The sequence below is a fragment of the Ramlibacter alkalitolerans genome, assembly GCF_016722765.1.
GTDB classification, from domain to species: domain Bacteria; phylum Pseudomonadota; class Gammaproteobacteria; order Burkholderiales; family Burkholderiaceae_C; genus Ramlibacter; species Ramlibacter alkalitolerans.
Genome location: NZ_JAEQND010000011.1, coordinates 166,077 through 215,000, shown reverse-complemented (window position 1 = coordinate 215,000; position 48,924 = coordinate 166,077). Strand labels below are relative to the sequence as shown.

At 70.3% G+C, this 48,924-nt stretch carries 49 protein-coding genes (2 of these 49 running past the window's edge); 31 read left to right on the top strand and 18 right to left on the bottom strand.

Translation table 11 applies throughout. The annotated features are described in order from the left end of the window. The 6 genes from JI746_RS28255 to JI746_RS20170 all read left to right on the top strand — a co-directional run. On the top strand, positions 1–1,487 hold the 3' portion of the coding sequence (locus JI746_RS28255) for a methyl-accepting chemotaxis protein (protein ID WP_201692070.1). Its footprint begins 232 nt before the window's first position; only the last 1,487 of its 1,719 coding nucleotides appear in the window; its start codon lies beyond the left edge, outside the window; the stop codon is at positions 1,485–1,487. Positions 1,488–1,729: 242 nt separating this feature from the next. Continuing rightward, positions 1,730–2,830, top strand: a complete 1,101-nt coding sequence (locus tag JI746_RS20190) for a TRAP transporter substrate-binding protein (protein WP_201692069.1) — start codon at positions 1,730–1,732, stop codon at positions 2,828–2,830. Between the two features lie 4 nt (positions 2,831–2,834). Next, entirely contained in the window at positions 2,835–3,383 is a 549-nt protein-coding gene (locus tag JI746_RS20185) for a TRAP transporter small permease subunit (RefSeq protein ID WP_201692068.1), read from the top strand. Beyond that, positions 3,380–4,705: a TRAP transporter large permease gene (locus tag JI746_RS20180; protein ID WP_201692067.1), complete on the top strand. Its 1,326-nt coding sequence runs from the start codon at positions 3,380–3,382 to the stop codon at positions 4,703–4,705. The genes JI746_RS20185 and JI746_RS20180 overlap by 4 nt, the downstream gene beginning before the upstream one ends. A gap of 158 nt (positions 4,706–4,863) precedes the next feature. Next, positions 4,864–5,427 (top strand): cytochrome b, encoded by a 564-nt coding sequence (locus JI746_RS20175; RefSeq protein ID WP_201692066.1) that lies wholly within the window; start codon positions 4,864–4,866, stop codon positions 5,425–5,427. Positions 5,428–5,545: 118 nt separating this feature from the next. Next, positions 5,546–6,235 (top strand): response regulator transcription factor, encoded by a 690-nt coding sequence (locus JI746_RS20170; protein ID WP_201692065.1) that lies wholly within the window; start codon positions 5,546–5,548, stop codon positions 6,233–6,235. A gap of 15 nt (positions 6,236–6,250) precedes the next feature. On the opposite strand, the gene JI746_RS20165 is transcribed toward JI746_RS20170, so the two are convergent. Together JI746_RS20165 and JI746_RS20160 are read right to left on the bottom strand one after the other, a co-directional pair. Further along, positions 6,251–6,853, bottom strand: coding sequence for an ABC-type transport auxiliary lipoprotein family protein (locus tag JI746_RS20165; protein ID WP_201692064.1), 603 nt, complete (start codon positions 6,851–6,853; stop codon positions 6,251–6,253). Continuing rightward, a complete protein-coding gene (locus tag JI746_RS20160) occupies positions 6,850–7,839 on the bottom strand; it encodes an MlaD family protein (protein ID WP_201692063.1) in 990 nt (329 codons plus the stop codon). The genes JI746_RS20165 and JI746_RS20160 overlap by 4 nt, the downstream gene beginning before the upstream one ends. 85 nt (positions 7,840–7,924) lie before the next feature. On the opposite strand from JI746_RS20160, the gene JI746_RS20155 reads away from it, so the two are divergent. From JI746_RS20155 to JI746_RS20145, 3 genes are all read left to right on the top strand, one after another. After that, positions 7,925–8,665: a haloacid dehalogenase type II gene (locus JI746_RS20155; RefSeq protein WP_201692062.1), complete on the top strand. Its 741-nt coding sequence runs from the start codon at positions 7,925–7,927 to the stop codon at positions 8,663–8,665. Positions 8,666–8,772: 107 nt separating this feature from the next. Beyond that, the gene (locus JI746_RS20150) at positions 8,773–8,961 is read left to right on the top strand and encodes a hypothetical protein (RefSeq protein ID WP_201692061.1); all 189 of its coding nucleotides are present in this window, start codon (positions 8,773–8,775) and stop codon (positions 8,959–8,961) included. 10 nt (positions 8,962–8,971) lie between these two features. Next, complete coding sequence (locus tag JI746_RS20145; protein ID WP_201692060.1) at positions 8,972–9,175, top strand: hypothetical protein; 204 nt, start codon at positions 8,972–8,974, stop codon at positions 9,173–9,175. A 74-nt stretch (positions 9,176–9,249) separates the two neighbouring features. On the opposite strand, the gene gspE is transcribed toward JI746_RS20145, so the two are convergent. From gspE to gspG, 10 genes are read right to left on the bottom strand one after another with little or no spacing between them, the layout of a single operon-like run. After that, the gene (gspE, locus tag JI746_RS20140; RefSeq protein ID WP_201692059.1) at positions 9,250–10,653 is read right to left on the bottom strand and encodes a type II secretion system ATPase GspE; all 1,404 of its coding nucleotides are present in this window, start codon (positions 10,651–10,653) and stop codon (positions 9,250–9,252) included. A gap of 8 nt (positions 10,654–10,661) precedes the next feature. Next, positions 10,662–12,827 carry a type II secretion system secretin GspD gene (gene gspD / locus JI746_RS20135; protein WP_201692058.1) on the bottom strand — a complete coding sequence of 722 codons (2,166 nt, stop codon included), beginning with the start codon at positions 12,825–12,827 and terminating at the stop codon, positions 10,662–10,664. A gap of 19 nt (positions 12,828–12,846) precedes the next feature. Next, positions 12,847–13,638: a type II secretion system protein N gene (gene gspN, locus JI746_RS20130; RefSeq protein WP_201692057.1), complete on the bottom strand. Its 792-nt coding sequence runs from the start codon at positions 13,636–13,638 to the stop codon at positions 12,847–12,849. Between the two features lie 4 nt (positions 13,639–13,642). Then, positions 13,643–14,122 carry a type II secretion system protein GspM gene (gene gspM, locus JI746_RS20125; RefSeq protein ID WP_201692056.1) on the bottom strand — a complete coding sequence of 160 codons (480 nt, stop codon included), beginning with the start codon at positions 14,120–14,122 and terminating at the stop codon, positions 13,643–13,645. Next, the gene (gene gspL / locus JI746_RS20120; protein WP_201692055.1) at positions 14,119–15,327 is read right to left on the bottom strand and encodes a type II secretion system protein GspL; all 1,209 of its coding nucleotides are present in this window, start codon (positions 15,325–15,327) and stop codon (positions 14,119–14,121) included. The genes gspM and gspL overlap by 4 nt, the downstream gene beginning before the upstream one ends. Positions 15,328–15,360: 33 nt before the next feature. Continuing rightward, positions 15,361–16,335: a type II secretion system minor pseudopilin GspK gene (gene gspK, locus JI746_RS20115; RefSeq protein WP_201692054.1), complete on the bottom strand. Its 975-nt coding sequence runs from the start codon at positions 16,333–16,335 to the stop codon at positions 15,361–15,363. Further along, on the bottom strand, positions 16,332–17,018 hold the full coding sequence (locus tag JI746_RS20110) for a PulJ/GspJ family protein (RefSeq protein WP_201692053.1): 687 nt from the start codon (positions 17,016–17,018) through the stop codon (positions 16,332–16,334). The genes gspK and JI746_RS20110 overlap by 4 nt, the downstream gene beginning before the upstream one ends. Further along, positions 17,019–17,375: a type II secretion system minor pseudopilin GspI gene (gene gspI, locus JI746_RS20105; RefSeq protein ID WP_201692052.1), complete on the bottom strand. Its 357-nt coding sequence runs from the start codon at positions 17,373–17,375 to the stop codon at positions 17,019–17,021. Beyond that, positions 17,372–17,848, bottom strand: coding sequence for a prepilin-type N-terminal cleavage/methylation domain-containing protein (locus tag JI746_RS20100; RefSeq protein ID WP_201692051.1), 477 nt, complete (start codon positions 17,846–17,848; stop codon positions 17,372–17,374). Before JI746_RS20100 ends, gspI begins: the two co-directional genes overlap by 4 nt. After that, positions 17,823–18,281: a type II secretion system major pseudopilin GspG gene (gene gspG / locus JI746_RS20095; protein WP_201692050.1), complete on the bottom strand. Its 459-nt coding sequence runs from the start codon at positions 18,279–18,281 to the stop codon at positions 17,823–17,825. The genes JI746_RS20100 and gspG overlap by 26 nt, the downstream gene beginning before the upstream one ends. A gap of 21 nt (positions 18,282–18,302) precedes the next feature. Here gspG and JI746_RS20090 point away from each other — a divergent pair, with 21 nt between their 5' ends. Continuing rightward, the gene (locus JI746_RS20090; protein ID WP_201692049.1) at positions 18,303–18,911 is read left to right on the top strand and encodes a type II secretion system protein N; all 609 of its coding nucleotides are present in this window, start codon (positions 18,303–18,305) and stop codon (positions 18,909–18,911) included. On the opposite strand, the gene JI746_RS20085 is transcribed toward JI746_RS20090, so the two are convergent. Then, positions 18,884–19,609: a hypothetical protein gene (locus JI746_RS20085; protein ID WP_201692048.1), complete on the bottom strand. Its 726-nt coding sequence runs from the start codon at positions 19,607–19,609 to the stop codon at positions 18,884–18,886. The two genes, JI746_RS20090 and JI746_RS20085, sit on opposite strands and share 28 nt — an antisense overlap. Further along, complete coding sequence (gene ilvA, locus JI746_RS20080) at positions 19,593–21,146, bottom strand: threonine ammonia-lyase, biosynthetic (protein ID WP_201692047.1); 1,554 nt, start codon at positions 21,144–21,146, stop codon at positions 19,593–19,595. Before ilvA ends, JI746_RS20085 begins: the two co-directional genes overlap by 17 nt. 303 nt (positions 21,147–21,449) lie before the next feature. On the opposite strand from ilvA, the gene JI746_RS20075 reads away from it, so the two are divergent. Further along, on the top strand, positions 21,450–21,917 hold the full coding sequence (locus JI746_RS20075; RefSeq protein ID WP_201692046.1) for an OsmC family protein: 468 nt from the start codon (positions 21,450–21,452) through the stop codon (positions 21,915–21,917). A gap of 448 nt (positions 21,918–22,365) precedes the next feature. Here the strand turns inward: JI746_RS20075 and coq7 are convergent, their stop codons facing one another. Further along, the gene (gene coq7, locus JI746_RS20070; protein WP_201692045.1) at positions 22,366–22,989 is read right to left on the bottom strand and encodes a 2-polyprenyl-3-methyl-6-methoxy-1,4-benzoquinone monooxygenase; all 624 of its coding nucleotides are present in this window, start codon (positions 22,987–22,989) and stop codon (positions 22,366–22,368) included. Between the two features lie 322 nt (positions 22,990–23,311). On the opposite strand from coq7, the gene JI746_RS20065 reads away from it, so the two are divergent. The 7 genes from JI746_RS20065 (at position 23,312) to JI746_RS20035 (ending at position 31,558) form a co-directional block, all read left to right on the top strand. Next, complete coding sequence (locus JI746_RS20065) at positions 23,312–24,583, top strand: porin (protein ID WP_201692044.1); 1,272 nt, start codon at positions 23,312–23,314, stop codon at positions 24,581–24,583. Between the two features lie 151 nt (positions 24,584–24,734). Next, the gene (locus JI746_RS20060) at positions 24,735–25,715 is read left to right on the top strand and encodes an ABC transporter permease (RefSeq protein WP_201692043.1); all 981 of its coding nucleotides are present in this window, start codon (positions 24,735–24,737) and stop codon (positions 25,713–25,715) included. Positions 25,716–25,718: 3 nt separating this feature from the next. Next, on the top strand, positions 25,719–26,939 hold the full coding sequence (locus tag JI746_RS20055) for a M20 aminoacylase family protein (RefSeq protein ID WP_201692042.1): 1,221 nt from the start codon (positions 25,719–25,721) through the stop codon (positions 26,937–26,939). 51 nt (positions 26,940–26,990) lie between these two features. Continuing rightward, the gene (locus JI746_RS20050) at positions 26,991–28,565 is read left to right on the top strand and encodes an ABC transporter substrate-binding protein (protein WP_201692041.1); all 1,575 of its coding nucleotides are present in this window, start codon (positions 26,991–26,993) and stop codon (positions 28,563–28,565) included. A 28-nt stretch (positions 28,566–28,593) separates the two neighbouring features. Next, positions 28,594–29,505, top strand: coding sequence for an ABC transporter permease (locus JI746_RS20045; protein ID WP_201692040.1), 912 nt, complete (start codon positions 28,594–28,596; stop codon positions 29,503–29,505). Next, positions 29,502–30,479 (top strand): ABC transporter ATP-binding protein, encoded by a 978-nt coding sequence (locus tag JI746_RS20040; RefSeq protein ID WP_201692039.1) that lies wholly within the window; start codon positions 29,502–29,504, stop codon positions 30,477–30,479. Before JI746_RS20045 ends, JI746_RS20040 begins: the two co-directional genes overlap by 4 nt. A 77-nt stretch (positions 30,480–30,556) precedes the next feature. Further along, complete coding sequence (locus tag JI746_RS20035) at positions 30,557–31,558, top strand: ABC transporter ATP-binding protein (RefSeq protein ID WP_330893046.1); 1,002 nt, start codon at positions 30,557–30,559, stop codon at positions 31,556–31,558. 105 nt (positions 31,559–31,663) lie between these two features. Here JI746_RS20035 and JI746_RS20030 read toward each other — a convergent pair whose 3' ends face one another. Beyond that, positions 31,664–32,512 (bottom strand): MurR/RpiR family transcriptional regulator, encoded by an 849-nt coding sequence (locus JI746_RS20030; protein ID WP_201692037.1) that lies wholly within the window; start codon positions 32,510–32,512, stop codon positions 31,664–31,666. A gap of 22 nt (positions 32,513–32,534) precedes the next feature. After that, the gene (gene zwf / locus JI746_RS20025; protein ID WP_201692087.1) at positions 32,535–33,992 is read right to left on the bottom strand and encodes a glucose-6-phosphate dehydrogenase; all 1,458 of its coding nucleotides are present in this window, start codon (positions 33,990–33,992) and stop codon (positions 32,535–32,537) included. A 125-nt stretch (positions 33,993–34,117) separates the two neighbouring features. Here zwf and JI746_RS20020 point away from each other — a divergent pair, with 125 nt between their 5' ends. Genes JI746_RS20020 through pgi form a run of 5 tightly spaced genes read left to right on the top strand, consistent with a single transcriptional unit; the run spans position 34,118 to position 40,911 of the window. Then, positions 34,118–35,131, top strand: coding sequence for an ABC transporter substrate-binding protein (locus JI746_RS20020; RefSeq protein WP_201692036.1), 1,014 nt, complete (start codon positions 34,118–34,120; stop codon positions 35,129–35,131). Then, a complete protein-coding gene (locus JI746_RS20015; protein ID WP_330893045.1) occupies positions 35,128–37,350 on the top strand; it encodes an ABC transporter permease in 2,223 nt (740 codons plus the stop codon). The genes JI746_RS20020 and JI746_RS20015 overlap by 4 nt, the downstream gene beginning before the upstream one ends. Next, positions 37,347–38,393 (top strand): ABC transporter ATP-binding protein, encoded by a 1,047-nt coding sequence (locus tag JI746_RS20010; protein ID WP_201692035.1) that lies wholly within the window; start codon positions 37,347–37,349, stop codon positions 38,391–38,393. The genes JI746_RS20015 and JI746_RS20010 overlap by 4 nt, the downstream gene beginning before the upstream one ends. Positions 38,394–38,416: 23 nt before the next feature. Then, positions 38,417–39,364, top strand: coding sequence for a transaldolase (gene tal / locus JI746_RS20005; protein WP_201692034.1), 948 nt, complete (start codon positions 38,417–38,419; stop codon positions 39,362–39,364). Positions 39,365–39,369: 5 nt separating this feature from the next. Further along, positions 39,370–40,911, top strand: coding sequence for a glucose-6-phosphate isomerase (gene pgi, locus JI746_RS20000; RefSeq protein ID WP_201692033.1), 1,542 nt, complete (start codon positions 39,370–39,372; stop codon positions 40,909–40,911). Positions 40,912–41,137: 226 nt separating this feature from the next. On the opposite strand, the gene JI746_RS19995 is transcribed toward pgi, so the two are convergent. Then, positions 41,138–42,253 (bottom strand): NADH:flavin oxidoreductase/NADH oxidase, encoded by a 1,116-nt coding sequence (locus JI746_RS19995; RefSeq protein ID WP_201692032.1) that lies wholly within the window; start codon positions 42,251–42,253, stop codon positions 41,138–41,140. 131 nt (positions 42,254–42,384) lie between these two features. Here JI746_RS19995 and JI746_RS19990 point away from each other — a divergent pair, with 131 nt between their 5' ends. The 8 genes from JI746_RS19990 to JI746_RS19955 form a co-directional block, all read left to right on the top strand. After that, a complete protein-coding gene (locus tag JI746_RS19990; protein WP_201692031.1) occupies positions 42,385–42,792 on the top strand; it encodes a response regulator in 408 nt (135 codons plus the stop codon). 143 nt (positions 42,793–42,935) lie between these two features. Next, complete coding sequence (locus JI746_RS19985) at positions 42,936–43,202, top strand: flagellar biosynthetic protein FliQ (protein ID WP_201692030.1); 267 nt, start codon at positions 42,936–42,938, stop codon at positions 43,200–43,202. Positions 43,203–43,212: 10 nt separating this feature from the next. Beyond that, positions 43,213–44,001 carry a flagellar biosynthetic protein FliR gene (gene fliR, locus JI746_RS19980; protein ID WP_201692029.1) on the top strand — a complete coding sequence of 263 codons (789 nt, stop codon included), beginning with the start codon at positions 43,213–43,215 and terminating at the stop codon, positions 43,999–44,001. Further along, positions 44,001–45,089 (top strand): EscU/YscU/HrcU family type III secretion system export apparatus switch protein, encoded by a 1,089-nt coding sequence (locus JI746_RS19975; RefSeq protein WP_201692028.1) that lies wholly within the window; start codon positions 44,001–44,003, stop codon positions 45,087–45,089. Before fliR ends, JI746_RS19975 begins: the two co-directional genes overlap by 1 nt. Then, positions 45,086–47,146 carry a flagellar biosynthesis protein FlhA gene (locus tag JI746_RS19970; protein ID WP_201692027.1) on the top strand — a complete coding sequence of 687 codons (2,061 nt, stop codon included), beginning with the start codon at positions 45,086–45,088 and terminating at the stop codon, positions 47,144–47,146. Before JI746_RS19975 ends, JI746_RS19970 begins: the two co-directional genes overlap by 4 nt. Beyond that, a complete protein-coding gene (locus tag JI746_RS19965; RefSeq protein ID WP_201692026.1) occupies positions 47,143–47,913 on the top strand; it encodes a flagellar hook-basal body protein in 771 nt (256 codons plus the stop codon). The genes JI746_RS19970 and JI746_RS19965 overlap by 4 nt, the downstream gene beginning before the upstream one ends. A 24-nt stretch (positions 47,914–47,937) precedes the next feature. After that, on the top strand, positions 47,938–48,720 hold the full coding sequence (gene flgG / locus JI746_RS19960) for a flagellar basal-body rod protein FlgG (protein ID WP_201692025.1): 783 nt from the start codon (positions 47,938–47,940) through the stop codon (positions 48,718–48,720). Continuing rightward, positions 48,717–48,924 carry the start of a hypothetical protein gene (locus JI746_RS19955; RefSeq protein WP_201692024.1) on the top strand. It continues 638 nt past the right edge of the window, so 208 of the gene's 846 nt are visible here — the first part of the coding sequence; it begins with the start codon at positions 48,717–48,719; its stop codon lies beyond the right edge, outside the window. The genes flgG and JI746_RS19955 overlap by 4 nt, the downstream gene beginning before the upstream one ends.

Sequence of the window (48,924 nt, the reverse complement as noted above, 5' to 3'; positions counted from 1 at the left end):
GCCGCAAGGCCGAACTCGACGCCGTCCGGGCGATGCGCGCCGAGCGCGACCGCCTGATCGGCGAGCTCGCGAAGCTGTCGCTCAATCCGGCGGGCGAGGCCGCCCTGCGCACCGTGCAGGCGAGCAATGCAACTTACGTGGCGCTGGAAACCGAGTTCCTGCAGCTGGCGGATGCCGGCAAGGCCGACGAAGCGAAGGATCTCCTCCTGAACCGCGCGACGCGCGCCCAGGTCGAATACATCCAGGGGCTGGACAAGTTGTCCGACGTGATGGAGGACGATACCAAGGATGAAGTGCGCGACTCCGCCGCGATCTACCACGCGGGCCTGAACCTCCTGGTCGGATCCGGGATCGTCTGTGCCCTGCTGGGGGCGGCGTTCGGCTGGATCGTGAGCCGCTCCATCACGGCGCCGATCGCCCAGGCCGTCGCGGTGGCCCGGCGCGTCGCCGAGGGCGACCTGCGGGTGGAGGTGCAGACCACGCGCCGGGACGAGCCCGGCCAGCTGCTGCAGGCCATCGGCACCATGACGGCGAACCTGCGCCACCTGGTCGGCGAGGTCATGAACGGCGCCCACCTCGTCGCCGACACGAGCACCCAGATCGCGCAGGGCAACGTCGACCTGTCGCAGCGCACCGAGGAGCAGGCCAGCACGCTGGAGGAAACCGCGAGTTCGATGGAGGAACTGACCTCCAGCGTGACGCAGAACGCGGACCACGCGCGGCAGGCCAGCCAGCTCGCGGTGGACGCCTCGCAGGTCGCGCGCAAGGGCGGCGAGGTCGTCGGCCAGGTGGTGCAGACCATGACCGGCATCTCCGAGTCCTCGCGCAAGATCTCCGAGATCATCGGCGTGATCGACGGCATCGCCTTCCAGACCAACATCCTGGCGCTGAATGCAGCGGTGGAGGCGGCGCGGGCCGGCGAGCAGGGCCGCGGCTTCGCCGTCGTGGCCGCCGAAGTGCGCACGCTGGCCCAGCGCAGCGCCGCCGCCGCCAAGGAGATCAAGGCCCTGATCGGCGGATCGGTGGAACAGGTCGACGCCGGCTCGCGGCTGGTGGAATCGGCCGGCAGGACGATGAACGACATCGTTGCCTCCGTGCAGAAGGTCAGCGACCTGATCGGCGAGATCGCGGCGGCGAGCCACGAGCAGAGTTCCGGCATCGAGCAGGTCAATACCGCAGTGACGCAGATGGACCAGGTCGTGCAGCAGAACGCATCCCTGGTCGAAGAGGCGACCGGCGCCACCGAGTCGATGAAGGAGCAGGCCGCGGCGCTGCTGCAGACGGTGTCGCGCTTTCGCATGGACGTGGGGGCCGCGCCCGCCTCGCGCGTGCCGGCGGCGGCCGTCGTTGCGCCGGCCGTTGCGCGTGCGGCGCCTGCGCCGACGGGCGCGATCCCGTTCAAGCCTGCCGTGCCCCTGGCGCCGCAGCGGGCGAAGGCCGCTTCCTCGAACGGGCATGCGGGAAATGGCGAGTGGAGCTCCTTCTGAGCGGCGCTCGCGTGCTCACCGGCGCTTGACGCACCGCAGCAGCGAAACGCAGCAGCCGCTCGCGTTTACCCGGTAGCACCTTCGCTTGTGTCGGTTCGATAGTGCGCGTGGCGCGTGCAGGAATGCACGCCCAGGCGCATGGTGCTTCAAGAGTGGATGGCACAGCGTATGCATGCCAACCCTCGTAGCGCCGTGCTCGTGCACCGGCAGCGGGCACGCTGCCCTTCGAGGACCACGAAGCCATGACTACCACGCGACGCAGCCTGCTTGCCAAGGGTTCGATCACGGCCGCCGCCGCCGGCGCGGCGCTGGGCGTGCCGATGGTCGCCCGGGCGCAGCAGAACTTCTCCTGGAAGATGACGAGCGCCTACGGAAAGGGCTCGCCCTTCTACATGGAGGGCCCGGGCAGCGCCACCGACCTGGCCGCGCGCATCAACGCCATGTCCAACGGGCGGCTGCGCATCCAGGTGTTCGGCGCCGGCGAGCTGATCCCCGCGCTGGAAGGCTTCGATGCGGTGCGTGCCGGCACCGTGGAGATGAACCACGCCAACAGCTACTTCTGGACCGGCAAGACCTTCGCCGCGCAGTACTTCTGCGCCGTGCCCTTCGGCCTGAACTTCCAGGGCATCAACGGCTGGCTGTACGACGGCGGCGGCCAGCAGCTGTGGAATGAAGTCTATGCGCCCTTCGGGCTGGTGGCCATGCCCTGCGGCAATACCGGCGTGCAGATGACCGGCTGGTTCAAGAAGGAGATCCGCAACGTCAACGACCTCAAGGGCCTGAAGATGCGCATCCCCGGGCTGGCGGGGCGCGTCTATGCGGCGCTGGGCGTGGATGTGAAGCTGTTGCCCGGCGGCGAGATCTTTCCCGCGCTCGAGCGCGGCGTGATCGACGCGGCGGAATTCGTCGGCCCCTTCCAGGATCGCAAGCTGGGCCTGCACAAGGCCGCCAAGTACTACTACACGACCGGCTGGCACGAGACCGCCACCGTCTCCGAACTCCTGGTCAACAAGGCCGCGTGGGCCAAGCTGCCCAAGGACCTGCAGGCGATCGTCGAGAACGCCGCGGCGGCCTGCAACGTGATCAGCGAGGCGTGGTGCCAGCGCACCAACGCGGAAGCGATGGAGGACCTGGTGAAGAACCAGGGCGTGATCGCCCGCCCCTTGCCGGACGAGGTGGTCCGCCGCCTGCACGAGGTGACCAACCAGGTGCTGGCGGAGGCGAGCGCCAAGGACCCGCTCACGAAGAAGGTGCACGACTCCTACATGGGGTACAAGAAGAAGTACGAGGCGTGGGCGGGCTACAGCGAAGGCCCGTACCACGCCAAGATCCTCGGCGCCTGAGCCCATGCGGGGAATGCACTCCGGCGGCACGCCGCCACCCCGCGCGAGCGGCGCGGAAGTCCTGGTGCGCGGCATCGAACGCGGCATCGATGCGGTCGGCCGCGGCGCCGCCTGGCTCACGCTCGCCGTCGTGCTGCTGATGGCCACCGACGTGCTCCTGCGCTATGCCTTCAGCATCGGCTCGGTGTGGGCGCAGGAACTCGAATGGCACCTGCTCGCGCCGCTGGTGCTGGCGGGAATGACCTACGCCCTGCAGAAGGGCGACCACGTCCGGGTGGACATCTTCTATGCGAAGTACCCACCGCGCACGCAGGCGCTGGTCGACGTGTTCTCGGCGCTGCTGGCGATGGTCTTCGCCATCCTGGTGATCCGGTATTCGCTGCGCTTCGTGGCGCAGTCGTATGCGGTCAACGAAATCTCCGCCGATCCGGGCGGGCTCACGCACCGCTGGCTGCTCAAGGCGCTGATTCCGGCCGGCTTCGCGCTGTTCGCCCTGCAGGCTGCGGCCCAGGCCGTGCACGCGGCGCTGCGCTGGAAGAGGGCCGCGCGATGAGCATGAACGAGATGCTGGCCATCGGCCTGCTGATCGGCTTCTTCGGGCTGCTGCTGGTCGGCGTGCCCGTGGGCATCACGCTGGCCGCCAGCGGCTTCTTCTTCGGCTTCCTCGGTTTCGGCGAGAGCCTGTTCAACCTGCTGCCGGCCCGCATCTACGGCGTGGTGGCCAACTACCAGTGGCTGGCGATCCCGCTGTTCGTGTTCATGGGCGTCATGCTGGAGAAGTCGCGCCTGGCCGAGGACCTGCTGGACGTGATCGGCCACCTCGCCGGCGGCCTGCATGGCGGCATGGCCCTGGGCATCGTCCTCGTCGGCGTGCTCATGGGCGCGACCACGGGGATCGTGGGGGCCACCGTGATCACGCTGGGGCTGCTCACGCTGCCGACCCTGCTGCGGCGCGGCTACGACCCGGCGATTTCCTGCGGTGCGATCTGCGCCTCGGGCACGCTGGGGCAGATCATCCCGCCCAGCCTGGTGCTGATCCTGCTGTCCGACATCATGCAGCTCTCGGTCGGCACGCTGTTCGCGGCGGCCGTCCTGCCGGGCCTGATGCTCGCCGGCCTCTACATCCTCTGGATCGTCTTCAACGGGGTGTTCCGCCCGCAGTCGATGCCGCCGGTGCCGAAGGCGGAGCGCGACTCGCTCACCCGCTACGTGCTCTGGGGCCGCGTGGTGAAGGTGGCGCTGCCGCCGCTCGCGCTGGTGCTGGCCGTGCTGGGTTCGATCATCGCAGGCGTCGCCGCGCCGACGGAGGCGGCGTCGATGGGCGCACTGGGCTCGATCATCGTCGTGGCCGCCGCGCGCCGGCTGAGCATGGAGGTGCTGCGCGAGGTGATGCGCAGCACCATGCGCACCTCGGCGATGGTGCTGTTCATCCTGATCTGCTCCCAGGTCTTCAGCCTCGCGTTCCGCGGCCTGCAAGGCGAACTGCTGATCGAGGACCTGTTCAAGCTCCTGCCCGGCGGCATCGCGATGGCGGTGTGGTTCCTCATGGGGCTGATCTTCGTGCTCGGTTTCTTCATCGAGTGGATCGAGATCAGCTACATCGCCGTGCCCCTGTTCCTGCCGATCTTCGCCGCCGCCGGCGTCGACATGGTGTGGCTGGCGATGCTGATCACGGTCAACCTGCAGTCCTCCTTCCTCACGCCGCCCTTCGGCTGGGCGCTGTTCTTCCTGCGCGGCGTCGCGCCGCCGGAAATCAGCACCCGCCACATCTACACGGGCGTCGTCCCCTTCGTGGGGCTGCAACTGCTCGGGATCGTGCTGGTGTTCTCGTTCCCGGCCATCGCCACCTGGTTGCCCAAGGCAATCGGCTGGTAAGCCGCGTAGAGCTGGCCCGAAACCTGCTTCATATCTTTCGACAGGCCGAGGGCACGCGGCTTGTGCAAGTTGTCTCCTCCACCTCGGGAAAGGGTGGTTGGGCCCCGGTCGGCAGAGCCGCCGGGGCCTTTTTGCCCGCGCTGCACCATACTGGCGGCATGGGCAGCCCGCCGCTTGCCAACACCGCCGAACGCTATGGCTGGATCGCGATCCTCCTGCACTGGGGCATGGCGGCGCTGCTGGTCGGCCTGGTCGGCCTGGGAATCTACATGGTGCGGCTTCCCGATGTTGGCTACGACCGCGAGAAGATCACCCTCATCCTGGTGCACAAGGCCCTGGGCATGAGCGCGCTGGCCGCGGCGCTGGCCCGCGTGGCCTGGCGCCTGACGAATGCGTTACCCCGTTTTGTCGATGGTCTGCCCGCATGGCAGCAGGTCAGCGCGCTTTTCGTCCACCTGTGGCTGTATGCCCTGATGTTCGCGCTGCCGCTGACCGGCTGGCTCATGTCGTCCGCCGGCGGCTACCCGACGCCCATCTTCTCCTGGCTCGATGCGCCGGACCTGATCGGGCCCGACGAGCACCTGTTCCGCACGCTCATCGACGTGCACCGCTGGCTCGGATACGCCTTCGCGGCGCTCATCGCCCTGCACGCCGCGGCGGCCCTGCGCCACCACCTGGTGCTCAAGGACCACACCTTGCGCAAGATGCTTCCCGGAGCCTGACGGCGGGCCGCAAGCCACGGCGTCGCGCGCCGAAGCGCCACCTATACTGATTCGTTGCCATTCCGGAGGGATGCACGCCTTCGGGCGCCCGCGCGAGAGAATGCTGGACGGAAAACAGGTGCTGATCGTCGAGGACGACCCGGTCACGGCCGTCGTCCTGGGCGGAATGCTGCTCAAGCTGGGTGCGGCGGCTGCCGTGCGGCAGCAAGCTGCCTCCGCGTGGGACGCGCTGAGCGCGCAGCACTACGACCTCGTCTTCCTCGACCTGAGCCTGGGCAGCCACGACGGCGAGGCGCTGCTGCGGCAACTGCGCGGCGGCGACGCCACGCAGGCGCGCCCGCCCGTCGTGGTGATCACCGGCCGGCACGATATCGACGCGCGCCTGCACCTGCTCGAAGCCGGCGCCGACCAGTTCGTCATGAAACCGTTCGACCTGCGCGAGCTGCAAGCCCTGGTGGGCGAGGTGTTCCGGCGCCGGGCGCCTGCCGATGGCGCGCCCGGCCCCGGCGAACTGGAGCTCGATCCGGTCCAGCGTGTCTGCCACTACCGCGGCCGACTGGTGGTGCTCACGCGCGTGGAGTTCGACATCCTCCTGTGCCTCGCGCGTTCGTTCCCGCAGGCCGTGCCTGCGACGGGCTTGCTGCACGACGCCGGCGACGGCGCCCCCGGCGTCACCGCCTTGCACGTGCACGTCCACCACCTGCGCCAGAAGCTCCACCACGCGGCGATCGAAACGGTGCGTGGCGTCGGCTATCGCCTGGCCGACCGGCAACGCGCCGATGCGACGCTGCAAGCGCTGGCCGCGTAGCACGCTGCGCGCCGCCTAGCGCGCCTGTTCCACCACGAACACCGCAAGCTCGCGCACCACGCGGGCCATCGCTTCGTTGGCCGCGCGCACCCCGCCTGCCGGCGAGGCTTCGGCCAGCGGCTGCCGCGCGACGAACTCGCGCGATGCGAGCACCCGCTGCGCCGCATCCGCGAGCTGCGCATGCAGCACGACGCGCAGCACCGGCGGCTGCGTTTCGAAGTCCTGCAGCAATTCCAGCACGTCGACCTGCAGCGAGTGCGTGGACGCACCGGCATGGGGCGGCACCAGCACCGCCTGGAACCGGCCCGTCGCTTCCAGCGCGCGCACCAGCAGCGGCTTGAGCATCTGCGGCGGCGATTCGGCCCACGCGTTGCGGCTGTAGTACGCGAGGTGGTGCGGCCGCAGGCTGTAGGCCATGCGGGGCGTGTCGTAGGCGGGCCGCGCCTGCGGCGCCAGCACCAGCAGCGTGAGCGGCGCGCGCCCGGGGTGCGGCAGGTCCGCCGGCAGCTGGTCGATCAGCGAGGTGGTGACGACCGGTTCCGGGGCCGGCAGCGCGCAGCCGCCCAGCACCGCGGCCGCGCAGGTCTGCACGAAGGCACGCCGCCCCGCTCGCGTCATTGCGCCTCGCCCGGGCCGGCCGGCACGGGGCGGGCGCCGCGCCACAGCACCGAGGGATTGCGCTGGATGCGGATCGCGGCTTCGTCGAGGGTGCTCGAAAGGTGCTCCATGCGCGCCAATGTACGCTGGGCCTCGGGCAGCAGCTGCAGTTGCAGCGAGCGCACGGTGTCGTTGCCGGACTGCAGCAGCGGCTCCAGCTGCGTGCTGGCGCGCTCGGTGTGGTCGAGGATCACGCCCATGCGCTGGCGGGTGGAGGTGGACAGGTCGTCCAGCCGCACGAGCGTCTGCTGCGCCTGCGGCAGGATCCGGGTCTGCATGGTGCGCAGCACCTCGTCGCTCGATTGCAGCAGCGGCTGCATGCGGGCGCTGGCGCGTTCCGCATTGGCCAGGAAGCTCTCGATGCGCTGGTTGTTGGCGGCCAGCGTGCGCGTGACCTGTTCGAGGTGGGCCAGCGACTGCTTCATCGAGGCCACGGTGTCGCGGTCCAGCATGCCCTCGAGCGTCGCCGTCACCCGCTGCACGTTCTCGCTCAGCTCGCCGATGGTGGTGTCGAGGCTCACCGTCTGCGGCGGCGCGCTCGCGATGACGGGGTGCCCTCCACCCTTGCTCGGCGCCAGCGGTGCGGCGCGGCCGCCGCCGTCCTCCAGGCTCACCAGCACGTAGCCGGTGAAGCCGCGCGTGGCCAACCCGCGCCCGGTGATCGTGGCCACCGTGGCGGTGCTGACCGGCGTGTCCTTGCGCACCGCGAGCAGCACCCGCACGTTGTGGGCATCGGTGAGTCGCACCTCGCGCACCTCGCCGACCTCGACGCCGTGGAACTCCACCGGCGCACCGGGGATCAGTCCCGAGACCGGCTGGCGCGAGCGGATCTCGTAGGTGGCGTAGCGCCCGAGGTTGACCGCGTAGGCGGCCGCGGCCGCGGCGGCGACGACGGCGAGCGAGAGCGCGAACGCCCACCTCGCCCTGGACAATGCGCTGGCTTGCATGATGCGCTCCCTGGCCGGACAGCCTGCCCGATGGAGCGGCACAGGCACACTTTGGTTCCCGCCGGCGCAAGCCTACACTGCGCGCATGCAGACCGCCACCGCGACACCCTGGGCCGACGCCGGCAGCGTCGACGTCCTCCTGTTCGATGTCTTCGGCACGGTGGTGGACTGGCATGGCAGCATCGTGCGCGAGATGGCGCACGCGCATCCGCAGGTCGACGGTGCTGCGTTTGCGCGCGCCTGGCGCGCCGGCTACCAGCCCGCGATGGCGCGGGTGCGTTCCGGCGAACTGGGCTGGACGCTGATCGACGACCTGCATCGCATCATCCTCGACACGATCCTGCCGCAGTTCGGCCTGGCGCACCTGGAGGATGCGGCTCGCGCGCAGCTCAATCGCGTCTGGCACCGGCTCGACGCGTGGCCGGACTCGGTGGAGGGCGTGCGCCGGCTGAAGGCGAAATACATCTGCTGCACGCTGTCGAACGGCAACCTCGGACTGCTCACTCGCATGGCCAAGCGCGCGGGCCTGCCCTGGGATTGCGTGTTGTCGGCCGAGGTGTTCCGCGCGTACAAACCCGATCCGGCGACCTACCTCGGCGCCGCGAAGGTCTTCGACGTGCCGCCGCATCGCGTGATGCTGGTCGCCGCCCACCACGACGACCTGGCGGCCGCCCGCGCCTGCGGCCTGCGCACGGCGTACGTCGAGCGGCCGTTCGAATTCGGCCGCGACCAGCCCAAGGACGTCGCGGCCAGGGCGGAGAACGACCTGCACAGCGCCGACCTGCTGGACCTTGCGGACCGGCTGGGCTGCCCGGCCGCGGTGTAGTCAGGCACTGACAGCCAGCGGCGCAGGCGGACTAGGCAGGGCGGCGCAGCCTGCCTAAGCGCGCCGGCGGCCGCGCGGCGCACCATGGCATCGTGAAAGGAAGAGCGATGCCTGAAGACCGTACCCCCATAGACCACGGGCTGGCGCATCCGCAACCGGAGCGCGGCCGCATCCCGCAGCCCAAGCCGCAGGCGGGCGAGGATGAGCGCGAACTGGTGCCCGACCAGCCGACCCACGAGGAGCCGAAGCAGCCGGGCGTCGGCGGCCACACGAACTTCGTGCAGACGCCGGATTGAGGAGCCGCCCATGGTGATGTTCAAGACGAAGTTCCAGCCCAGGGTGGCGTCGGACAAGCCGCAGGCACAGCAACAGCAGCAGCGGCAGCCGGTGCCGCCGATGCCGAAGCCGCAGCAGCAGGACAGGAAGGCGCCGCCGATCGAGAAGGAGCGCGGGCCGCAGTACCCGGTGAAGGAGCCGGGGCCGGGGCACGCGCCCGAACGGGTGCGCTGAGAAGCGGGCGCACTGGATTCCCGCCTTCGCGGGAATGACGAACAGGTGTGCGCGGGAATGACGGGCGAGGGACGTCAGTCGCGCGTGACGCGCAGCACTTCCTCGCGCGAGGTGATGCCTTCGCGGATCAGGCGTTCGCCGTCTTCGCGCATCAGGCGCATGCCGGCCGCGAGCGCGGCGTCGCGGATGGTCGCCTCGCCGGCGCGTGTGTGGATCATGCCGCGCACGCGCTCGTCGGCCAGCATCAGCTCGAAGATGCCCGTGCGGCCCTGGTAGCCGGTGTAGCCGCAGTGCTGGCAGCCACGCGCCACGCCTTCGCCCGCCACCTTGCAATGCACGCACAGCTTGCGCACCAGGCGCTGCGCCAGCACGCCGAGGAGTGACGAGCTGAGGAGGAAGGGCTCCACCCCCATGTCCGTCAGGCGCGTCACTGCGCTGGCGGCGTCGTTGGTGTGCAGCGTGGCGAGCACCAGGTGGCCGGTGAGGGAGGCCTGGATCGCGATCTGCGCCGTCTCGTAGTCGCGGATCTCGCCGATCATGATCACGTCGGGGTCCTGGCGCAGGATGGCGCGCAGGGCCTTGGCGAAATCGAGGTCGATCTTCGGGTTGACCTGCGTCTGCCCGATGCCGGGCAGCTCGTACTCGATCGGGTCCTCCACCGTCATGATGTTGCTGGAGGTGGCATCGAGCCGGCTCAGCGCCGCGTAGAGCGTGGTCGTCTTGCCGGAGCCGGTCGGGCCGGTGACGAGGATGATCCCGTGCGGCTGCTCGATCAGGTGCAGGAAGCGCTCCAGCGTGGCGCCCGTCATGCCGACGGACTCCAGGCTGATGCGGCTTTCGCTCTTGTCCAGCAGGCGCAGCACGGCGCGTTCGCCGTGCGCGCTGGGGATGGTGGAGACGCGCACGTCCACGGCGCGGGTGCCGATGCGCAGCGAGATGCGGCCGTCCTGCGGCAGGCGCTTCTCGGCGATGTCCAGCTCCGCCATGATCTTCAGGCGCGAGATCAGCGCGGCGTGCAGCGCGCGATTGGGCTGCACCACCTCGCGCAGCGCGCCGTCGACGCGGAAGCGCACGCTGGAATGCCGCTCGTAGGCCTCGATGTGGATGTCGCTGGCGCCGTCGCGCGCGGCCTGCGTGAGCAGCGCGTTGAGCATGCGGATGATGGGCGCGTCGTCGCTCGCCTCCAGCAGGTCTTCGACCGCCGGCAGCTCCTGCATCATGCGCGTGAGGTCGGCGTCGTTCTGCACTTCGCTGACGACGGTGGCCGCGCTCGATTCGCCCTGGGCGTACGCGGCGCTGATGCGCTGCGCCAGCGCACCGGCATCGAGCTGCTGCAGCGTGCGCACCGGGTACTTGCGCAGCACCTCGGTCCACGCCGGCTGCGGCGCGCCGGCGTGCCACAGCACCAGCTGGTGGCCGTCGTCTTCCAGCAGCAGCTGCTGGCTGCGCGCGAACGCGTAGGGCAGGGGGTAGCGCATGGCAGGCGTCAGCGGGCGCTGGGTGCCGTGGTGGCGGGCGGCGCCAGCAGCGGCGACCAGGTGTTCAGCCCCGGCGGCACCGGCTTCGCCGGCTCGGGCACGATCGGCGCGCCCTCCACCGCCTTCAGCACCGGGCTGGGCGCCGGCTGCGTGTTCTGCTGCTTGGTGCGCATGAGGTCGTAGCGATCCAGCGAGAGCGCGTCGCTGTCGTTCGCGTCGCGGATGACCACCGGCCGCAGGAACACCATCAGGTTGCTCTTGGTGCGGCTGCGCGCCTCGCTGCGGAACAGGCTGCCCAGCACGGGCACGTCGCCGAGGCCGGGCACCTTTTCCTGGTTGTTGCCGTACTGGTCCTGCAGCAGCCCGCCGATCACGATGATCTGGCCGTCGTCGACCAGCACGTTGGTCTCGATGGTGCGCTTGGTGGTGGTGGGGCCGTTCGGGTCGCTGCGCGTGTTCTGGTCGACGCTGGAGGTCTCCTGGTAGATCGTCAGGCGGACCGTGCCGTTGTCGGCGATCTGGGGCTTGACGCGCAGCGTGAGGCCCACGTCCTTGCGCTCGATGGTCTGGAACGGGTTGACCGTGTTGCCCGAGGCGCCGGTGTTGGTGAACTGGCCGGTCACGAAGGGCACGTTGGAGCCGACGACGATCTTCGCTTCCTCGTTGTCCAGCGTCATGAGGTTGGGCGTGGACAGCACGTTGGCATCGCCGCTGCGCTCGAAGAAGCGCGCCAGGGCGCTGAGCACGATCCGGCCGTCGATGTTGCGGGCCACGCCGATGTTGAAGCCGGTGGGCGGAGGAACCAGCGAGGTGCCGCCGTTCTGCGTCGCCAGGCTGAAGATGTTCTGGCCGGCGACCGCGGCGCTGAAGTTGCTGCCCAGGAACCCGATCACGCTGCTGTTCGAGTTGCCGATGATGTTCTGCCACTGGATGCCGAACTCCGCCGCCTTGTCGTTGTTCACTTCGACGATCAGGCTCTCCACCAGCACCTGCGCGCGGCGGCCATCGAGCTGGTCGATCACGGCGCGCAGCTGCCGGTACTGCGGCTCCGGCGCGGTGATGATCAGCGAGTTGGTGGCCGGGTCGGCCTGCACCTGCCCGCCGGTGGAAGGCTGGGCCGAAGGCGCGATCGGCGTGTTGGCCGCGCTGGTGCCGGTGCCGCTGCCCGCGCCGCTCAGGCCGCCGGTCACGTTGGGCGGGTTCACCCCGCCGCCGCCACCGCCGACGGCGACCGCGCCCGGCGCGCCGGTGCCCGTGGGCGCCGTGCTCGCGATCGCCGCGCGCAGGATCTGCGCCAGCTTGCTCGCATCGGCATTGCGCAGGTACACCACGTGGATGTTGCCGGCCGCACCGGCGCCGAGGGGCCCGGGCACGTCGAGCCGCGCGACCACCGAGCGCACCAGGTTCAGCCGGGCCGGATTGGCCGCGCGCACGATCAGCGAGTTGCTGCGCGCCTCCGCGACCACCGTGGTGCGCGCCGAGGTGTCCACCTGGCCCTGGGCCCCCGGCGCGCCGCCGGTCGGACCGGAAGCGTCCACCAGCCGCTGCACCACCGGCGCGATGTCGACCGCCAGCGCGTGCTGCAGGTTCAGCACTTCCACGTCGGTCGAATTCGGGATGTCGAGCGCCGCGATGATGCGGGCCAGGCGCTGCAGGTTGTCCGCGTAGTCGGTGATCACCAGCGAGTTGTTGCCGGGATTGACGTTGATCGTGTTGTTGGGGCTGATCAGCGGCCGCAGGATGGGCACCATGTTGCCCGCGTTCTCGTAGTTCAGGCGAAAGATCTGCGTCACGATCTGGTTGCCGGCGCTGCCGCCTTCCACGATCACCTGGCCGCCCTGCAGCTTGGCTTCGGCCTCCGGCACCACCTTCAGGAGCCCGCCGGATTCGACCACCGTGAAGCCGGAGAGGCGCAGCGTCGCCACGAACTGGTTGAAGGCGGCCTGCGGCGGCACCGGGCGGTCGGTCGACAGGGTGATGGTGCCCTTCACGCGCGGGTCGACCACGATGTTGCGGCCGGTGATGGCGGCCATCGTGCGCGCCACCGCCTCGATCTCCGCGTTGACGAAATTCAGCGTGATCGGCTCGTTGGCGCGTTGCGCGTGCAGCAGGCCGGGCGCGACGGCCAGCAGCAGCACGGCTGCGAGCGAGGCGAGGACAGAACGGAAATTCATGGCTGGCGTTTCTGGCTCTCTAGCCGATGGAGATGAGCGAACGGGCGCCGCTGCGGCGTCCGATGATGTTCAGGAGGTTGGCGAGCGCGGCCTCGCGGTCCGGTGCGGCGCTGGCTTCGCCGCGGAAGTGCAGCCGCTCGCCCACCCATTGGCCGCTTCCGGACAGCTGCAGGCTGCCTTCCAGGGTTTCCAGCCGCAAGGCGGCGGGCGTGCCGCCTTGCACGGTGATGCGGTAGCTGCCCATGGGCCTCAGGGTAGACAGGCGCGACGCGACGCGCTGCGCCACCAGCTCGGCCCGCCCGGCGATCGCCGGCCGGCCTTCGACCCATTCTACTGAAAGGCCCTGCGTCGTCAGCCGCAGATCGCCCTCGAATTGCAAAGTGTTCCAGGGCGTGCCCAGGCCCGCGGTCACGCCGGCGGGCCACTCCGACGTGGCGTCGCCCACCTGCACCCCGAAGCCCCCCAGGCGCCAGCGCGCGCGCACCGGGATCGCCGTCGGCGTGCAGCATTCCGCCCGCAGCGCCGCCGCCACGCCGTCCCAGCGCGGTCGCAGGTCCCAGGCCACGCGCCCGGGCAGGGCCGCGGCGTCGGTGCTGCCCGGTCCGCCCGTGAGGACCACGCGGGCCGAGCCGCCCCACACCGTGCCGCGCACTTCCGACAGGAGCACGTGCTCGCCGGAAGCGCGCTCGACGCCCGCAGCCAGCCAGCGGGCGGGCGCGAAGACGACGAGGGCGGCGAGCAGGCCGAGGATGGCGCCGGCGACGGCCCACCCCCAGGGAACCTCGCGGACGGAACGCTGCGCGCGCGCCACGCGGCTACCGCGCCGGCAGGGTGACCACCAGCGTGCCGTCCCAGCCGCCGGTGGCGTTGCGCGCGAGCCTCGCCTCGCCGGGCAGCGCGCGGGCGTTGCTGCGCACCTGCGTGAGCCAGCGCGCCAGGCCGTCGGCCGGCGTGTTCAGGAGGGTGACGGTGACGCGTTCGCCGGCGATCGTGTAGCGCGCGCTCGCGCCCAGTTGTTCGCGGATCGCGGTCTCGAGCTGGCGCATCGCGTCGTCGCGGCTCTGGCGCGGCTGCGACTGCATCGCGCGCGCCTGCGCCTGCAGCCGGCGCATCTGCAGCAGCTGCGCATCGAGCGCGCCGTGCTGCGCGTCGGCCGCCCGCAGCGTCGCGATGGCGGGGGCGAGCGCCACCCACCAGAGCAGGGCCAGGCCGACCAGCAGCGCCGCGGCGCCGACCAGCGCCTGTTCGCGCGGGGCGAGCGAGCGCCAGCGCTGGCGCAAGGTCCCGGTGTTCATCGCGTGTCCTCCGCCGCCACCACCATCGTGCTGCCTTCGGCACTGGCGGCGTAACCCAGCGTCTTCAGCGTGGCGGCGGTGCCGCGGAATTCCGCCGGGGACAGGGCAAGGCCGCCGGCGCGCAGGTCGGTGCCGTTGAATTCCAGCGTGGCCGGCACGCGCCCCTGCGGCAGCGCGGTGGCCAGCGCGCCCAGCACGGCGTCGAGGTCGCGGGCCGAGGCCACGCCGGTCTGCTGGCGCAGCGCCGCCACCTCGCGCTCCATCTGCACCGGCGCATCGACCACCACCTTGACCTGCGGGAAGGTCTCGGTGAGGGTGCGCCGCACGGCCTCGCGCTTGGCCGAGAGGCTGGCGCGTTCCTTCCAGGCCCAGGCATTGAGGCCCACCAGGTTGATCGCCACCAGGGCGATGGCGGCCCAGCGCGCCGGCCGCCACGCCGCGGTGTGCAGCACCTCGGCCCAGCCGGTGGCGATCTTCTTGAGGCGGCGGGACTGCGCGGAGCTGGCGAAATCGAATTGCGCCAGGTCCCAGCGGGTGCGCGCCGCCGCCACCCAGCGCTGCGGCGCCTGCTGCAAGGTGAGCTTCTGCTGCAGCACCTGTTCCGCCGTTCCGGCGACGGCCGGTTCGGCCAGTCGCGGCGCGTCTTCGGGCAGGTTCGGCAACAGTCCCAGCGCCACCGGGCTCAAGGGCAGGCTGATCACGCCCTCCTGGCTGCTGCTCACCACCACCGGCTGCTCCGCGTCGCCGATCACGGCCAGCGCCGGCGCGCCCTCGGGGGCGAACTCCGGAACGATGCGGTTGGCGTGCCGGCCGGCCGTCTCCAGCAGCTGCAGCTGGTGGCGCAGCCAGGCGCGGTCGCAGACGCCGACCCAGACCGGCTCGCCGGCGCGCGCGCCGGGCTGGAGGGCGAAATGCACCGCCTCGGTCTCATCGAGCAGGCGTTCCTCGAGCAGGCCTTCCAGGGCGGTGCGCATGCGCGGCGTGGCGGGGGCGACCCCCTTGGGCAGGTTCACCCGGTGCCAGGCCAGCGCCTGCACCGGCACCAGCGCCACCACTTCGGCGCCGGCGCCGCGGGGCTGCGGCAGGAGCGCGGCGGGGGACTTGCCGTGGTCCGCCAGCGTGCGGCCGTCCGGCGTGACGGCGAACGCCCACTCGGTCGCGCTCGAGGCGGTTTCCAGCGGCAGGGAAACGATGAGGGTGCTCATGGACTGCCGGCGATTGTAGGTGGGGGTGTCGCCCTAACGCTTGATCTCCGTCGTGCCCGAGGGTTCGACCGCGCCGCGTTCGCGCTGCAGGGTGCGCACCAGCAGGGTTTCCTTCTGCACGATCGAACGTTCCTCGATCACCACGTCGTCGATCCGCAGGCGCCCGCGCACTTCGAAGTAGTGGGAACCGACGTCCAGCAGGCCGACGTCCCGGGGCGGCGCCGGCGGCTCCACCGGCGGCAGCAGGGCGATGGCGTCCTGGACCCGCCGGAAGTGCTTGCGCTCGCGTTCCGAGACCAGCCGCTGCGCGTCCGCCAGGCTGATGTTCGGGATGGCCGCGTAGATCACTTCCGCCGGCGCGGTGTTCAGGTTCACCGCGGTGGTGGAGGAGGGCAGCAGGGTCACGAAGGGCTCGAGCGCGGCCACCGTCTCGGGCGAGAGGCCCAGCCAGACCAGTTGCTCGACCCGCACGGGCATCAGCGGCGCCTGCCCGGTGCTGCGGTTGTCCACGTGCAGGTCGGAGGCGAAGCGCAGGTTCTCCGACATGCGCACCAGTTCCGCCTGCGGCAGCGACAGCAGCTCGAACAGGCGGCGGAAGGCCTCCAGCGGCTTGGGCTGCAGGGTCCCCGCGTTCACCAGGCGGTTCAGGTTCAGGCGGCTTTGCAGGTCGGTGATGTCGCCGGAGAGGAACACCTGGTCGGCGTCGCCGTTCTCGCCCACGGCGTTGTTGCTCTGGTCGGCGGCCAGGAAGGTCGACAACCGCGCCTCCTGCAGCGGCACGGCCCAGGGTTCGGCCAGGTAGTCGGCCGCGTCGCGGTCTTCGCGCAGGATCAGCCGGGCCCAGTCCAGCGCGCCGGTGAGGATCCAGGTCGATTGCACCCGCTGCCGGTCGGCGCTTTCGATCTCCACGCTGCGCCACTGCTGCCACAGGGCGGCGGCGGCAAAGGTGGCCACCAGCGTGACGGTGAGCATCGCGGCGAGCAGGGCCGCGCCGTGCTGGCGTTTCATGACGTGGTTCCGCCGACGGTGGGACGCACCCAGTCGCGCTGCAGCCGCCCGCTGATCGCGCGGCCCGCGGGCAGTTGCAGGATCAGCCGCACGCCGTCCGGCAGCGTCGACGGGTTCGTGACCGCCGCGGTCCCCGCTGGGGGCGGCGTCGCCGGCTGCCCGGAAGCGGCGCTGGATTGCGGATTGGTCCAGGCATTGCCGCGGAAGAAGAAGATCTGCCAGTCCTCCAGCGGCGCGATCGTCACTTCGCGCTGCCGCATCGCGTCGCTCGGGTTCTGCGACCACAGGTCGGCCTGCTGCCAGGCGCTTTGCAGGTCGCCCTGCGTGGTCACGGGGGGCGATTCCCAGCGCAGCCAGTTGCCTTCGCGGCGCGTCCAGCCGACCACGCGCACGCCGTCGGCCGGCGACAGGCTGCCGCGGCGCGTGAGGCGCAGCACGCGCCCGTTCCACTGCAGCGGGCTGTTGGGCGCGAATTCCTCGATCGCCTCCAGGTCCGCGGCCCACTGGGCCAGCCCCGTCTGCAGGGTGAGGATCTCGTCGGCCCGAGCCTCGGTGACCTGACGCGCGCGGATCATGCCGTCCAGGCCGCGCCAGCTCAGGACGGCGAGGATCGCCAGGGCGAACAGCGCCACTAGCAGTTCGACCAGGGTGAAGCCGGCCGCGCGCCGCACGGGGGAGGCCATTCAGAAGCGCCCCATGATGGTGGACAGCCGCAGGATGGGCGCGCGCGTGTCGGTGACCTGCGCGTCGACGCGGCGGAAGCTGGGGTTGGGCGTCGGCGCGACGTGGATCCGCACCTGGAACAGCTGGCCGGCCTGCTCGCAATCCTGCTGGCTGTCGCCCACCGGCGGCATCTGCCGCGCCAGGCGCATGCGGGTCAGCTCGTTCTCGGCGCACAGGTGCGCGAGCAGCACGTCGGACTGGCGCTGGGCGTTGTTGGTGAGGGCGGCGCTCGCCTGCAGGCCGGCCACCAGGGCGATCGACACGATCCCCAGCGCCACCAGCACTTCCACCAATGTGAAGCCGCGCCAGCGCTTCATGGCGTGGCCGGGCCGACCGTGAAAGGCCGCAGGCCGTCGGTGGCGACGCGCAGCGCGCGATCGGGGTGGCCGGCGCTGGTGAGGACGACCGCCTGCGGCCCGATCACCGGCTCGGGCCCGAGCACCAGCACGCCGCGGCCCGCCACCTGCGTATCGCGCGCCAGCCATTGCTCCGGCAGGGTCTGGGCCGGCAGGCCTTCGAAGCGGAAACCGTCCTCCCCCGCGACCCAGCGCACGGGCTGGCCGCTCAGGCGCGAGCGCGCTCGGGCCGATTCGAGCAGGGCGGCGAGCCGCTGGGCGTCGCGGTCCAGCGGGTCGCCGCCGGCGTCGCGCAGCGCGAAGGCCACGCCCGCCGAGGCGATCGCGATGATGGAGACCACCACCAGCAGTTCGAGCAGGGTGAAGCCGGCGGCGCGCCGGCGCATCCATGCGAAGGCGCGGCGGGGCCTATTGCCAGGAGCCGACGTCGGCATTCTTGCCCTCGCCGCCCGGCTGGCCGTCGGCACCGAAGGACATCACGTCGATCTCGCCTTTCACGCCGGGATTGAGGTACTGGTACGGCCGGCCCCACGGGTCGTTGGGCAGCTTCTCCAGGTAGGGCTTCCAGTTCGGCGGCGTCGGCCCGCTGGTGGGCCTGGCGATCAGGGACTGCAGGCCCTGCTCGCCCGTGGGATAGCGCTGGTTGTCCAGCTTGTACAGCTTGAGCGCCTGCATCAGGTTGTTCACGTCGGTGCGCGCGGCGGTGACGCGGGCGTCGTCGGCGCGATCCAGCACGTTCGGCACGATCAGCGCGGCGAGCACGCCGATGATGACCAGCACCACCATCAGCTCGATCAGGGTGAAGCCGCGGACCAGCCGGCGCGCGCGCCGGGCCGCGCGTGTTTGCAGGGCGGAGGAGGTGAGCATTGCATCAATGATAATCGCGGCATGCTGACGCCGGCCCCTGCCCCCTGGATCGTGCGCGGCGCGACCTTCGCGCTGTGGGCGCTTGCCGCGGGCAGCGCGGCCTACTGGGGGCTGAAACTGTCCTCCGCCGCCCCGCCCGTGACGGCGCCCGTCGCCGCCCCGCGCCAGGTCGGTCCGGTCGATCCGCTGGCGCTGGCGCGGCTGCTGGGCAGCTCGCCGACGGCCGCCACCGCGGCTGCGCCGACGCCGGTCGTTGCACTCGCCAGCCGCTTCCAGTTGATCGGCGTGGCCGCGGGCGCCCACTCCGGCGGCGGGGCGGCCGTGATCGCGGTCGACGGCAAGCCGGCCCGGTCCTACCGCGTCGGCAGCACGATCGAGGAAGGCCTGGTGCTGCAGTCCGTGCACGGTCGCCAGGCGGTCATCGCCTCGCGCGAGGGCCAGCCGCTGGTCACGCTGGAAGTGCCGGCGCAGCGGCTGGAGACGAGCAACCGGCCCGCGCCCATGGGGGTGTTGCCTGGCGTCGTGCCAGGCGTGGTGCCAGGCGCCGTGCCAGGCGCGCCGCCTGTGGCCCCGAACGCGCCGCAACCCGCGGGCGAGGGCGCTCAGGCCCCCAGCGAAGCCCCCAGGTAGAAAGCCGCTTCGCAGGCCTGCTGCAAGGCGGCGGCCCGCGCGGCGTCGAAGCCGCCGGGGCGATGGCGCAGGAACCGCAGCAGCCCGATCCACGCCGCCGCCACGCCGGCCAGGGCCAGCAGCGCGCAGGGCAGGCCGCCGGCGAATCCCAGCAGCAGCACCGGCACGATGCACCACAGCGCCGCGACGCGGACGGTCGCCGCATCCTCCGTCGCGCCGTGGGCAGCCCAGTGCGCGGCCAGCAGCGGTGCGAAGCGCGAAACGACCGGCCCGGCCAGCAGCGCGGCGAGCACGCCCGCCTCCGACACCGTGCCGGTGGCTGCGACGGCGGCGATGCGCGCCGCCAGCAGCACCACCAGCGCGATCACGCCGTGGCCGGCGCGCGGGGCCAGCGCTTCGGCGAGCCGGAACACGGCGCTTTCGTTCGCCGCGCCGGTGAGCACGAGCACGGCGAACAGGCTGGCCACCGCCGCCACGGCGGGGCCGGCGGGGTTGCCCCGCAGCAGCAGCCCGAAGACGGCGAACACGAAGGCGGCCAGCAGGCCCACGAGCGTGCCGGCACCGGGCAGGTGGCGCTCGCTGCCGCCCGGGCGGTCGTCGTCCGCCGGGGCGGCGCTGGCCGGCAGCCGCGCGGTGCGGTGCAGCGCCAGCGCGAAGCGGCGGGCGAACAGGTTCAGGTGGTCACGCAGGGCGGTCACGCAGGAACAGGCGGTAGACGGGGTTGTCCGTTTCCTCGAAGAACGGGTAGCCGAGCGTGTCGAGGAATTCCTTGAAGGCCTTGTCGTCGCTGCGCGGCACCTGCAGGCCGACCAGGATGCGGCCGTAGTCGGCGCCCTGGTTGCGGTAGTGGAACAGCGAGATGTTCCAGTTCGGGCGCATGTGCGACAGGAACTTCATCAGCGCTCCCGGGCGTTCCGGGAACACGAAGCGCAGCAGCCGCTCGTCCTGCGCCAGCACGGACGGTCCGCCCACCATGTGGCGGATGTGCTCCTTGGCGAGCTCGTCGTGCGTGAGGTCCAGCGCCTGGAAGCCGTGGCGGGTGAAGTTCGCCGCGATGCGCGCGGATTCGCCCTTGCCGTGCGTGGTGAGGCCCACGAACACGTGCGCCTGCTGCGCGTCGCTGATGCGGTAGTTGAACTCCGTGACGTTGCGCGGCCCGCCGGGCAGCGTGCCGATCAACTCGCAGAAGCGCCGGAAGCTGCCGCGCTCCTCGGGGATGGTGACGGCGAACAGCGCCTCGCGCTCCTCACCGACCTCGGCGCGCTCGGCCACGAAGCGCAGCCGGTCGAAGTTCATGTTGGCGCCGCACAGGATCGCCGCGTAGGTTTCGCCGCGGGTCTTGCGCTCGGCGACGTACTGCTTGATGGCGGCGACGGCCAGCGCGCCGGCCGGCTCCACGATGCTGCGCGTGTCGACGAACACGTCCTTGATGGCGGCGCAGACGGCGTCGGTGTCGACCAGCATGAATTCGTCGACCAGCTCGCGCGCCAGGCGGAAGGTCTCCTCGCCCACCAGCTTGACGGCCGTGCCGTCGGAGAACAGGCCCACGTCGGCCAGCGTCACCCGCTTGCTCGCGGCGACGGATTGCGCCATCGCGTCCGAATCGCTCATCTGCACCCCGATCACCTTGATCTCGGGGCGCACCGCCTTGATGTAGCTCGCCACGCCCGAGATCAGCCCGCCGCCGCCGATGGCGACGAAGACCGCATCGAGCGGCCCCTGGTGCTGGCGCAGGATCTCCATCGCGATCGTGCCCTGGCCGGCGATGACGTCCGGGTCGTCGAACGGATGCACGAACGTGAGCTGCTCGCGCTCGCACAACTCGCTGGCGTGGGTGTAGGCGTCGGAGTAGCTGTCGCCGTGCAGCACGACTTCGCCGCCCAGCGCCTTGACCGCCTCGATCTTCACCTGCGGCGTCGTCACCGGCATCACGATCACCGCGCGCGCGTTCATGCGGTGCGCGGCGAGCGCCACGCCCTGCGCGTGGTTGCCGGCGGAAGCGCAGATCACGCCGCGCTGCAACTGCTCGGGCGCCAGCTGCGCCATCTTGTTGTAGGCGCCGCGCAACTTGAAGCTGAAGACCGGTTGCTGGTCCTCGCGCTTGAGCAGCACCTTGTTGTGAAGGCGGCGGCTGAGGTTGCGCGCCGGTTCGAGCGAGGATTCCACGGCGACGTCGTACACGCGCGCGGTGAGGATCTTCTTGAGGTAGTCCTGCGGCTGCAGGTGTTTCTTCATGGCGGCGAGATCATAGGTGGCCCCGCCGGGCGAGCGGCGGCCAGGGAGGAAACAGAAAAAAGCCCCAGGATCTTGCGATCCGGGGGCTAAATCCACCAAAGGAAGAGGTGGAGGAGACAACCGTTGCGCGGCCCCGGCATCAGCGCCCTTGGCCAGCGTCGCTTAGCGGATTCGCTATGCTCTGGAGGCAGTATAGCCCTCTCTTTGCTGCAACGCACAAGAAGGGTTGAAGGCCGGTGTCGCATACGCAGCACTACGTAGCAGGGGCCCTACAGCGGCCTGCAGCGCAAGGAACACAAGACGATGGAATGCACAGTGACGTGGACCGGGGCGACCGGGGCGCGCTCGGGGATGGGTTTCCTGGCCGAGACCGGCACCGGCCACGTGCTCATGATGGACGGCGCGCCGGATGCGGCCCGGCCGGACAACGGCGGCCTCAACCTGGCGCCGCGGCCGATGGAGACGGTCCTCGCAGGTACCGGTGGCTGCACCGCCTATGACGTGGTCCTGATCCTCAAGCGGGGTCGGCACGACGTGCGCGGCTGCTCCGTCAAGCTCAGTGCCGAGCGCGCCGACACGGATCCCAAGGTGTTCACGAAGATCCACATGCACTTCACCGTGCGGGGGCACAGGCTGCAGGCGGCGGCCGTGGAGCGGGCGATCGCCATGAGCCACGAGAAGTACTGCTCGGCGAGCGCCATGCTCGCCAGGACGGCGGAGATGACGACCAGCTTCGAACTGGTCGAGGAGGGGGCCGCGGCTGCGCCGTAGCTAGTGTGATATTCGACAGGTGGCGGCACGCATGCAGCGCGCGCCGCCGCTGAGGACGGATCGCTCCCTGGTCCGGCGCGCAACACGCCCCCCGGCATCGGCGTCGGGGTACACCGCTGGGGCCGCCGCACGGCGCAGCGCTGCGTCACGGCCCTCGTGGAGGTCGATCGCCCGGCCATTCGACCGCGCAGGCGCAGGACGGGTTTGTCCGCCTCCGGAAGTAAAGGAGGAGGCGCGGGCGCGGCTTCAGCCAAGGCCAGTGCTCTCAACCGCGCCGGGGGACATGGAGTGAGGCGGACAAACCCGTCCTGTGCCGGACCAGGGGCCACGAGCGCAGCGCGGCACACACCGCGCCGGCTTCACTCCTTCTCCAAGCATGACGGTGCTGCGGCATTTCCGCTCAGGTGTGCGCCTACGCGGGAATTTCCGAGCAGCGTCGAACGCTGCCCTAGATGTAGTGCGCCGTGGTGGTCATCACGCGCGCGACCGCCCGCATGGCCAGTTTCACCGGAGCGGGCAACTCCACGCCGCCGGCCTGCAGGGCGTGGTTGGCGTGCGCGGCCTCGTCGTCCTTCATCTGCGCAATGATCGCCCGCGACGCATGGTCGGCGGGCGGCAGCCGGTCCAGGTGACTTTGCAGGTGGGCCTCGACCTGGCGTTCGGTCTCCACGACGAAGCCCAGGCTCACCTGGTCGCCGAAGCGTGCCGCGATGAGCCCGATGCCGAAGGCGCCGGCATACCAGAGCGGGTTGAGCACGGAAGGCCGGGCGCCGAGTTCGTCGAGGCGCCCCTTGGTCCAGGCCAGGTGGTCCGTTTCCTCCCGGGCCGCCTGCTCCAGTTGCGCCCGCAGCGCCGTGTTGCGCGTGGCCAGCGACTGCGCCGTGTACAACGCCTGGGCGCAGATCTCGCCGACGTGGTTTACCCGCATGAGCGCAGCGGCGTGCTGCTTTTCCTGCGCGCCGAGGTGCGTCGCCTCGTTGGGGAGCACGGGGCAGGGACGCGTGCTGCGCGGAGTGGCGAAGAGGGTGCGCAGCGCCTGGTCCGCGGCGCCGAGGATGCGGTCGACGATCATGGAGCCGAGTGTAGGAGCCCGCGGGCCCTCGCGGCAGTTCGCACAGCAGGAACAACGAAGTCACGCCTCAGCCTTTGTTTGCGGCGGAAATGAGACGAGAGTGTTGCGAAAGCTCCACTCGACCATGGGATTCATGTTGTCGGTCTGCAACGAAACCCGCTCCGCGAGGCGAATTACTTTGCGCGGCAAAAAGCGCTCTGGTGGAATAGCCACAACCTTCCGAAAAGGAGGTTGGCCCGGGGATCCGGTGGGAACGCGACACGTGCCTGCATGCGCGCCCCATACGAACCGGAGCCCTATGTTTAACCTTGGAGAAACTTGCATGAAAAAGTCCCTGATTGCGCTGGCTGTGATGGCCGCCGCCGGTGCGGCATCCGCCCAGTCGTCGGTCACGCTGTTCGGTATCGTCGACGCGACGATCGCCCATGGCCGCGCCAGCGGCACCGGCGCCGCCAACAAGACGGCCCTGGCCAACTCGGGCTACAACAGCTCGCGCATCGGCTTCCGTGGCACGGAAGACCTGGGTGGCGGCATGGCCGCTTCCTTCTGGCTGGAAGGCTCCCTGGGCAATGACGACGGCACGGCTGGCCAGCGGATCCCCGTGGGCAACCAGAACGTCCTGAACGGCGCCAGCCCGACCAACCCCAACGGCGTTGGCGACGGCGCCGGCCTGGTGTTCAACCGCCGCTCCACCGTCAGCCTGTCTGGCGGCTGGGGTGAAGTGCGTCTGGGTCGTGACTACACCCCGTCGTTCTGGAACCTGACCGTCTTCGATCCGTTCGGCACCAACGGCGTCGGCACCACCCTGACCCTGGTCGGCCCGGCCGGTGGCCTGGGCACCGCTGGCAACGCGATGGCGCCGGTCGGCACCCGTGGCGTGATCGTCCGCGCGTCCAACGACATCGGCTACTTCCTGCCCGCCAACCTGGGTGGCTTCTACGGCCAGTTCAACTACTGGCTGGGTGAGAACACCTTCAACGGCGCGAACTCCGCCCGTGACGGCACCGGCTGGGGCGGTCGCCTGGGTTATGGCGCTGGCCCGTTCAACGTCGCCATCTCCTACGCCCGCACCGCGTACGACGCCACCCCCGTGAACCCGGTCCAGCCGATCACGACGACCAACACCTTCACCGGCGCGGTCGCCCCGACGGCTGCCCAGATCGCCGCCCAGCGCGCCGGCGACTTCCGCACCTGGAACATCGGTGGCCAGTGGGACTTCGGCGTGGCCAAGGTGATGGGCCACTACACCCGCGAGCAGCGTGATTCCAGCGCCGGCAACGCCGGGACCGGCATCCCGGCCAGCGGCGAGATCGACGGCCGCGGCTGGCTGCTCGGCACCCTGGTGCCGGTCGGCGCAGGCGAGATCCGCGCTTCCTACTCGACGTACAAGATCGACGCCGGTGCCGGTGCCGACCCGCGTGCCCGCCAGCTGGCGCTGGGCTACGTGCACAACCTGAGCAAGCGCACCGCGCTGTACGCCACGGCTGCCCGTGTCCAGAACCGCAACGGCGCCGCCGTTTCGCTGAACGGCGCGACCCTGGGTACCGCCACGAGCTCCACGGGTTACGACCTGGGCATTCGCCACAGCTTCTGATTTTCGAAGCGGCCGCGAGGCCGCTGCAGAAAACAAGAAACTTGAAAGCCGCCTTCGGGCGGCTTTTTTTATCTTGCGCGGGCCAGAGTTTCCCCCCGTTTCGGCACGTGAATCGCCATGCTAGCCTCGACGGCCGTTCCCAAACCCGTCGATGCTTGCATTCATCCTGCGCCGCATGCTCCAGGCCGTGGTGGTCATGGTGGTCGTGGCCTTCATCGCCTTCCTGCTGTTCCAGTATGTCGGTGACCCCGTGGTCTTCCTGCTGGGCCAGGATGCCAAGCCGGACCAGATCCGCGAGCTGCGCTCCGCCCTCGGCCTCGACCAGCCTTTCTTCGTGCAGTTCTGGCATTTCCTGGGCAATGCGGTGCAAGGCGAATTCGGCCTCAGCCTGCGCCAGGGCGCCAAGGTCTCCCGCCTCATCGGCGAACGCTTCCCCGCCACGCTGGAACTGGCGCTCACCGCCGCGGTGCTGGCGCTCGTCATCGGCGTGCCCATGGGCGTGTACGCGGCGCTGCGACGCGGCACCTTCACCAGCCAGCTATTCATGACGCTCTCGCTGCTGGGCGTGTCGCTGCCCACCTTCCTGATCGGGATCCTGCTGATCCTCGTCTTCTCCGTCACGCTCGGCTGGTTCCCCAGCTTCGGCCGCGGGCAGACGGTGCAGGTGGGCTGGTGGGGCACGGGGCTGGCCACGCGCGACGGCTGGCACCACCTGGTGCTGCCGGCCATCACGCTGGCGATCTTCCAGCTCACCCTGATCATGCGGCTGGTGCGCTCCGAGATGCTGGAGGTGCTGCGCACCGACTACATCAAGTTCGCGCGCGCCCGCGGCCTGCCCAACCGCGCCATCCATTTCGGCCATGCGCTCAAGAACACACTGGTGCCGGTCATGACGATCACCGGGCTGCAGCTCGGGCAGCTGATCGCCTTCGCGATCATCACCGAGACCGTGTTCCAGTGGCCCGGCATGGGCCTGCTGTTCATCCAGGCCGTGACCTTCGCCGACATCCCGGTGATGGCGTGCTACCTGTGCCTGATCGCCCTCATCTTCGTCGTGATCAACCTGGTCGTCGACCTGCTTTATTTCGCCGTCGACCCGCGCCTGCGCGTGGGCACGGCACAAGGACACTGATCGATGCTGGCCCCGGCCGCCACCACCCGGCTTGCGCATGCGCGCGCCTTCGCGCACATCGCGCAGTTCCATCCCGAGCTCACGGCCTTCCGCCGCGACCTGCACGCCCACCCGGAACTCGGCTTCGAGGAGGTCTACACCGCCGCCCGCGTGCAGGAAGCGCTGCGCCTGTGCGGCGTCGACGAGGTCCACGCCGGCATCGGCAAGACGGGCGTGGTGGGCATCATCCACGGCCGCCAGAACACGGCCAACCGGATGATCGGCCTGCGCGCCGACATGGACGCCCTGACCATGACCGAAGCCAACGACTTCCCGTGGAAGTCCAGCCGCAACGGCATGATGCACGGCTGCGGCCACGACGGCCACGTGACGATGCTGATCGGCGCGGCGCGCTACCTCGCCGAGACGCGCAACTTCGACGGCACGGCGGTGCTGGTCTTCCAGCCGGGCGAGGAAGGCTTCGCCGGCGCCAAGGCGATGATCGAGGACGGCCTGTTCAACCGCTGGCCCGTCGAAGCGGTCTATGCCATGCACAACTGGCCCGGGCTGCGGCCCGGCTGCTTCGGCGTGCGGCACCACGCGATGATGGCCTCGGCCGACCGCGTGACGATCGAGATCACCGGCAAGGGTGGCCACGGCGCGCACGCCTACCTCGCGATCGACCCGGTGCTAGTGGCCGGGCACATCATCACCGCGGTGCAGAGCATCATCTCGCGCAACGTCAAGCCGGTCGACGGCGCCGTGATCAGCCTCTGCGCGATGCAGGCGGGTGACCTGCATGCGATGAGCGTGATCCCCGGCAAGGCGACGCTCGTGGGCACGGTGCGCACCTTCCGGCCCGAGGTGCAGGACATGGTGGAGCGGCGCCTGAAAGAGCTGTGCAGCGCGGTCGCGCTCGGCTTCGGCGCCTCCGCCACCGTGCAGTACGAGCGCATCTATCCCGCCACGATCAACACGCCGCGCGAGACGGAATTCGCCGCCGACGTCGCCGAATCGCTGGTCGGCCCCGAGCACGTGGTGCGCGACATGGAGCCGAGCATGGGCGCCGAGGACTTCTCCTTCATGCTGCAGGTCAAGCCCGGGGCCTACCTGCGCATCGGCCAGGGCGGCGAAGGCAGCTGCATGCTGCACATGACGCGCTACGACTTCAACGACGACATCCTTCCGCTCGGCTCCGCGCTGCACGCGAGCCTGATCGAACGGGGACTGCCGCTCACCCCCTGAGCGGCACGGGCAGTTTCATCCGAAGGCATCCATTCCGAAAAGGAGTCCACCATGCGAATCAAGAGTTTCCTGGCCACGACGCTGCTGTGCACCGCGCTGGGCGTGAGCGCGCAGACGGTGCGCGTGGCCAACCAGGGCGACGCCCTGTCCATGGATCCGCACTCGCTCAACGAGTCGCTGCAGCTCGACGTGATGGCGAACGTGTACGACTCGCTCGTGCTGCGCGACAAGGACATGAGCATCATCCCGGGCCTCGCCACCGCATGGAAGCAGATGTCGCCGACGGTGTGGCGCTTCGAGCTGCGCAAGAACGTGCAGTTCCACGACGGCACGCCGTTCACGGCCGACGACGTGATCTTCTCGCTGGCACGCACGCAGGCCGACGGCTCGGACATGAAGTCCTACACGAACGACTTCAAGGCGGTGCGCAAGATCGACAGCCACACGGTGGAGATCGAGACCAAGCAGCCCTTCCCCATCCTGCCGGACCTGATGTCGCGGGTGGCGATCATGAGCAAGAAGTGGTGCGAGGACAACCAGGCGACGCGCCCGGTCGATCGCCGCAAGGGCATCGAGAACGCGGCCTCGTTCCGCGCCAACGGCACCGGCCCGTACCGGCTGCGCGAACGCCAGCCGGGCGTGCGCACCACGTTCGTTCGCAACGGCAACTACTGGGGCAAGATCGAAGGCAACGTCCAGGAGGTGATCTTCACGCCGATCGGCAACGACGCCACCCGCGTGGCCGCGCTGCTCTCCGGCGAAGTGGACGTGATGGAGCCGGTGCCGCTGCAGGACGTGGACCGCGTCAACGCCTCGGCCAACGCGCGCGCGCTCACCGGCCCGGAGCTGCGCACGATCTTCCTCGGCATGGACCAGAAGCGCGACGAGCTGCTGTACTCCAGCGTCAAGGGCAAGAACCCGTTCAAGGACAAGCGGGTGCGCCAGGCCTTCTACCAGGCGATCGACATCGAGGGCATCAAGAAGACGGTGATGCGCGGCGCCTCCAATCCCACCGCGGAGATGGTGGGCCCCGGCATCAACGGCTTCCAGCCGGACCTGAACAAGCGCCTGCCCTATGACGCCGACGCGGCGAAGAAGCTGCTGGCGGAGGCCGGCTACCCGAACGGCTTCGAGGTCACGATGAACTGCCCGAACGACCGCTACGTCAACGACTCGCGCATCTGCCAGGCGGTGGCCGCGAACCTCTCGCGCATCGGCGTCAAGATCAACCTGGCGGCCGAGACCAAGGGCACCTACTTCCCGAAGATCCTGCGGCGCGACACCAGCTTCTACCTGCTCGGGTGGACGCCCAGCACGGTGGACGCGGGCGATCCGCTGAACGCGATCATGTCCTGCGTCGACGACAAGGGCGCGGGCCAGTTCAACCTGGGCGCCTACTGCAACCCGAAGGTGGACGAGCTCACGCACAAGGTGCAGCAGGAGACCGACAAGGCCAAGCGCAACGCCATGATCCACGAGGCCTTCAAGATCCACCAGGACGACATCGGCCACATCCCGCTGCACCAGCAGGCGCTGGCCTGGGGCGTGAGCAAGCGGGTGGACGTGGTGCAGCGGCCGGACAACAACCTGTCGTTCAAGTGGATCAAGGTGAAGTCGGGCGCCTGATGACACACGGCGTGGGTGAGGAGGGGCGATGAGGCAGGTGCTCGCCGGCTGGCTGGACAGCGATGTCGGCTACAGCTTCCGCAGTTCGCCGATGGCGGTGGCCGCCGCGGCGATCGCGTTCGTGTGCGTGTTCTGCGCGCTGTTCGCCGGCTGGGTGGCGCCGCACAACCCCTTCGACCTCACGACCCTGGAACTGGGCGATGCCCGCAAGCCGCCGGCGTGGCTTGCCGACGGCACGGCCAGGTACCTGCTGGGCACCGACGACCAGGGCCGCGACATCCTCTCGGCGCTGATCTACGGCGCGCGCATCTCGCTGGTCGTGGGCTTCGCCTCGGTCGTGCTGTCGATGATCATCGGCGTGGCGCTGGGCTTGCTGGCCGGCTTTCGCGGCGGCTGGATCGACGCCTTCCTGATGCGCCTGTGCGACGTGATGCTGTCGTTCCCGCCGATCCTCGTCGCGCTGCTGATCGCCGGCGTCGGCCGCGCGCTGTTTCCGAACGCGCCCAACACGGTGGCCTTCGGCGTGCTGATCGTGGCGATCACGCTGACCGGCTGGGTGCAGTACGCGCGCACGGTGCGCGGCTCCACGCTGGTGGAGCGCAACAAGGAATACGTGCAGGCCGCACGCGTGACCGGGGTGGCGCCGGTGCGCATCATGCTGCGCCACGTGCTGCCCAACGTCACCGGCCCGGTGCTGGTGCTGGCGACGATCCACATCGCCACCGCCATCATCACGGAGGCGACGCTGTCCTTCCTGGGCGTGGGCGTGCCGCCCACTTCGCCCTCGCTGGGCACGCTGATCCAGATCGGCAACAACTACCTGTTCTCGGGCGAGTGGTGGATCACCGTGTTCCCCGCGATCATGCTGATCCTGATCGCGCTGTCGGTGAACCTGCTGGGCGACTGGCTGCGCGACGCGCTCAATCCGCGACTCCAATGAGCCTGCTGCAAGTCCGCGACCTCGTAGTGGAGTTCCCCGGCCGGCGCGGCACGCTGCGGGCACTCGACCACGTCTCCTTCGACATCGCGCCGGGCGAGATCCTGGGCGTCGTCGGCGAGTCAGGCGCCGGCAAGTCGCTGACGGGCGCGGCGATCATCGGGCTGCTGGAGCCGCCCGGGCGCATCGCGTCGGGCGAGGTGCTGCTGGAAGGCGAACGCATCGACAACCTGCCCTTCGAGCGCATGCGCCACATCCGCGGCCGCAAGATCGGCGCGATCTTCCAGGACCCGCTGACGTCGCTCAATCCGCTGTACACCATCGGCCGCCAGCTCACCGAAACCATCCAGGCGCACCTGCCCGTGGACGGCGCCGAGGCCCGCCGCCGCGCCATAGCGCTGCTGGAGGAGACCGGCATCCCGGCGGCCGCGCAGCGCATCGACCACTATCCGCACCAGTTCTCCGGCGGCATGCGGCAGCGCGTGGTGATCGCGCTGGCGCTCGCCGCGGAACCACGCCTTGTGGTGGCCGACGAGCCCACCACCGCGCTCGACGTCTCGATCCAGGCGCAGATCATCCAACTGCTCAAGCGCATCTGCCGCGAGCATGGCGCGGCGGTCATGCTGATCACGCACGACATGGGCGTGATCGCGGAGACCTGCGACCGCGTCGCGGTGATGTACGCCGGGCGGCTGGCGGAGATCGGCCCCGTGCACCAGGTGATCCACCAGCCCGCACACCCTTACACCATGGGGCTGATGGCCTCCATCCCCGACATGACGAGCGACCGCGAGCGCCTGAACCAGATCGACGGCGCGATGCCGCGGCTGACGGCCATTCCGCCCGGCTGCGCCTACAACCCGCGCTGTCCGCGCGTCTTCGAGCGCTGCACGCGCGAGCGCCCGGAACTGCTCGCTGCCGGTGCGACCCGCGCCGCCTGCTGGCTGCACGACGCCAACGCGGAGATGCCGGGATGAGCGCCGTGCCGCCGATCACCTCCGCGGACTTCCTCCCTCTCCCCTCCGGGGAGAGGGCTGGGGTGAGGGGTGCTTCCGTGCCATCCGACGCCCCCCTGGTCCAGGCCCAGGACCTGGCCAAAAGTTTCGACGTCTCCGCCCCCTGGCTCAATCGCGTGCTCGAACGCAAGCCGCGCCAGCTCCTGCATGCGGTCGACGGCGTGAGCTTCGCCATCGAGAAGGGGCGCACGCTGGCGCTGGTCGGCGAATCCGGCTGCGGCAAGAGCACCGTCGCGCGCCTGCTGGTGGGCCTGTACCGCCCGACGCGCGGCAGCTTCACCTTCGACGGCCAGGACGCGCACGCGGCCTTCCGCACGCCGGAAGGGCGCAAGCTGCGCCGCCGCATCCAGATGATCTTCCAGGACCCCTACGCGAGCCTCAACCCGCGCTGGCGGGTGCAGGACATCGTGGCGGAACCGCTGAACGAGCACGCCCTCGTGGAGGGTGCGGCGGCGGTGCGCGAGCGCGTCGGCGAGCTGCTCTCCTCCGTCGGCCTGAATGTGCAGGACGCCTCGAAGTACCCGCACCAGTTCTCCGGCGGCCAGCGCCAGCGCATCTCGATCGCGCGCGCGCTGGCCACGCATCCCGAGTTCCTGGTGTGCGACGAGCCGACGTCGGCGCTGGACGTGAGCGTGCAGGCGCAGGTGCTGAACATCATGAAGGACCTGCAGCGCCGCCTGGGGCTCACGTACCTGTTCATCTCGCACAACCTGGCGGTGGTGCGGCACGTGAGCGACGAGGTCGGCGTGATGTACCTGGGGCGGCTGGTGGAGCTGGCGCCCAAGCAGCAGCTGTTCGCGCAGCCGCAGCACCCGTACACGCGCATGCTGCTGGATGCGATCCCGAAGATGCACGACACCGGCCGCGCGCGCACGCCGGTGCAGGGCGAGGTGCCGAATCCGCTCAATCCGCCCACGGGCTGCGCATTCAATCCGCGCTGCCCGCATGCGAACGAGCGTTGCCGCGCGGAGCGGCCCGCGCTGCTGGAGTTGCGCGGGGTGCGGGTGGCGTGCCACGCGGTGGAGGAGGGGCGGATCTGAGCGCTGGGGTTCGCGGCCTTCGGCGCTCACCACCAGCCTACGAGAACGCGGCCAACCATGCGTAGGCTGGCGGTGAGCCGCGCAGCGCGCGAACCCCAGCGCTGCTCACGCGTACCGCTTCGTCCGCAGGTTGTTCTTCATCTCCCGCAGCAGCGGCTGCAGCCGTCCGCCGCCGATGCGCAGCGCCACCGTGGTCGCCAGCACGTCGATGATCATCAGGTGCAGCAGGCGCGACACCATCGGGCTGTAGCGGTCGTAGCCTTCCGGATGGTCGGCCGAGAGGTGGATCTGCCCCGCGGCCGCGAGCGGCGAGCCCGTCGCGGTGATCACGATCGTGGTGGCGCCGTTGCGCCGCGCGATGTCGCACGCGTCCATCAGGTCGCGCGTGCGGCCGGAGTTCGAGATCACGACCACGCAGTCGCCCGGGCCCAGCAGCGTCGCGCTCATCACCTGCATGTGGCCGTCGCTGTAGGAGATCGTGTTCACGCCCAGGCGGAAGAACTTGTGCTGCGCGTCGAGCGCCACCACGCCGGAGTTGCCCACGCCGTAGAACTCGATGCGGCCGCGCGTGCCGTGCGTCGCCGCCAGCGCCTCCGACGCCTTCTCGATCGCGAAGGTGGAGGCATCGTTGCGGTACTTCAGGAAGGCCGCGACGGTGTTGTCGATCACCTTGACCAGCACGTCGCCGGTCCTGTCGTCCGGGTCCACGCTGCGGTGGATGAAGGGCACGCCCTCGCTCACGCTGCCGGCCAGCTTCAGCTTGAAGTCCGACAGGCCGTCATAGCCCATGCTGCGGCAAAAGCGCACCACCGTGGGCTTGCTCACGTGGGCCCGCTCGGCCAGCTGGCTCACCGGCAGCGTGGCGAAGGCGCGCGGGTCGACCAGCACCAGGCGCGCGACGCGCTGTTCGGCGGGGGCGAGCGACGGCAGCGAGGCGCGGATGCGGTCTAGCACGCCGGCCTCGCCGGGCGGGGGCCTAGCATTCCTCGCTCCAGCAGAAGCCGTCGCGCGCGATCATGGCGCTGGCGGCGCTCGGCCCCATGGTGCCGGCGTTGTACGGCCGCGGCCCGCGCTCCTCGCCGCGCCAGCGCTCCAGGACAGGCTCCACCCAGCGCCACGCGGCTTCCTGTTCGTCGCTGCGCACGAACAGGTTCAGGCGGCCGGCGATCACGTCCAGCAGCAGCCGCTCGTAGGCGCCGACGCGCTCGGAGCCGAAGCGCTTGTCGAAGTCGAGGTCGAGGTGAACCGGGGCCAGGACCTGGCCGTTGCGGCGGTTCTCCTGGCTGCCCTGGGCCAGCAGGTGCAGCTCCAGGCCGTCGCGCGGCTGCAGGTGGATGATCAGCCGGTTGGTGCTGCCGGGGGGCGCGCTGAAGATCGCGTGCGGCGTCTCGCGGAAGTTGACGACGATGTGCGCCTCGCGCGAACCCAGCCGCTTGCCGGTGCGGATGTAGAAGGGCACGCCGGCCCAGCGCCAGCTCGCGATCTCGGTGCGCAGCGCGACGAAGGTTTCGGTGCGGCTTTCCGGGTCCACGCCGGGCTCCTCGCGGTAGCCCTTCACCGGCTGGCCGTTGACGTTGCCGGCCGCGTACTGCCCGCGCACCACGTGCTGGTCCAGCGCCTCGGCGGTCCACGGCTTGAGCGAGCGCAGCACCTTGAGCTTCTCGTCGCGGATCGCATCGGCGTGGGCGTTGATCGGCGGCTCCATCGCCAGCGCGCACAGCAGCTGCAAGGCGTGGTTCTGCACCATGTCGCGCAGCGCGCCCGTCTTGTCGTAGAAGGCGCCTCGCTTTTCCACCCCCAGGTCCTCGGCGATCGTGATCTGGATGTGGGAGATGTGTTCGCGCCGCCACACGGGCTCGAACAGCGCATTGCCGAAGCGCATCGCGAACAGGTTCTGCACCGCGGGCTTGCCGAGGTAGTGGTCGATGCGGAAGATCTGGCGTTCGCTCAGCACGCTGCGCACGGTCTCGTTGATCGCGCGGTTGGAGGCGAGGTCGTGGCCCAGGGGCTTTTCCAGCACCAGCCGCGTGTTCGCGCCGTTCAGGCCGGCGGCGGCGAGCTGCTGCACCACCTGCGAGAACAGGTCGGGCGCGGTCGCGAGGTACATCACCACGACGTCGGCGTGGCGCTCGCGCAGCATCTGCGCGAGGCGGCCGTAGTCCTCCGGCCGCGACAGGTCGAGGCGAAGGAAGTGCAGCAGTCCGGCGAAGCGTTCGAATTCCTCCGGGCTCGGCCGCTTCGCCAGGTCGACGCCGTCGAAGCGCGAGCGAATGAGGTCGCGGTACTGGGCATCGCTCAGGTCGTCGCGCGCTATGCCGATAATGCGGCCACCCTCGGGGAGCGTGCCGTGGCGGAAGGCCTGGAACAACGCAGGCATCAGCTTGCGCCATGCGAGGTCGCCGGTACCGCCGAAGAGAACGAGGTCGAAGCTCATGTCCTTGTTGTTCGTGAGGGTCGGGGTACTGTAACTTCGTTTCATCCCCTGGGGGATGCATGGGTCACGCCGGCAGCCGATCGCTCGGCAAATGCAGTCGTAATTTCGTTACGCAGGAGAACGCAATGCGCAAGTTCTGTCTCGGCCTGGTGTTCGCAGTCGCGGCCGGCACTGCCGCGGCGCAGGGCCAGGTCAACGTGATCTGCTCGGTGCAGGCGGAGTGGTGCAACATGATCTCCACGGTCTACGCGCGCAGCACCGGGACGCGCGTGAACATGACCATGAAGGGGTCCGGCGAGGCGCTGGCGCAGCTCATCGCCGAAAAGGAGAACCCGAAGACCGACGTGTGGTTCGGCGGCACCGGCGATCCGCACCTGCAGGCAGCGGAGCAGGGCCTCACGCTGGAATACAGGTCGCCTTCGCTGCCGCAGCTGCACGGGTGGGCGCAGCAACAGGCGAAGCAGTCGAACTGGCGCACGGTGGGCATCTACTCGGGGCCGCTGGGCTTCGGCTACAACCCCGAGCTGCTGGCGAAGAAGAAGCTGGCGGTGCCCCGGACCTGGGCCGACCTGCTCAAGCCGGACTACAAGGGCGAGGTGCAGGTGGCCAATCCCGCCTCCAGCGGCACCGCGTACACGATGATCGCCACGCTGGTGCAGCTGATGGGCGAAGACAAGGCCTTCGAGTACCTCAAGGCCCTGCACCGCAACATCGGCGCCTATACGCGTTCCGGCACCGCCCCGATCAAGGCGGTGGCGCGGGGCGAGACGGCGTTGTCCATCAGCTTCGTGCACGACGCCCCGGGCGAGAAGATGCAGGGCTTTCCGGTCGAGACGGTCACGCCGGCGGACGGAACGGGGGCCGAGATCGGCTCCATGAGCATCGTCAAGGGTGCGCGCAACCTCGAGGCCGCGAAGAAGTTCTACGAGTGGGCGCTGACGCCGCCGGCGCAGGAACTGGCCGCCGCGGCGAAGTCCTTCCAGCTTCCGAGCAACAAGGCCGCGAAGGTGGACGCGCGCGTGCCGGACTTCCGCAAGATCCGCTTCATCGAGTACGACTATGCGAAGTACGGCGCCAGCGCCGAGCGCCGGCGCCTGATCGCGCGCTGGGAAAAGGAAGTGAACGCGCTGCCGCGGTGAGCCTCGCCATCCTGAAGGGGCCCAACGCACCGCTGTGGGCCTGGGTGGCCGCGGGCCTGCTCGCCTACCTGCTGTTGCCGTGGTACGCATTGCAGGACGCGAACGGCCTGCTCGCGCTCGGTCGCACCTGGGGCGAGCAGGCCACGGCAAATGGGCTGCTGCAAGCCGTGATGTTCGGCCGCCCCTGGCTGCTGGCGGGGCTCGCCGGATTGATCCTGTGCGCCGCGGCGGCCCTGCTGCCACCGGATGGCAGGCAGGGCCAGCTGCTGCTGGCGGGCGGTTTCGGCGGCCTGCTGGCGCTGCTGGCCGCGGGCTTCGCCATCGGTGCCAGGGGCTGGAACTTCGCGGCGCTGCAGGCCCTCTTCGGCGACCTCGGCGTGCAGCAGTTCGGCATGGGCTGGGGCGCCGCGATCGCGCTGCTGTCGCTGCTCGTGCTCGGCGCCTTCGGCCTGGCGCGACGCGGCCTGTTCCGCGGCGACCTGTTCGTCGCCGGCGCGGTGCTCGCGTGCGGCGCACTGCTGGCGCTGTTCATCGTCTATCCGGTCCTCAAGGCGCTGGTCGGCGCCTTCGTCGATGAGGACGGGCGCGCTGGCCTGGCCGCCTTCGCGGCCCGCATCGCGAGCGAGCGCAACTGGGGCCTGCAGTGCCTGGGCGGCGGCGTGCGCTGCGGCGTCGCCTGGAACACGCTGTTCCTGGGCCTGATGACGGCAGCCAGCACCACGCTGCTCGGCACCCTCATGGCACTGATGGCGGAGCGCGGATCGCGCCGGCTCGCGCGTCCGCTCAAGGTGCTGGCGCTGCTGCCGATCATCACGCCGCCCTTCGTCGTGGGGCTCGGGCTGATCCTCCTCTTCGGCCGCGCCGGCCTCGTCAACCAGTGGCTGGAGGCGGCGTTCGGCGTGGAGCCTTCGCGCTGGTTCTACGGCTGGCTGGGCGTGTGGATCGCGCAGACCTTCGCCTTCACGCCGATCGCCTTCATGACCTTGCGCGGCGTGGTGCAAGGCGTCTCGCCCAGCCTGGAGGAAGCGGCGCAGACGCTGCGGGCCGACGCGCGCCAGACCTTCCGCACCATCACCCTGCCGCTGCTGCGCCCCGGCATCGCCAGCGCCTTCCTGGTCGGCTTCATCGAGAGCATGGCCGATTTCGGCAACCCGGTCGTGGTGGGCGGCCAGTTCTCGGTGCTGTCCACCGAGATCTTCTTCGCCATCGTGGGCGCGCAGTACGACCAGGGCCGCGCCGCCGCGCTCGCCTGGCTGTTGACGCTGTTCGCGCTGGGCGCCTTCGTGCTGCAACGCTGGGCGATCGGGCGACGCAGCTATGCCACGCTGGCCGGCAAGGGCGACGGCGGGCTGGCGATGCCCTTGCCGCCCCACGTGCGCCGGCTGGTGCACGGCGTCGCGCTGCCCTGGGTCGCGTTCACGCTGGTGGTGTACCTGTTCGCCTTCGCCGGCGGCTTCGTGCGCACCTGGGGCCGCGACTACACCTTGACCCTCGCGCATTTCCGCACCGCCTTCGCGCTCGAGTGGGGCGCCTTCGGCGTGGTGTGGGCGGGCACCGCCTGGAACTCGTTCCTCACCACGATGAAACTGGCCGCGCTGTCCGCGCCCTTGACGGCGGCACTGGGCCTGCTGATCGCCTGGCTGCTGGCGCGCACGCGCTTTCGCGGCCAGCGGATGTTCGAGTTCTCCGCCTTGCTGGCCTTCGCGATTCCGGGCACGGTGCTGGGCGTGAGCTACATCCTCGCCTTCAACGTCCCTCCGATCGAGCTGACCGGCACCGGCCTGATCATCGTGCTGTGCTTCGTGTTCCGGAACCTGCCGGTCGGCGTGCAGGCCGGCACGGCGGCCTTGCACCAGGTCGACAAGTCGCTCGACGAAGCCTCGCTGATGCTGCGTGCCTCCACGCTGCAGACGCTGCGCCACGTGGTGCTGCCGCTGCTCAAGCCGGCCCTGGTGGCGGCGCTCGTCTACAGCTTCGTCCGTGCCATCACCACGGTGTCCGCGGTGATCTTCCTGGTCACCGCGGAAAACGAACTCGCCACCACCTACATCATCGGGCGGGTGGGCAACGGCGACTACGGCGTGGCGCTGGCGTACTGCACGGTGCTGATCGCGATGATGAGCGTGGCCATCGCGGCGATCCAGCGGCTGGTCGGCGAGCGCCGCCTGGGCCGGCGCTCGCCGGTTGCGGCACAGGCGATGGCGGGAGCATCTGCATGAGCGCGGGCATCGAATTGCGCGGCGTGAGCAAGCGCTATGCCGCCGATGCGGCCGCGCGGGCGGCCGTCGACGGCATCAGCTTCGAGATCCCGCGCGGCTCGCTCACCACCATCCTCGGCCCGTCCGGCTGCGGCAAGACGACGACGCTGCGCCTGATCGCCGGCCTGGAGACCCCGAGCGCAGGCCAGATCCTGATCGGCGGGCGCGACGTCACGCGGCTCGGTCCCGCGCAGCGCAACGTCAGCATGATGTTCCAGAGCTACGCGCTGTTCCCGCACATGGATGTGGTGGAGAACGTGAGCTACGGCCTGCGCATGTCGGGGGTGCCGACGGGAGAGGCCCGCCGGCGTGCGATCGATGCGCTGCAGACGGTGGGCCTGGTGGATTTCGATGCGCGCCTGCCCAGCGAGCTTTCCGGCGGCCAGCAGCAACGGGTGGCGCTGGCGCGCGCGCTGGTGCTGCAGCCGCAGGTGCTGCTGTTCGACGAGCCGCTGTCCAACCTCGACGCCCGCCTGCGGCGCGAGATGCGCGACGAGATCCGCGCCCTGCAGCAGCGGCTGCAGCTCACGGTCGCCTACGTCACGCACGACCAGGGCGAGGCGCTCGCGGTCAGCGACCACATCATCGTGATGGACCACGGCGTGATCGCGCAGCGCGGCACGCCGCAGGACCTGTACGAGGCGCCGGCCAGCGAATTCGTGGCGGCCTTCATGGGCGAGGCGATGCTGTTCGATGCGCAGGCCGATGGCGCGGGCGGCATCGCGCTCGGGCCGCTGCGTGTCGTGCCGCGCCGGCCGGTGCCCGCGGGCGCGGTCAAGCTCGCGGTGCGACCGGAAGCGTGGCAGCTCGGGCCGCCCGGGCAAGGCCTCGCCGGCCGGCTCGCCAAGCTCTCGTACCTCGGCAGCAGCTACGAGTACAGCTTCGACACCGAACTCGGTCCGGTGTTCGTCGTCTCGCCCGACGTGGGGCATGCACTCGGCCTTGGCAGCGAAGTGGGGCTGCAACTGGCGAGCCACGGCGTCGCCATCGTGCGCCCTTCGTAGCCGCCGCGCCGGATAATCGGGGCATGAACCAACTGGATGCCCTCAAGCAGTACACCACGGTGGTGGCCGACACCGGCGACTTCCGCCAGCTCGCGCAATACCAGCCGCGGGACGCGACGACCAATCCCTCGCTGATCCTCAAGGCGGTGCAGAAGGCCGACTATGCGCACCTGCTGCACGAGACGGTGGCCCAGCACGGCAAGCAGCACGTCGACGAGATCGTGGACCGCCTGCTGGTGCGCTTCGGCGCCGAGATCCTGCAGCACGTCCCCGGCCGCGTCTCCACCGAGCTCGATGTCCGCCTGAGCTTCGACACCGCGGCCACGGTGGCCCGCGGCGAGCGCATCATGGCCCTGTACCGCGCCGAAGGCGTGCCGGCCGAGCGGGTCCTGATCAAGGTGGCCTCCACCTGGGAGGGCATCCAGGCGGCGGCCCGGCTGCAGGAGAAGGGCATCCAGTGCAACCTGACCCTGCTGTTCTCCTTCTGCCAGGCCGTGGCCTGCGGGCAGGCAAAGGTCAAGCTGATCTCGCCCTTCGTGGGCCGCATCTACGACTGGTACAAGAAGAGCGCCGGCGCGGCCTGGGACGAGGCGGCGCGCGCGGGCGCCAACGATCCGGGCGTGCAGTCGGTGCGCCAGATCTGGACGTACTACAAGCATTTCGGCATTCCCACCGAGGTGATGGGCGCGAGCTTCCGCAACGTGGGCCAGATCCTCGCGCTGGCCGGATGCGACCTGCTGACCATCAGCCCCGAGCTGCTCGCGCAGCTCGCCGGCTCCGAGGCGCCGGTGCAGCGGGCGCTCGATCCCGCGCAGGCGAAGGCGGCCGACATCGAGCGCGTGCAGTACGACGAGAGGTCCTTCCGCTGGGCGCTCAACGAGGACGCCATGGCCGGCGACAAGCTGGCCGAAGGCATCCGCACCTTCGCCGCCGACGCGGCGAAGCTGGAAAAGCTGATCCTCGCCGCCTGACCGCCATGGCTGACGCACGCAAGCGCTGCGACCGCACGGCCGCCTGGGGGCAATTGCAGGAGCGCTTCCGCAGCGGGAGTGCCTCCTTCGACCTGCGCGACGCCTTCGCGCAGGATGACGGCCGCTTCGCGCGGTTCAGCCAGCAGGCGCCGCACGTGTTCGCGGACCTGTCGAAGAACCTGATCGATGCCGGCACCGAGCAGGCGCTGATGGCGCTCGCGCGCGAATGCGGGGTCGAAGCCCATCGCGATGCGATGTTCGCCGGCGAGCGCATCAACAACACCGAGAACCGGGCGGTCAAGCACTGGCTGCTGCGCGCGCCGCGCGATGCGCAGGACCCCGACTCGATGGCCGTGCACGAGACACTGGAAGCCATGCTCGCGTACGCCGAGCATGTGCGCGCGGACGCCACCATCACCGACGTGGTCAACATCGGCATCGGCGGCTCCGACCTGGGGCCGCAGATGGCGGTGGCGGCGCTCGACGCCTTCCGCATCCGCGGCAAGCGCTTGCACTTCGTCTCCAACATCGACGCCCACGAGCTCGATGCGGTGCTGCAGCAGCTGCGCCCGGAGGGCACGCTGTTCCTGGTCGCCTCCAAGACCTTCACGACGCTGGAGACCATGACCAACGCGCGCAGTGCCCGCGTGTGGTTCCAGCAGCAGGGCGGCAACGAGATAGCGCGGCACTTCGCGGCGCTGACCACCAACGTCGAGGCCGCGCGCCAGTTCGGCATCACCACCACCTTCGGGTTCTGGGACTGGGTGGGCGGCCGCTATTCGCTCTGGTCGGCGATCGGGCTGCCGCTGGCGATCGCGATCGGGGCGCAGCGCTTCTCGGCCTTCCTCGCCGGCGCGCACGCGATGGACCAGCACTTTCGCCGCGAGCCGCTGGAACGCAACCTGCCGGTGCGCCTCGGGCTGCTGGACGTGTGGTACCGCGATTTCCACGGCTTCGCCAGCCGCAGCATCGCGCCCTACCACAGCGCGCTGCGCCGCTTTCCCGCCTACCTGCAGCAACTGGAGATGGAGAGCAACGGCAAGAGCGTGGACGCGCAGGGGCAGCCGCTGCCCTTCGCCACCTCGCCGGTGCTGTGGGGCGAGGCCGGCACCAACGGCCAGCACGCCTACTTCCAGATGCTGCACCAGGGCACCGATCGCGTGCCGGTCGAATTCATCGCCGTGCGCGAGCCGGCGCACGGCATCCCGGGCCACCACGAACTGCTGCTGGCCAATGCGCTTGCGCAGGCGCAGGCGCTGATGCAGGGCAAGCCCGACGCCGGCGGCCATCGCAACTTCAGCGGCAACCGGCCCAGCACCTTCTTCGTGCTCGATACGCTGGGGCCGGAGTCCCTCGGCGCGCTGATCGCGCTGCACGAGCACCGCGTCTTCACCAGCGGCAGCGTGTGGGGCATCGACAGCTTCGACCAGTGGGGGGTCGAGCTCGGCAAGGTGCTGGCGAGCGACATCGCGCAGCGACTTGCGTCGGGCGATACGGTGGGCCTCGATGGGTCCACGGCCGGCCTGCTGCAGCGCCTGAGGCCTTGAAACGCGACCGTGCCGTGGCTGTCGCACGAGCGACATGAGCGCCGGCGGGGTGCGCATGCTGCGCATCCCGTCAGCCTGTGCAAGCGTGTGCCTGTTGATGCATCACCGCAGCCAGGTGCAGTGCTGGCGCGGCCCTGCGGCCCCTTCCACACGGTTGTCCACAAGGTTCTCCACGGAAGTTGTCGGAAGCGCGCCTTCGGCCTTGTGCTAGGAGACGCGGGCCGGTTCAGCGCTGGCCGTAGTGCGCGCCGGCGAACAGGTCCTTGTGCTCGCGCGGCTGCGAGCGCCAGTACTGCCGGGGCGCGTTGACCTGCGCGCCGAGCTTCGCTGCCGCATGCCATGGCCAGCGCGGCTCGTACAGCATGGCGCGGGCCAGCGCGACCGCGTCGGCCTGGCCGTCGCGCACGATCGCCTCCGCTTGCTCGGCTTCGGTGATGAGGCCGACCGCGATGGTGGGAACGCCCACGGCCTGCTTGATGCTGTGGGCGAACGGAACCTGGTAGCCGGGGCCGAGCGCGATCTTCTGGAGCGGCGACACGCCGCCACTGGACACGTGGATCGCCGCGCTGCCGCGCGCCGCCAGCGCCTGTGCGAAGGCGATCGTGTCGGCCACATCCCAGCCGCCCGGCACCCAGTCCGTCGCCGACACCCGCGCCCACACGGGCCGGTCGGCGGGGAAGGCCGCGCGCACCGCATCGAACACCTCGAGCGGAAAGCGCATGCGGTTGTCGCGGCTGCCGCCGTATTCGTCCTCGCGCTGGTTCGCCAGGGGCGAGAGGAACTGGTGCAGCAGGTAGCCGTGCGCCGCGTGCAGTTCGATGCCGTCGAGGCCCAGGCGCGCGGCGCGCGCGGCGGTGCGCGCGAAGTCGTCGCGGATGCGCGCCAGCCCGGCGCGATCCAGCTCCACGGGCGTCACTTCGCCGGCCGAATGCGATAGCGGCGAGGGCGCCTCGGTGCGCCAGCCGCGGGGCGCATCGGGTCGGATCTGCGCGCCGCCGTCCCAGGGTGCCTCGCTGGAGCCCTTGCGTCCGGCGTGGGAGATCTGGATCGCGACCGGGATCGGCGAATGTCTGCGCACCATCGCCAGCACGCGAGCCAGCGCAGCCTCGTTGGCATCCGAGTACAGGCCGAGGTCGGTGGGCGAGATGCGCCCGACGGCGGACACGGCCGTGGCTTCGATGATCAGCAGCCCGGCGCCGGAAAGCGACAGGTGCCCGAGATGGATGGCGTGCCAGTCGGTCGCGCTGCCCTCGTCGGCGGAGTACTGGCACATCGGTGCGATCACGATGCGATTGGCGAGCTGCAGGCTGCCCAGCTGCAGCGGGTCGAACAGGTGAGTCATGGGTGGTTCCTGCCCCGATTAGAGCAGGGGACGTCGGGCCGGCGTTGGCGAAGGTCTCTGACGCCCCGGCGGGCGGCGCGCAGCCACAATGCACCGACCTTGCACCCCGGCTCTCCAGTTCCTGCAGCGCGATGACGTCCCAAGCGCCACCCGACCCCGACTCCGACCCCCTTCGCACGGTGCTGGTGGTCGACGACCATCGCGATACGGCGGATGGGCTGTGCGAGCTCCTGCAACAGCTCGGCTTCGACACGCTGGTGGCCTACGACGGCGACGAAGGCGTCGACGTGGCGCTGCGCGAACGGCCGCGGTACGCCATCCTCGACCTGCACATGCCGCGCATGGGCGGCGTGCTCGCCTGCACGCGGATCCGCGAGCAGGTGCCGCCCCATGCCATGAAGCTGGTGGCGCTGACCGGATCCGACCAGGCCAGCGACCGTGAAGCGGCGCAGCTGGCCGGCTTCGATTCCTTCCTCGTCAAGCCGGTCATGGTGGCGGCGCTGCTGCGCCTGCTGCAGCCGCCGGCGCCGGCCTTCTAGCGCACTCGCGCCTGCGCCGCCCCGGGCGCCTCCTGCAATCGCGCGCGGCCGATTGCGCCGGCAGCGTGTGACATCCCGCACTCAACGGGATTGCGCACGTCCCGCACAGTCAGCCCTCAGGAAAGCACCAGGGAGGTGTTGATATGCAGGGCGATTTCGCGATCCGCGTGACGGCGGACCTGTTCTGGACGGGGTTGATGGTGTGCCTGCCGGTCCTCGGCATCACGATGCTGGTGGGCCTGGTGGTGAGCGTGCTGCAGGTCGTGACGCAGATCCAGGAGATGTCCCTCAGCTTCGTCCCGAAGCTGGTGGCCGCGGGGCTCGCCGTCATCGCCTTCGGGCCGTGGATGCTGCGCACCCTGTGCCGCTTCACCGTGTCGCTGTGGTCGCAGATCCCCTCGCTGCTCTGAGCCCGCAGCGATGAACACCATCGTCTCCACGCTGGGTGCGGGCTGGATCCTCACCATGCTGCTGCTGTCCGCGCGCATCGCAGCCCTCCTGCTCCTGACGCCCTTGCTGTACGCGGCCTCCTTGCCGCTGCTGGTGCGCGTGCTGATGGCACTGGGCATCTCCTGCGTGATCGCGCTTCCCTTCGCCGGCACGAACGCACCTCCGCCGCAGGAATTCGGCGTGCTGCTGCAGGCCGTGCTGCGCGAGCTGGTGGTGGGCGCCACCCTCGGCCTCGGCGTGCTCATGGCGTTCGCCGGCTTCGCGCTGGCAGGCCGCCTGGTGGACGTGCAGGTGGGCTTCGGCATCGCCCAGGTGTTCGACCCCACGACGCGCACCCGCGTGCCGGTGCTGTCGTCCGTCTTCGCGCTGTTCGCGGCGGTGTTCTTCTTCCTCGTGAACGGACACCATGCGCTGCTGCGCGGCATCGCCTACAGCGTCGAACGCTTCCCGGTGGGGCAGTCGGGCCCGCTCGCGGGCGCCGCCGAGCCCATCGCACGGGAAGCGGCGGCCCTGTTCACGCTCGGGTTCGCGCTGGCGGCGCCGGTGGTGCTCAGCCTGCTGCTGGTCGATTTCGCCCTCGGCGTGATCTCGCGCAACCTGCCGCAGATGAACATGCTGGTGCTCGGCGTGCCGGTGAAGATCGTCGCCGGCCTGCTCTCGCTGTGGGCCTGGGCCAGCACCTTCGGCGCCCCGGCGGGCCGGCTCTATGCGGCCATCTACCGGACCTGGATGGCCTGGCTGGCCACGGGAGCACGCTGATGGCGGAGCAGGACCTCGATCGCAGCGAAGCCGCCACGCCCTTCAAGCTGCACCAGGCGCGTGAGAAGGGCCAGACGCCGCGCAGCACGGAAGCGGTGGGCTGCGTGGTGTTCGTGGCCGCTGCCGGCTGGCTCGCCGCCTCCGGTCTCGACGCCTGGCACGCGCTGGTGCGGCTCGCGCGGCTGCCGCTGCTGCGCGCCGGCGGCGCCGCGCAGCAGGGCCTCCCGTGGCCACTGGTGCAGGAGCTCGCGGCGGGCGCGGCGCTGGCGCTGTGGCCCTTGTTCCTCGCGCTCCTGGTCGGCGCGGTGGTGGGCTCGGTCGCGCAGACCGGCTTCGTCTTCGCGCTGGAGCCGTTGCGCCCCGACTTCACGCGGCTGCATCCGGCCCAGGGCTTTCGCCGCATGTTCTCGCTGCGCACGCTGTTCGATGCGGCGCGTGCCTGCGTGAAGCTCGCGCTGCTGGCGACGGTCGCCTGGCTGGCGCTGCGCAGCCTGCTGCCGGGGTTTGCCGCCATCGCGTCGGTGCCGGCTTCGGGCTTCGTGCAGGTCCTGCTGGCCGACGCCGCAGCCCTGGCCTGGAAGATGGCGCTGGCGCTGGTGGTCGTCGCCCTCATGGACCTCGTGTTCACTCGGCGCGAGTTCGCGCGCCGCATGCGCATGAGCCGGCGCGAGCTGAAGGACGAATACCGCAACCGGGAGGGGGATCCCCGCATCCGCGGCCGCCTGCGGGAACTGCGGCGCGAGATGCTGCGCCGCAGCCAGTCGCTGAAGAACACCCGCGAGGCCGACGTGGTGCTCACCAACCCGACGCACTACGCCGTGGCGCTGCGCTATGCGCACGGCGAGATGCCGGCGCCGCGGGTGGTGGCCAAGGGCGCTGGCCAGCTCGCGGCCGCCATGCGCGAGATCGCCGCCCGCCACCGTGTGGTCGTCGTGCAGAACCCGCCGCTTGCGCGCCGACTGTTCCGCGAAGCGGCACTCGACGAATACATCCCCGCCTCCTTCCATGCGGAGGTCGCCCGCGTCATCGTCTGGGTCCTGGCCGCACGCCAGCAGAAGGCCGGCGCCGCGACCGGAGCGGCAGCATGAACGCGCTGCGCCGCTTCCTCGGGCGCCACACGGACGTGGCGATGGTGCTGGCGCTGCTGGGCGTGCTGCTGGTGCTGTTCCTGCCGATTCCGCGCGGCCTGCTCGATTTCCTGATCCTCGCCAACTTCAGCTTCGCCTTCCTGCTGCTGCTGCTCACGTTCTCCATGGTGCGGCCGGTGGACTTCTCGACCTTCCCCTCGCTGCTGCTCCTCGCGACGCTGTTCCGCCTGTCGCTCAACGTCGCGGCGACACGCCTGATCCTGGCGGAGGGCGACGCCGGCCGCGTGATCGCCGCCATCGGCTCGCATGTGGTGGCGGGGAATTTCGTTGTCGGCCTGATCGTGTTCTTCATCCTGGTCGTGGTGCAGTTCGTCGTGGTCACGAGCGGCGCCCAGCGGGTCTCCGAAGTAGCGGCGCGCTTCACCCTGGACAGCATGCCCGGCCAGCAAATGAGCATCGATGCGGACCTGAACATGGGCTTCATCGACCAGGCCGAAGCGCAGCGCCGGCGGCGCCAGCTCGAAAAGGAAGCGGGCTTCTACGGTGCCATGGACGGCGCCAGCAAGTTCGTCAAGGGCGACGCGGTCGCCGGCATCCTGATCCTCCTGATCAACATCATCGGCGGGCTGGTGATCGGCATCCTGCAGCACAAGATGCCGTGGGCGCAGGCCCTGCAGACGTACACGCTGCTGACCATCGGCGACGGCATCGTGACGCAGGTGCCCGCGCTGGTCATCGCCGTCGGCACCGGCATCATCGTCACGCGCTCGGCCTCGGACGGCGACCTCGGAAAGCAGGCGCTGCGCCAGGTGACGGCCTTCCCCAAGACGCTGGTGATGGTGGCAGCGGCGCTCGCCGCCCTGCTGTTCCTGCCCGGCATCCCGCTGCTGCCGGCCTTCTCGCTGTTCGCGGCGGCCATGCTGGTCGCCTGGTGGGCGCGGCGGGCGCGCTCGGACGCGCCCGCGGACACCAGTGCGCCGGCGCCGGAGAGCGCCGACCCCTACGCGCAGATGTCGGTCGAACCGGTGGAAGTGCGTGTGGGCAGCCGCTGGGCCCTGCAGGTCGGCGACAGCGGCAACTTGTTCGAGGATCGCATCGGTGCCCTGCGCAGCCAGCACGCCCTGGAGCTGGGCCTCGTGATCCCCGCCATCCGTTTCCGCAGCAGTGCGCAACTGGCGCCGGACGCCTACGAGCTCTACGTCGACGGCGTGCTGGCGGGCCGGGGCGAGGCGCGCCAGGGACAACTGCTCGCCATCCATCCCGGTGGCGACCAGACCGCGGTGCCCGGCGAGGCCACGCGCGACCCGACCTACGGCCTGCCGGCCCTCTGGATCGACGTGTCGGGGCGGGAGCAGGCCGCGGCCGCGCGCTACACGCTGGTCGACGGCGCGACGGTCTTCATGACCCACCTGACCGAAGTGCTGCGGCGCGAATCCGCCACCCTGCTCACGCGCCAGGAAACCGACCGGCTGCTGGCCCGCGTGCGCCAGTCGCAGCCCTCCCTGGTGGAGGAACTGGTGCCGACGGTACTCGCGGTCGGCGACGTGCAGAAGGTCCTGCAGAACCTCCTGCGCGAGAAGGTCTCGATCCGCCACCTCGAGGCGATCCTGGAGACGCTGGCCGACGCGGGACGGGCGACGAAGGACGCCGCGCAGCTCACCGAAGCCGTGCGCCAGCGGCTCGGACACAGCATCTGCCAGAGCCTGGCCGGCGGTTCGGGCGCGCTCCATGTCCTCACGCTCGATCCGGTCATCGAAAGCCGGCTCCTGCAGGGCGTGCAGGCGGCGCGCCGCGAAGGCGTTTCCCCCGCCGGGGTCGCGATCGAACCCCGGCTGCTCGAAAAGCTGCTGCTGCAGCTCGTGCAGCAGGCCGAACGGATGATGAAGAACAACCTGCTGCCCGTGCTGCTGTGCGCTCCCGAACTGCGGCGCTACCTGCGCTCCCTGTGCGAGCGCGGCCTGCCGCACCTGCGCGTGCTCTCGATGTCCGAGATTCCGCACGCGATCGAACTGAAGTCCTATGGCACGGTCACCGTGCGGGAGGCGGGCGTCGCATGAACGAGATCCTCTCGCTGGTCCTGGGCAGCATGCAGGCCGACATGGCGCGGCTGGACTCCGTCGCCATGAACCTGGCCAACGCGCAGACGGTCGGCTACAAGCGCGGCGTGGCCGTCACCCTGCCGTTCGCAGCCCGGGTGGAGCGCGGGGTGCAACAAGGATTGGGCGTCGAGCGTGCGGAGGCCGGCCCGTCGCCCATGCTGGCCTCCCACGTCGACCAGCGGCCCGGCACGCTCAAGTCCACCGGCCAGGCGCTCGATGTTGCGCTCGCCGGCCCCGGCTGGATCGAAGTGCAGACGGAAGCTGGCCCTGCCTACACGCGCCAAGGCAACTTCCGCCTGGACCCGCGGGGGCGTGTCGTCACGCAGCAAGGCCACCTCGTGATGGGCGTGGGCGGCGAGATCCAGCTCACGCAGGGCAATCCCGTGATCGATGCAGCCGGCCGGGTATTCGACGCGACCGCCGCCGCACAGGGCGGCAGCCGCGGAACGCCGCTCGCCCAGCTGCGCATCGTGCAGTTCGACGCATCCGCCCAGCTGGAACGCCTCGGGGACGGGCTGGTGCGGGTGCACGGTGAGCCGGTGACGGTCAACGAAGGCGCGACCCAGGTGCAGCAGGGCTTCCTGGAGAACTCCAACGTGCAGTCCATGCAGGAGATGGTGCAGCTCCTCCAGTCCGTGCGCCACCTGGAGACGATGCAACGGGTCGCCACGAGCTACGACGAGATGCTGGGCACCAGCATCCGTCGGCTGGGAGAGGGTTCATGACATCGCTTCACGCGGAGGAATTCCATGCTTGATGCACTTGCGATCGGCGCCACCGGCATGCAGGCCCACCAGGCCCAGGTGGACGCGATTGCCAACAACCTCGCCAACGTGAACACCAGCGGCTTCAAGAAGAACCGCACCAGCTTTTCCGAGCTGGTCGTTGCCGCGGTGCAGGGAGCCCGCGGCACGAACGCAGCGGGGCTGTTCGCGACGGGCAGCATCGGCGCCGGCGTGCAGCTCGGGGCGGCGGCCAAGGTGTTCGACGCCGGGGAATTGCGCAAGACCGACGCGCCCCTGGACCTCGCGATCGTCGGCGATGGTTTCCTCGAACTCGCGATGCCGGACGGCACCCGTGCCTACGCACGCGGCGGCTCGCTGAAGGTGAACGCCGACGGCCAGCTCGCGAGCCAGGCCGGCGTGCCGATCAAGCCGGGGATCGCGATCCCGGACAACGCGGAGTCCGTGACGATCTCCGCCACGGGCCGCGTCCAGGTCCGCCTGCCAGGGCAGGCGACGCCAGTGGATGCCGGGCAGTTGGAACTGGCGCGCTTTGCCAATCCGCAGGGCCTGTTGCCTGAAGGGGCCAACGTCTACCGCGCCACTGAAGCCTCCGGCGAGCCGATCGGCGGCCGGCCCGGCGAGGACGGCATGGGCACCCTCGCCCAGGGCGCGCTCGAATCCTCCAACGTGAAGCTGGTGGAGGAGATGGTCAACCTGATGGTGGCCCAGCGCGCCTACGAGGCCAGCGTGAAGGTGGTGCAGGCCTCCGACGAGATGCTCGGCATGATCAACGGGCTGCGGCGATGAGGCTGCATTCCTGTCTCGCCGCCAGCCTGCTGGCGTGCACGTGCGCCCAGGCCGCGCCGCGCGTCACCGTCGAACTGCTGCCGCAGGCGGAAGTCGCCGGTGACGGCGTGGCGCTCGGACAGATCGCCCATCTGCGCTCGTCCGAACTCGCGCTCATGCGCCAGCTCGTGCACCTGCCGATCGGCCGTGTTCCGCGGGACGGCC

What these genes read in the sequence shown, in the direction of transcription:
- JI746_RS20050 (WP_201692041.1), top strand. Translation starts at nt 26,991, where the DNA reads ATGCGAATCAAGAGTTTCCTGGCCACGACGCTGCTGTGCACCGCGCTG.
- JI746_RS20100 (WP_201692051.1), bottom strand. Translation starts at nt 17,848, where the DNA reads ATGCCGACGTCGGCTCCTGGCAATAGGCCCCGCCGCGCCTTCGCATGG.
- JI746_RS20055 (WP_201692042.1), top strand. Translation starts at nt 25,719, where the DNA reads ATGCTGGCCCCGGCCGCCACCACCCGGCTTGCGCATGCGCGCGCCTTC.
- JI746_RS20155 (WP_201692062.1), top strand. Translation starts at nt 7,925, where the DNA reads ATGCAGACCGCCACCGCGACACCCTGGGCCGACGCCGGCAGCGTCGAC.
- JI746_RS20150 (WP_201692061.1), top strand. Translation starts at nt 8,773, where the DNA reads ATGCCTGAAGACCGTACCCCCATAGACCACGGGCTGGCGCATCCGCAA.
- gspK (WP_201692054.1), bottom strand. Translation starts at nt 16,335, where the DNA reads ATGAAACGCCAGCACGGCGCGGCCCTGCTCGCCGCGATGCTCACCGTC.
- JI746_RS20010 (WP_201692035.1), top strand. Translation starts at nt 37,347, where the DNA reads ATGAGCGCGGGCATCGAATTGCGCGGCGTGAGCAAGCGCTATGCCGCC.
- coq7 (WP_201692045.1), bottom strand. Translation starts at nt 22,989, where the DNA reads ATGATCGTCGACCGCATCCTCGGCGCCGCGGACCAGGCGCTGCGCACC.
- JI746_RS19970 (WP_201692027.1), top strand. Translation starts at nt 45,086, where the DNA reads ATGAACGCGCTGCGCCGCTTCCTCGGGCGCCACACGGACGTGGCGATG.
- JI746_RS20145 (WP_201692060.1), top strand. Translation starts at nt 8,972, where the DNA reads ATGGTGATGTTCAAGACGAAGTTCCAGCCCAGGGTGGCGTCGGACAAG.
- JI746_RS19965 (WP_201692026.1), top strand. Translation starts at nt 47,143, where the DNA reads ATGAACGAGATCCTCTCGCTGGTCCTGGGCAGCATGCAGGCCGACATG.
- gspE (WP_201692059.1), bottom strand. Translation starts at nt 10,653, where the DNA reads ATGCGCTACCCCCTGCCCTACGCGTTCGCGCGCAGCCAGCAGCTGCTG.
- flgG (WP_201692025.1), top strand. Translation starts at nt 47,938, where the DNA reads ATGCTTGATGCACTTGCGATCGGCGCCACCGGCATGCAGGCCCACCAG.
- JI746_RS19985 (WP_201692030.1), top strand. Translation starts at nt 42,936, where the DNA reads ATGCAGGGCGATTTCGCGATCCGCGTGACGGCGGACCTGTTCTGGACG.
- JI746_RS20165 (WP_201692064.1), bottom strand. Translation starts at nt 6,853, where the DNA reads ATGACGCGAGCGGGGCGGCGTGCCTTCGTGCAGACCTGCGCGGCCGCG.
- JI746_RS20185 (WP_201692068.1), top strand. Translation starts at nt 2,835, where the DNA reads ATGCGGGGAATGCACTCCGGCGGCACGCCGCCACCCCGCGCGAGCGGC.
- JI746_RS19975 (WP_201692028.1), top strand. Translation starts at nt 44,001, where the DNA reads ATGGCGGAGCAGGACCTCGATCGCAGCGAAGCCGCCACGCCCTTCAAG.
- JI746_RS20045 (WP_201692040.1), top strand. Translation starts at nt 28,594, where the DNA reads ATGAGGCAGGTGCTCGCCGGCTGGCTGGACAGCGATGTCGGCTACAGC.
- JI746_RS20160 (WP_201692063.1), bottom strand. Translation starts at nt 7,839, where the DNA reads ATGCAAGCCAGCGCATTGTCCAGGGCGAGGTGGGCGTTCGCGCTCTCG.
- JI746_RS20065 (WP_201692044.1), top strand. Translation starts at nt 23,312, where the DNA reads ATGAAAAAGTCCCTGATTGCGCTGGCTGTGATGGCCGCCGCCGGTGCG.
- JI746_RS20180 (WP_201692067.1), top strand. Translation starts at nt 3,380, where the DNA reads ATGAGCATGAACGAGATGCTGGCCATCGGCCTGCTGATCGGCTTCTTC.
- ilvA (WP_201692047.1), bottom strand. Translation starts at nt 21,146, where the DNA reads ATGAAGAAACACCTGCAGCCGCAGGACTACCTCAAGAAGATCCTCACC.
- JI746_RS20110 (WP_201692053.1), bottom strand. Translation starts at nt 17,018, where the DNA reads ATGGCCTCCCCCGTGCGGCGCGCGGCCGGCTTCACCCTGGTCGAACTG.
- zwf (WP_201692087.1), bottom strand. Translation starts at nt 33,992, where the DNA reads ATGAGCTTCGACCTCGTTCTCTTCGGCGGTACCGGCGACCTCGCATGG.
- gspI (WP_201692052.1), bottom strand. Translation starts at nt 17,375, where the DNA reads ATGAAGCGCTGGCGCGGCTTCACATTGGTGGAAGTGCTGGTGGCGCTG.
- gspL (WP_201692055.1), bottom strand. Translation starts at nt 15,327, where the DNA reads ATGAGCACCCTCATCGTTTCCCTGCCGCTGGAAACCGCCTCGAGCGCG.
- gspG (WP_201692050.1), bottom strand. Translation starts at nt 18,281, where the DNA reads ATGCTCACCTCCTCCGCCCTGCAAACACGCGCGGCCCGGCGCGCGCGC.
- gspD (WP_201692058.1), bottom strand. Translation starts at nt 12,827, where the DNA reads ATGAATTTCCGTTCTGTCCTCGCCTCGCTCGCAGCCGTGCTGCTGCTG.
- JI746_RS20040 (WP_201692039.1), top strand. Translation starts at nt 29,502, where the DNA reads ATGAGCCTGCTGCAAGTCCGCGACCTCGTAGTGGAGTTCCCCGGCCGG.
- JI746_RS20175 (WP_201692066.1), top strand. Translation starts at nt 4,864, where the DNA reads ATGGGCAGCCCGCCGCTTGCCAACACCGCCGAACGCTATGGCTGGATC.
- JI746_RS20075 (WP_201692046.1), top strand. Translation starts at nt 21,450, where the DNA reads ATGGAATGCACAGTGACGTGGACCGGGGCGACCGGGGCGCGCTCGGGG.
- JI746_RS20060 (WP_201692043.1), top strand. Translation starts at nt 24,735, where the DNA reads ATGCTTGCATTCATCCTGCGCCGCATGCTCCAGGCCGTGGTGGTCATG.
- JI746_RS19990 (WP_201692031.1), top strand. Translation starts at nt 42,385, where the DNA reads ATGACGTCCCAAGCGCCACCCGACCCCGACTCCGACCCCCTTCGCACG.
- pgi (WP_201692033.1), top strand. Translation starts at nt 39,370, where the DNA reads ATGGCTGACGCACGCAAGCGCTGCGACCGCACGGCCGCCTGGGGGCAA.
- JI746_RS20020 (WP_201692036.1), top strand. Translation starts at nt 34,118, where the DNA reads ATGCGCAAGTTCTGTCTCGGCCTGGTGTTCGCAGTCGCGGCCGGCACT.
- JI746_RS20090 (WP_201692049.1), top strand. Translation starts at nt 18,303, where the DNA reads ATGCTGACGCCGGCCCCTGCCCCCTGGATCGTGCGCGGCGCGACCTTC.
- gspM (WP_201692056.1), bottom strand. Translation starts at nt 14,122, where the DNA reads ATGAACACCGGGACCTTGCGCCAGCGCTGGCGCTCGCTCGCCCCGCGC.
- fliR (WP_201692029.1), top strand. Translation starts at nt 43,213, where the DNA reads ATGAACACCATCGTCTCCACGCTGGGTGCGGGCTGGATCCTCACCATG.
- JI746_RS20190 (WP_201692069.1), top strand. Translation starts at nt 1,730, where the DNA reads ATGACTACCACGCGACGCAGCCTGCTTGCCAAGGGTTCGATCACGGCC.
- tal (WP_201692034.1), top strand. Translation starts at nt 38,417, where the DNA reads ATGAACCAACTGGATGCCCTCAAGCAGTACACCACGGTGGTGGCCGAC.
- JI746_RS19995 (WP_201692032.1), bottom strand. Translation starts at nt 42,253, where the DNA reads ATGACTCACCTGTTCGACCCGCTGCAGCTGGGCAGCCTGCAGCTCGCC.